This window comes from Alteromonas macleodii, from assembly GCF_903772925.1.
Taxonomy (GTDB): Bacteria; Pseudomonadota; Gammaproteobacteria; order Enterobacterales; family Alteromonadaceae; genus Alteromonas; species Alteromonas macleodii_A.
In genome coordinates this window covers 1,139,816-1,197,486 of sequence record NZ_LR812090.1, presented here as the reverse complement: position 1 = coordinate 1,197,486, position 57,671 = coordinate 1,139,816, and the positions used below count along the sequence as shown (strand labels likewise).

The following is a 57,671-nucleotide window of genomic DNA, read 5'->3' as shown; positions in this document are numbered from 1 at the left end:
TGCTCATGGGAATACTCCATTGGTCAAACATATAGTCAAAGAAAGCGCTGGTTGTCATTACGCATTAGCGCTTTCTCTACTATAAATAATAGTGTGGGAAACAATGGCCAGCACGGTTGATAATGGCCAGCACTGTGAACAAAAAGATCGTTGCCGCTATTACCACTAAATCGCTACTAAATCTCTAGTTCAGTGGTTTCACTTGCTGTTCGATAGCACCGAACACTGAGTTACCCTCTGTATCTAGCATTTCGATGCGAATACGGTCACCAAACTGCATGAAAGGCGTAGAAGGTTTGCCATCGCGTATTGTTTCAATCATGCGCACTTCTGCAATGCATGAGTAACCTACCCCACCTTCAGAAATAGCTGAACCATAATCGGTACCTTGCTTATTTGACACCGTACCAGAGCCAATAATTGCTCCTGCGCCTAAATTTCTGCTTTTTGCAGCGTGTGCAACTAGCTGACCAAAATCAAAGGTCATATCTTGTCCCGCTTCGGGCTTGCCGAACAATTCTCCGTTATAGGTTGAACGTAACGGCAGGTGAACTTTACTCTCTTTCCATGCATCACCTAACTCGTCTGGTGTTACTGCAACCGGCGAGAAGCTAGAAGCCGGTTTAGACTGAAAGAAACCGAACCCTTTGGCTAGTTCACCAGGAATCAATCCACGGAGGGATACATCGTTAACCAGCATTATAAGGCGGATACGCTCTGACGCTTGTTCAGGTGAACATGCCATTGGCACATCATCGGTAACAACGGCAACTTCTCCCTCAAAATCTATGCCCCAATCGTCACTTGGCAAGATAATGTCATCACGAGGCCCTATAAAGTCATCTGAACCACCTTGATACATTAGCGGATCGGTCCAAAAACTTTCGGGCATTTCTGCATTTCGTGCCTTTCTCACCAATTCAACGTGGTTCACATAAGCGCTACCGTCAGCCCATTGATACGCACGCGGTAAAGGAGACTCGCAGCGAGAAGCATCGAACGGAACGCTTTCGCAGGTGTCGTCATTAAGTGCTTGGTACTTCATCTGAAGCTGAGGCGCTATCTCTTTCCAATTATCCAGTGCGTGCTGCATTGTTTTTGCAATGTCCTTTGCACTGCAAGCGCGAGAAAGATCTTTTGACACTACCATCAGGCAGCCATCGCGAGTTTCATTTTTATAGGTAGCTAGTTTCATTATTCGTTCCTCGACATATCTCTTTTGCTTCGGCCATGTGCCTAACCTCTCAATTTGTAGAATGTGAAATGAGAATAGCCTTATTGCGCCAGCAGATTGTAAGCATTATGTGAATATAGTTATGCCACTAGTTGGTATACATTGAGAAGTGTTGGGGTTACGAAGTTTTGTTTGGCTGTAAGAAAGGGTGTACGCACAATATTGTCAATCGTGCACGAAAGGCGCTGAGTGTCTGCTTCCTAGGTGATGTAAATTTATCGTAACGGGGGACGTAGCCTTACCAGAAAGCCCCCAAGCGGTATTGCCCTTTGCTATTGTGAGTGAAACAAAGAGCAATACTTTTTTAGTTGGTTAGAGCTTAACGGTCGCTTTGTTGATGCCATACTCTCGCAACTTATTGGCAATAGCAGTATGGCTCAAGCCTAGCTTTTTCGCTAATTGGCGTGTACTTGGATAGGAAGGGTATAAGCGCTTGAGCAGGTCTTTCTCAAACTTCTTCACTTCCTCATCTAATGTTCCGTCGAAGTTCTCATCTATATAGGTAACACTAGGAGCGCAGCTTGGCAGTTGAATATCTTCTTTGGTAATTTCCTTTCCATCTAGCAATGATAATGCGCGGTAAAGGGCATTTTGAAGCTGCCTTACATTGCCAGGCCATGGATATTGCTGAAGAAAATCTACACAAGACTTGCTTAGTTTTGCTGGACGGCGGCCCAGTTTAGTACTGTGCTGCACAATAAAAGATTCGGCGAGAGGTACTATATCTTGCCTTCTATCTTTTAAAGACGGCATAACCAAGCTCAACACGTTTAGGCGATAATACAACTCTTTTCTAAATCGCCCCTCTTCCACTAACTGACCTAAGTCACGGCACGTAGTACAAATAAATCGCACATCGACTTTAACCGGTTCCGAGTCTCCCACGCGTCTAAATTCACCATCCTCTAAAACTCGAAGCAGTTTAGCCTGAAGCTGTGAAGACATATCGGCTATTTCATCAAGTAAAAGCGTACCACCTTTCGCCTGCTCTAAGAGCCCCACCTTTGCGCTTGGCTGGTTAAACGCACCTGCAGCGTAGCCAAATAGCTCAGTTTCAGCCACGCTGTCAGGTAGTGATGCGCAATTAAGTGCTAAAAATGCACCTTCGCTGCGGCGGCTAGACTGATGACATGCCCTCGCAATCATCTCTTTACCCGTGCCTGTCTCGCCAAAAATTAGTACTGGCGCGTCTAGGTCTGCTATGCGCTTAGCTTCGTGAACCACGCGCTTCATAAACGGCGACTGAGTGATAAAGCGATCGAAACTGTCAGTAGGCGATTGGTGAAAAGCAGTAAATTGTTGTCCTAGGCGCATTTCCGATTTCAATATAACAACGGCACCTGCCATAATCATATTTTGCTCACCATCGGGTACGGTGATTGGCAGCATATCAGCAAGATAATCCTGCTGAATAAACTTCACTTTTGAAGACTGTGGGCCCGGAGACTTTCCATCCATCCATTTAGTGAAGTTGAACCCCTTAACAATCTCACTAATTTCTGTTCCTATGATTTCACTGCTTGGCATTTCAAGCCCTGCGCTTACCGCTTCGTTACACAATAAAATATTGCCTTTTGCATCTATAGAGAAAACGGGATCAGGTAATGTTCGTAAAATGGCGGAGAGTTGGTTTTTCTCTCGCTCTCCCGGCATGAATAAAGTTGTTTTTACATCATCAATACCATCGATGCGGCGTATTTGAGGCATTAAGTGCTGAAAATCAGCAAACTCGATATTGGGAAAATTGAGGAAAATTTTACCTGCGGGATCAATTTCAATACCACGCAAATCTATTTCTTTGGTAACGAGGATATCTAAAACATCTTGAGTGATTCCAAGACGGTCCTGACAGCTTATTTCTAGACGCATAGGGTGTTATAGCTTTATTGTAAACATATATGTACAGGATATCATACTTTTACAAAAAGATAACAAGATAAATGTTACAGAACTTTAAAATTGCGATGAGCAGCTTATTTTAAGGCGTAAATTGCGCAAGAATAAAGGACTAAACCCCAGAAACAAAAAATGCCGCTTCGATGAGCGGCATCCTATATAAAACACATTTAATTAACAATAGCGTTAGCTAGCTTTTTTCTCTTTCGGTGGGAAAAGAGGGGAAAACAACCCTAACGATTTTGCCTTTTCCACTAGTGCCATGATGTCCATTTCTGCTAATTCGAACAAATGGTCGAATTCCGGCAAGATATAATAAAGAGGCTGCATAATATCGATACGATAAGGCGTTCGCAGAGCGTCGATAGCAGTTAGTGGATTGCGTAATGGTGTGTCGCTATCTAACGCGTAAATAGTTTCGCCTGGTGAAGACAGGATACCCCCGCCATATATTTTTAATTCATCCTTAGCTCGCACTAGTCCGAACTCTACGGTGAACCAATAAAGGCGCGCTAAGTAAACTCGGTCTTCCTTACTTGCCGCTAAACCCAACTTTCCATATGTGTGGGTAAAATGAGCAAAAGCTGGGTTTGTTAACAACGGGCAGTGTCCAAATACCTCATGAAAGATATCGGGCTCTTGAAGGTAATCGAATTCTTCTCGCGTACGAATAAAAGTAGCGACAGGAAATTGCTTGTTTGCCAGCAACCTAAAAAATTCTCCGAAGTTTATTAATGCAGGCACCTCAGCGGTTTGCCACCCTGTTTTTTCCATCAGAACTTTATTAATGTCTGGCAACTGGGGGATTTCTTTTTCGTTTAATTTCAACAAATCAAGTCCGTCCAAGTATTCTTGGCACGCTCTTTCTTTTACCAGTGGAATTTGTCTCGCATACAACTCTGACCAAATTTGGTTTTCTTCATCTGACCAATGGATAATGCCATTCTCATCAGATTGTCTCGACTGGTATTGTGTTGATTTTGGCATAACTTCTGTGACCAATAGGTGTGAAATAACTTACCTTTTAGTCTAATGAATTTCACGATGCCGAAAAGTGGATGACCTCATGGCACCTTCATATTTGGTGTAACAGGAATTTTACATAGGTAACTAAAGCTTTTGATTTAGATAATAAAAAACCGCTCATTGCGAGCGGCTTCTTTTTAGATTTTTTGAGCTGTAAGGCCAGTTATAGACGACTAATTTCTTTATTTAGCTGATATTCACGAGAGGTTACATACGTTTCCATTTTACGTAGACGAACTTCTGCTTTTTCAAAACGATTGCGAATATCGTGAAACGCCTGTTTTGGTGGCTCTCCAGCCTGCCAAACTTTAGTTTTAACCTCAACTTTAGGACTTTTCACCTGTCCAGCGTTTGAATTCGTCCAACCTTTACCTTTTGAAAAAACCGGTGGAGTAGCTGTATTTTCTAGACCGGCTGGCTTCTTGTCTAAGATAAACCATGCAGCAATGTAGGCAACAAAGATAAAGGGTCCTGCAAGTAAAAAGAAACCAGTAACAACGAGAATTCTTACAAGCCAGGTTTCTAGTCCAAAGTAGTCTGCTATGCCTGAACACACACCTGCAATGCGCGCATTTTCGGGGTTACGATAGAGCTGCTTACCATTTCTCATGCTCTATTCCTCCACTCTGGCGCCTCACTATCTAGAATGGCTTCTAGTGTCTCAATGCGCTCACTCATTTTCTCTGCTTTTTCAGCAAGGTCTTGTAAAGATGCGTGTTCCTCTGCACTCAACCCTTGATTGACCTGCTTTTTGCTTCGATAGTGTAAAATTAGCCAAATGGGAGCGACAAATATTGAGAACACCACAAGGGGCATAACCAACACTGCAATTGTACCTTCATCCATCTCAATGTCTCCTACAAACTCTGATGTAACTACCCTCTTCACGGTTTTCCATCAAGAGGGCATACCTTATTTTTATTATTCTGATTTTTCAGTGCTTTTATTTGCACCTTTTACCTTGGCTTTAAGTGCAGCTAGTTCGTCCTCGACCTTGTCGCTGGCTTCTAGCTCTGCAAACTCATCTTGCAGCGTCTTTTTACCCAAATCATAAGCTTCTACCTGTGATTCAAGGTCATCGATTTTACGCTCGTATTGCTCAAAGCGCCCCATTGCATTATCTACTCTCGTACTATCTAGTGTCTTCTTGACTTCTAGACGAGAGCTTGCAGTTTTCTGACGCATAATAATCGCTTTTTGACGGCTCTTAGCATCTGCAAGCTTTTCTTGAAGCTGGCCAATTTCATCCTGAAGCTTGCTGATTTGTTCTTCAACAACGGCCAATTCTTTACTTAGCGCTTCTGCAGCTTCTGCAGACTTTTTCTTTTCTTGTAGCGCAGCTCGGGCTAAGTCTTCTCTATCTTTGCTTAACGCAAGCTCTGCTTTTGCTTCCCAATCATTTGCATTGCTTTCATACTTTGCAATTTGATTAACTATTTCCTTTTTATTGGCTAGCGTCTTTGCAGATGCAGAGCGCACCTCAACCAATGTGTCTTCCATTTCCTGAATGATTAATCTAACCATTTTCTCAGGATCTTCGGCTTTGTCTAAAATCGCATTAATATTCGAATTCACAATATCTGTAAAACGCGAGAAGATACCCATAATAATTACCTCTTGCTAAAAATGGTAAGTGTTAGAAAACACCACACTTGATAAATAGGTTACTCTTGGTATAGGTAGTATTCAATATACTTGCCAACTTTGTTCATATGCTAACCTATTATTTTTTATACATTTTTCATGAGGTCAAATAATGCTCGTTTATCAATATTTTTTGTTCTACACTATTAATTGGTCGAAATGACTAATTTTTGAGGGATTTAATGAGTAGGTATCGACAGCAAGACAATTTACTTGGCCAAGCGAATAGTTTTCTAGAAGTTTTAGAGCAAATTTCACAGATTGCCCCACTAGACAAACCCGTTCTCGTCATTGGCGAACGAGGTACTGGTAAAGAGCTGATTGCTGCCCGTCTGCACTTCTTATCAAAGCGCTGGGATCAAAACTATATTAAGCTGAATTGCGCGGCACTAAGTGAAAGCCTATTAGAAAGTGAGCTTTTCGGTTATGAAGCCGGCGCCTTTACCGGCGCTTCGAAACGTCGCGAAGGTCGCTTTGAAGTGGCGCACAACGGTACCCTATTTCTTGACGAACTTGCTAACACATCGGGTCTTATTCAGGAAAAGCTACTGCGGGTAGTGGAATATGGTGAATTTGAGCGCGTAGGTGGCAGTAAGTCAGTGAAAACCGATGTACGCCTTATCGCAGCTACCAACGAAGATTTGCCAGCGCTTGCCGATGCCGGTGAATTTCGCGCAGACCTTCTCGACCGTCTTGCTTTTGATGTTATTACCATCCCTCCACTTCGCGAGCGTCGAGAAGATATCATGATGTTAGCCGAAAACTTCGCCATCAATATGGCCCGTGAAATGGAAATGGAACTGTTTAGCGGCTTCACTGAAAAAGCGAAGCGTACTCTGCTTGATTATGATTGGCCTGGTAATATCCGTGAACTTAAGAATGTTGTCGAACGTGCAGTTTACAGAACGAATAACCCTCACCTCCCAGTCCATGAAATAGTGTTAGACCCCTTCGAGTCAGCCTTCCGTCCGAAAGGCAGAGTAAAAACAAATGATAGAGTGAGCACCCCAGATTCGCCTAACGTGGTTGCACAAACAGACACGCCAATGGTAAATGAACATATTGAAGGTGCTGACGTTACACCACTCATCCCTGCCAAAAAGCAGGAAATTGTCGAATACCCCATAGATTTGAAAGAACGCTCTCAACAACATGAGATAGATATGATAAAACAGGCACTTGCTGACAGTCAGTTTAATCAAAAGAAAACCGCTGAAAAATTGAGCCTGACTTATCATCAGCTGCGAGGCTATCTCAAAAAATATAACTTACTAGATTCTTCCGCTGAAAACGTCGAGGCGTAGAGCATGTCCCATGGTTTGATGAAGCGTTTGTCATTATGTTTATGTACAGCGCTTCTTGTTGCATCCTGTGCGAAGCAGAATAAACAAGCGTTTTATAATACGGGTATTATTTATTGTTCTGAAAGCAACCCAGTAACTTTTAATCCGCAGCTTGATACATCGAGCACAACCTCTGATGCCTCATCTCACCAACTGTACGACAGACTTCTCGACTTCGACCCCGATTCTGGTCGCATAGTACCAAGTCTAGCTAGTAGCTGGTTAGTCAGTGATGACGGACTCACCTACGCCTTTCAGCTACGTAGAGACGTATGGTTTCACACTACCCGCTATTTTGAACCAAGCAGAAACTTCAATGCCGACGATGTTATTTTTAGTATCGACCGCTGGCGCTTAAGCTCACATCCCTATCACTACGTGTCGGGCGGAAGCTACCCTTATTTTGAAAGTATTGGCCTTGCCCAAAATATCGCGTCTGTTGAACGGGTAAATGGTTATCGTGTTGAAATTACACTTAAACGCCGTGACAGCTCATTTTTGGCAAATTTAGCGACCGATTTCGCCGTTATTCTGTCAGAAGAATATGCCAATAAGCTTGCACAGGCTGGTACGCCCAGCAAAATTGACCAGCTTCCAATTGGCACTGGGCCCTTCAAATTTGAAAGTTACCGAAAGGACCACTTTATTAAGTATCTTCGCCACGACAACTATTGGCGCACACAAGCTCTTAAAGAAAATGGAAGTAATATGGCTTCAGCGCCACAAGATGTGAGCGAAGCCCAAAACAAGCCCGACGTTGAACAACTTATTTTCGATATAACACCTCGGAGTTCGTTACGCTTGGCTAAGCTGATGACAGGGGAATGTGATGCAACTGCATTCCCAGCACAAACTGAACTTGAAGTGATTCGAACAGAGGATGATCTGACATTAGCGGAAAAACCAGGGCTAAATGTGGGCTTTTGGGCCTTTAATACTCAGCGCCCGCCGTTTGATAACCCCGATGTAAGGCGAGCGCTCGCCGCGGCTATTGATAAAAACACCTTATTAGAAGCAGTTTATTTCGACAGTGCAACACGGGCTAAGACCCTGCTGCCTGCGGCTAGCTGGGCATTTCAAAACGATGCCGATGACACAGCTTACAACCCTGTTCTAGCGCGTAAATTATTGGCCGATGCGGGAATAGCTCCTGGGTTTTCAATGACGATATGGGCCATGCCGGTCGAGCGCGCTTATAACCCCAACGCAACGAAGATGGCCGAGCTGATTCAGCGATACCTTCGCGATGTAGGTGTAGATGCAACTATCGTTAGTTACGATTGGGCGACATTTAGACGTCATCTACAAGAAGGCCTGCACGACTCCGTATTAATCGGCTGGTCTGCCGATAACGGCGACCCTGACAACTTTTATCGCCCCTTGTTGAGCTGCGGAGCAATCCCATCTGGAACAAACCGGGCAATGTGGTGCAACGACAGTTATGACAAGCTACTCAACGAGGCGCTTCAAACCGATGACATTGACGAGAGAGCGGCTATTTACAAGCAAGTAAATAGGCTATTGTACGAACGTCTCCCTGTGGTCCCCATTGCACATGCCTATCGTTATCAAGCATATAGAAATGAGTTAGAAGGCATGACTATTAATCCCTTTGGCGGTGTGCGTTTTGGCGGGGTAGAGAAAGCACTGTGATCCAAATTCTCCTTAGATATTGCACATTATTCATATTAACGCTTTTAGTGTTAACGATTATTTCGTTCTCGCTGGCCTACCTTTTTCCAGGCGATACGTTGGAAAACCTGACCGGACTTGTGCCACAAAATGAGATGCAGCGCGCCGCGTTAGAGAAGCAGTTTAAGCTAGACCAGTCTTATATTTTTCAGTTTATTTACTATGTAGGTAATTTGCTGACCGGTGATTGGGGCTATAGTTTCACGTCTGGTCTGCCCTTAAGAGAGGAAGTAGGTATAGCGATGCCAGCAACTATAGAACTGGCAACGTACGCAATGCTGATGGCCTTGTTTATTGGAATCCCCTTAGGCTATTACGCCGGCATTCGCTGTTATTCAACGTCTGACCACTTAATAAATAGTGCAAGTATTACTACCTATTCTTTCCCTGTCTTTTGGTTCGCTCTGCTGCTTATTCTGGTATTTAGTTTGGAATTGGACTTGGCCCCACTGTCTGGTCGAATAAGTTTAATTTACGACATAGAGCCAGTAACCGGCTTTATTCTATTTGACGTTTTGCTGTCGGATATCGAAAACAAATCCTTAGCATTTAAAGATGCACTATCACACTTAGCGCTGCCCACATTCGCTATTGGCGCCATAACCACGGCATCAATGATACGCATAACTCGGCGCTCAGTTATAGATGTAAAACATCGCCCCTATATTGCTGCAGCCGTGTCGCGCGGGCTTTCTAGTTGGCAAATATTCTTTCGCCATATACTACGTAATGCACTACTTCCCATTTTGCCGCTGATGGCGATTCAAATTACTACGCTTATAACCAATGCAATGATTGTTGAAACCTTGTTTTCATGGCCAGGAATTGGCAACTGGCTAATTCAAGCCATCTATCAACGGGATTACCCTGCTTTACGTATTGGTATGATGGCGGTATCTACGGTAGTAATTACCCTGACGATTCTGGTCGATGTATTAAACCGTATGATTGACCCAAGTAGAGAGAAATACGAGCGTGCCACAGTTTAGTTTGTACGAAGAAGAGTTTCACCCATCACCTTGGCAACGGACCTGGGCTTCGTTCAAGAACAGCCACATTTCTATGCTGGGTTTAATTATGCTAGCGCTATTTGTGGTATGTGCCGTATTCGCCCCTCTCATTACCCCATATGACGCTGTGGAGCAGAACATTGACGGATTGTTGATTCCACCTAGCTGGTTAGCGAATGGTTCTATCACCCATTTATTCGGCACAGACGCGCTAGGAAGAGATTTATTTACCCGTATTATTTACGGCTGCCGAACAACACTGGGCTCGGCCTTCTTGACCGTAGTACTTGCGATGCTAGTTGGTGTTAGTTTAGGTACCCTTGCTGGTATGTTACGTGGAGTCCGCTCAAGTGTTGCGAATCACTTACTTGATGCGCTTATGGCGATCCCTACACTACTGATTGCTATTATCATAGTTGCAATACTTGGTACGGGTTTGGTCAACAGTATGTGGGCTATTACCCTAGCCCTTATTCCCCAGTTTGTGCACCACACGCGCAGTTTCGTGCGCGCAGAAATGAAGAAAGACTACATTGTTGCGTCAACGCTTGACGGTGCTAGCAAGTGGCAGCTTTTTGTTCACTCTATTTTACCTAATATGACGGAAATGCTTGTTGTTCAAGGAACGCTGGCTCTTTCAATTGCAGTGATTGATATATCGGCTCTTGGTTTCTTAAACTTGGGCGCTCAATCGCCGTTACCTGAATTAGGTGTAATTCTGGCCGACGGACTAGACGTTACTTACCTAGCGCCTTGGAATGTAGCGGTACCCGGTATGGCGATATTTTTTATTGTGCTGTCCATCAATATCGTGGGTGACGGCTTGCGTTCTTCATTGAGAAAAAGGGTGAGTCACTAACATGCCAATGCTTGATATCAAAAACCTCACCCTAGAAATGCAGAACGGTGATAGCACCATAAAGGCTTTGGATAAGGTAAATTTGTCAGTGAGTTCAGGAGAGATTCGTGCTTTGGTGGGCGAATCGGGTTCTGGTAAAAGCCTTATTGTGTCGGCAATTTGCGGAGCGCTTCCAAACCAGTGGAATTTAACCGCCGACCGCATGAGCTGGAATGGAGAAAACCTATTAGGTATGTCGGTTCAACAACGCCGCGAAGTGATGCGTCGTGAAATTGCGGTGGTTTTTCAAAACCCGCAAGCGGCGCTTGACCCGTCAGCCACGCTTGGTGAGCAACTTGAAGAAAGCATTCCTGACGAATTCGTTGAAGGTAGCTGGTTTTGGCAACGTGCGCAGCACAGAAAAAAGATAGCAATAAGTACTGTACACAAGGTGGGAATAAAGCATCACAAGCATTACTTAAGTGCATTCCCTCACCAAATTCCCGCTGATATTGGGCAAAAGTTCATGATAGCCATGGCGCTAGTGTCTCAACCCAAATTACTTATCGCAGATGATCCCACTCGAGGCATGGAGCCCACAACTAAGACGCAGATCCTAAAACTCTTTACGCGCCTTAATCAAACTCGCTCTCTATCGATTTTGTTTGTCAGCCATGATTTGCTTGCCATTGCAAGTATGTCACATTCAATGACCGTCCTCTACGCGGGGCAAACGGTAGAATCGGGAAAGATGAAGCACATTAAAAAGCGCCCTCTTCACCCTTACACTAAAGCGCTATTAGACAGTGCACCAAGCTTCAGAAAGGACTTACCGCCTAAGTCTGCACTACCTACGTTGAGCGGCTCTATACCAACGCTACAACATTTGCCTATTGGTTGTCGTTTAGGCCCCCGCTGTCCACGAGCCCAGCGCGCTTGTGTGCAAACGCCCGCCGTACGCAAAATTCACGATCATAGCTACAGCTGTCATTACCCGCTACATATGGAGAAGCTGTGATGGACATTTTGCAGGTAAAAGACCTTACGTTTATACATAACGAAAAGAAGCGCTGGTTAAAGCGGCCTGAGGTATTTCAACTTGGCCCGGTTAATATGAGCGTTAAACGAGGGGAAACTATTGCCATCATAGGGGAAAACCGTTCGGGTAAATCCCTTCTTGCTAAATTATTAGTTGGCGCCCTACCTGCCGATGCGGGTGAAATTGAAATAAACACTCACAAGTATTTAGCCAAGTACCAGTCAAAAGAGGGCCAACGCAAGCGGACCCACGACATTCGTATGATTCTGCAACACAGTGCGGAATCGATGAACCCATCGGTTCCGGTGGGCAAAATCCTAGACGAACCCTTGCGTTTGAATACGGGTCTTAGCGAAGCCGAGCGCAAGCCTATTATCGAAGATATGTTGGTAAAGGTAGGGTTACTTCGCGAGCACTATTACTTTTACCGGCACATGCTTTCTGACGGCCAACAACAGCGCGTAGCCTTGGCTAGAGCTATAGTACTAAAACCCAAAGTGCTCGTTGCAGATGAACCCTTTGCTGCATTAGACCCTACTATTCGCTCGCAGACGGTGAACCTAATACTGCAACTACAGCAAGAACTCGGTTTGGCGTTTATCTTCATAAGCCATAATTTAGGGATTGTCCGGCATATTGCAGATAGAGTTGTGGTAATGGAAGGCGGCGAAATTGTAGAGGAAGGTAAAACTGAAACTATTTTCAGGTGGCCGCAGCACACTCGCACTAAGAAACTGGTCACCGCTTACCAGTCGCTAGTGCCGCAAAATACAATTCGTTAAAGCGCTGGGGGCAGTAAACTGCCCCTTCCATATTAAATATGTATACGCTTGTTAGCCAACCAGCGCTAGCAAAATACCTGCAGCGACTGCACTACCTAACACACCAGCTACATTAGGCCCCATTGCATGCATCAGCAGGAAGTTGTGAGGGTTTGCTTCTAGGCCAACCTTATTTACGACCCTCGCCGCCATAGGCACTGCAGAGACGCCCGCAGCACCAATAAGCGGGTTTATACTCCCACCGGATAGCTTACTCATTAACTTAGCCATCAACACGCCAGCAGCAGTACCTATACCAAAGGCAATTGCGCCTAGGCCCAAAATACCCAAAGTTTCCACCGTAAGGAATGCCTCAGCTGATAGCTTAGAGCCTACAGCTAAACCAAGGAAAATGGTCACTGTGTTGATTAGCTCGTTTTGGGCTGTTTTACTTAACCTGTCGACAACGCCACATTCTTTCATCAAATTACCAAAGCAGAACATGCCTACTAGCGGCGTGGCAGCTGGTAAAAACAAGATGGTCATAAATAACACGGCGAGTGGAAAGATAATTTTTTCACGCTTTGATACAGGCCGAAGTTGACCCATTTTAATTTCGCGTTCCTCTTTTGTGGTCAGTGCTTTCATAATGGGCGGCTGGATAATAGGCACCAGCGCCATATAAGAATATGCAGCGACCGCAATAGCACCTAGCAAGTCAGGTGCTAAACGTGAAGCAAGAAAGATAGCCGTCGGCCCATCTGCGCCCCCTATTATGGCAATGGCACTGGCATCTTTTAACGTAAATTCAAAACCCGGAATAAGATTTAACGCTATTGCGCCAAATAAGGTAGCAAAAATACCGAACTGTGCGGCAGCGCCAAGCAGCAACATTTTGGGGTTTGCAATAAGCGCGCTGAAGTCTGTCATTGCCCCGACCCCCATAAAAATGAGCAATGGGAATACACCTGTATCAATGCCAATTTTATAGATGTAGTGCAATAAGCCACCCGCTTCTGAAAAACCAGCAATTGGAATATTCGTCAGCAGCGCGCCAAAACCAATGGGTAGCAAGAGTAGCGGCTCAAACTTTTTAACAATTGCTAAATAGAGTAACCCGAAGCCTACCGCCATCATTATGAGCTGGCCCGCTTCAAAATGCGCAAGCGCGGTACTATCCCAAAGTACCATTAACTTATCCATGTATTACCCCAATAAGATTAACGGTTGGCCGCTAGTTACAGCATCGCCTTCACCCACGGTAATGTCATTGACCGTACCGGAAAACGCAGAGCGGATCTCGGTTTCCATTTTCATGGCTTCAAGGATCATCACTACATCACCTTCGGATACACTATCGCCAGTTCGTATTAATACTTTAAATACGTTACCCGCTAGTGGCGCATCAATTGACTGCGACGACGCAGCGGCAGGTGAAGCTGTGCTTACAGTTTGTGGCTGGGGTTGAGCCGTATCGGCAGGCGTAACGCTCGTTAGCGTACCTGAGGGTGCCACTTCTACGCGATACACTTTCCCTTCTACGTTCACGTCGTAAGTTTCACCCGCAGTAGCCCCTTGTGAGTTCGACTTAGCTTCAGCAGGACTAGGCGCATGGGTGCCTTGCGACTCTTGAGCGCCCGGTGCAGGTTCAAACGCATCAGGATTGCCACGATTTTCGATAAACTTAAGGCCTATCTGTGGAAATAGAGCATAAGTCAGTACATCATCGATTTTGTCATCTGACAGCGAAAGTTGTTTTTTCTCAGCCAGTTCATCTAGCTCTTTGCTCAGCGCATCAAGCTCAGGCGCAATGTTATCAGCAGGTCTGCATGTTACAGGCTCTGCACCATCTAGCACACGCTCTTGTAACTCATTGTTTACTGGCGCTGCAGTAGCACCGTACTCGCCTTTGAGTACACCAGCCGTTTCTTTAGTGATACTCTTATAGCGCTCGCCTGTTAGCACATTGAGTACCGACTGCGTGCCGACAATTTGCGAGGTGGGTGTTACAAGAGGAATATATCCAAGGTCTTCACGTACCCGAGGGATTTCTTTTAACACCTCTTCAAACTTATCTTCAGCACCCTGCTCTTTTAGCTGACTCTCCATGTTGGTTAGCATGCCTCCTGGCACTTGGGCCAGCAGAATACGTGCATCTACACCTTTAAGGCTTCCTTCAAATTTGCTGTATTTCTTTCTGACTTCTCTAAAATAACTCGCAATTTCTTCCAACTCAGGTAGCGCAATACCCGTGTCGCGTTCTGTGCCTTCAACGATTGAAACCATAGTCTCAGTTGCGCTGTGACCGTAGGTCATGCTCATTGATGAGATAGCTGTATCGAGCATATCAATACCGGCATCAGTGGCTTTTTGGTAAGTTGCGGTGCTCAACCCTGTTGTGGCGTGGCACTGCATGGCGATAGGTACATCGACGGTTTCTTTTAACCCTGTAATTAACGCTTCGCATTCATAAGGTTTTAAAAGCCCTGCCATATCTTTAACACAAATAGAGTGCACGCCGAGGTCTTCAAGTTGTTTAGCCATATCTAGCCATAGCTCTAGATTATGCACTGGACTTACAGTGTAAGAAATCGTGCCTTGCGCATGAGCGCCGCTATCTATGGTAGCTTTAATGGCAGTTTTTAAATTTCTGATGTCATTCATGGCATCAAAAATCCTAAATACGTCTACACCGCTTTCGTGAGCGCGCTCTACAAAGCGAGTAACGACATCGTCAGCATAGTGGCGATAACCCAATAGGTTTTGACCACGCAATAACATTTGCTGTTTGGTATTGGGCATGGCTGCCTTTAACTTACGAATGCGCTCCCATGGGTCTTCTCCCAAATAACGGATACAGGCGTCAAAGGTCGCACCGCCCCAAGATTCAACAGACCAAAAGCCTGCCTTATCTAACTTTTCAGCAATGGGAAGCATATCCTCAATACGCATACGTGTAGCAAGAAGCGATTGATGGGCATCACGCAGGACCAGCTCGGTAAGGGCCAGAGGCTTAGACATGGTAACTCCTGATATGGATTATTTTTTAGAATTTTGGCGATGGGTATGAATTGCGGCAGAAATAGCAGCGATGACATTACCGTCTATTCCCGGTTGTACCGCTTGATTATTTCGAGCCAAATTGGCTGAAGGCCGGGTCACATTGGCTAAAGGGTCTGATGTTTCACCTGGAAATGCTTCACAAAAACGTGCAATCAAATGAATGCCGACAATAAGCAGTCCCAAGAACGAAAAGACAAATACCATTCCTATGAGCATAAGAGAGCCTGCTTCAATGAGCAAACTAGCGACGGATTCCGAATTCATATTCAATCCTGTTGTTATTTTGTACCTGAATAAGTATCACGAGGTTTTTCAAAACACAACAAAACAGCATAAAAAACCGCTAAAAATTGAATAAAACCCCACAATATGAAACTTAATGCATTATTACTTAATAAATTTGCAACATATACATTGTATTTATATGAAGTTGGGGCTTTATGCGAAAGTAGCGTAAAAAGAAAAGAAGAATTGAAGGATTCAAGAAATGAAAAAGCCCACCTAAAAAGGTGGGCTCTTCAATATGGCGCGTGTGGAAGGATTCGAACCTCCGACCGCCTGGTTCGTAGCCAGGTACTCTATCCAGCTGAGCTACACACGCGTTAACTTGTTTACTTTTGAATTTTACTTCAAAAGGTGACGCTTTAAAATAAGTGGCGCGTGTGGAAGGATTCGAACCTCCGACCGCCTGGTTCGTAGCCAGGTACTCTATCCAGCTGAGCTACACACGCGCAAAACTTGCTGTTGACCGCCACTGCCAACTAATAATGGCGGAGAGGGAGGGATTCGAACCCTCGATACGCGTATATGCGTATGGTTCCTTAGCAGGGAACTGGTTTCAGCCACTCACCCACCTCTCCTTGACTGCGGGGTGCATTTTACGGATTCATTGGCCTGAGTCAAACCTTTTTTATAAAGAAATTGTTCACCCGCTGCCATTTTAAACGATTCGAACAAAAAACCAGTAATTTGTTCGCAATACAAACAATTAAATGGAAAGTTATTAATTGCTTGCTATCAGTTTACGTCTGAATTCAGTCCGCCACTTAATACTCTTAACTGAATTTTAGTCAATTATTCAGAAATAACGTGATTAATTTTTGAGTTTACCTCTTCACTACGCCGTTTCGATTTTGATTTAACGTAAAAAGCCAAGAAAGAATTTCTGGCCCAAAACAAAAAAGGTCAGCTAAAGCTGACCTTTCCAATGAAGCGTACAATGCAATTATTCTGCAGAATCTGGCTGGCCGCCTTTTTCTGCCTGAATGCGCATATATATTTCTTCACGGTGCACAGAAACTTCTTTTGGTGCATTAACACCTATACGTACCTGATTCCCTTTTACGCCTAGTACGGTAACGGTTACATCGTCACCTACCATAAGCGTTTCACCAACTCGACGAGTCAAAATAAGCATTCGCTTGCTCCTGTTCCTTAATACTGAACATCATCCATTAAGATTTGCCAACCCAACGGCACGACCCGATGGTAGCGACAGTGATTCCCTGTTTCTGTGTCACTTCAAAAACTCACTGTTATACACAAAAATAATTATAGCTTATCTTGTAACCAAGCGTTAACCGAATCTAGTGCCTGGTTCAAGTTTTCAGGCTGGTCTCCACCTGCCTGTGCCATGTCAGGACGACCGCCTCCTTTGCCACCTACTTGAGATGCAACAAAGTTAACCAGCTCGCCTGCCTTTACTTTACCTGTGAGGTTTTTAGTAACGCCAGCAATAAGATTCACTTTCGCATCGTTGGCCACACCTAGTACTACGATCCCTTCGCCAATTCGGTTTTTAATGTCATCCATCATTGAACGTAATGACTTAGCTTCAACACCTTCCAAATTCGCAACAAGAACTTTAACGCCATTTATCTCTACTGCATTACTAAGCATATCAGCACCTTGCTGACTCGCCAGTTTTTGTTTAGCAGAATTGAGTGCTTTTTCTAGTTCTTTAGTCTGATTTTGCAGAGAAACTACGCGATCGAGTACATTTTGGCTGTCAGTTTTCAGTAAACCAGACAACGAAGCTAAAGTAGCCTGCTGTGCTTGCACAACTTCAAGGGCTTGCTCACCTGTAACCGCTTCAATGCGTCGAACGCCCGATGCAATACCCGCCTCACTGGTAATTTTAAATAACCCAATGTCACCTGTGCGCGCAACGTGTGTACCGCCACATAGCTCAACAGAGAATGGGCCCATGGTTACAACGCGAACTTTTTCATCGTACTTTTCGCCAAATAGCGCCATAGCACCTGATGCTTTGGCTTCTTCTAGGTCCATAAGTTCAGTGGCTAGCGTATGGTTTGCGCGTATCTCTTGGTTAACGCGTTTTTCAATCTCTGTAAGTTGCTCAGCGGTAACTGCCTCAAAATGCGAAAAGTCAAAACGCATACGAGACGCTTCAACCAGTGAGCCTTTTTGCGTTACGTGCTCGCCAAGAATTTCACGCAGCGCCGCGTGAAGTAAGTGGGTAGCACTGTGGTTCTTTTTGATGGCTTCACGATTTGCTGCATCAATCGCAGCCGTTGCCGTATCACCTTTAGACACCGAGCCCTTAGCAATACCTTTGTGTGCAAATGCATTACCCATTTTTTGGGTGTCTGTCACAATGAACTCACCGTTAGCAACGCGAAGTACACCTTTGTCACCAGCCTGACCGCCGCTCTCAGCGTAGAACGGCGTACTGTCTAGTACAACCACGCCTTCCTGACCGTCTTCTAGCTTTTCTACAAACGCATTGTCGGCAATAAGTTCAACCACATTAGCCTGTCCTTCCACATCGGTATAACCTGTGAATGAGGTTGTGTGGTCAATGGCAAGCTTGCTGTTGTAGTCTGCACCAAAGTTACTAGCCTGCTGAGCACGGGCACGCTGTGCTTGCATTGCAGCTTCAAAACCTTCTTCGTCAATCTTAAGGTCGTGCTCACGAGCCACATCATTAGTTAAATCTGTAGGAAAGCCGTAAGTGTCGTAAAGCTTAAACACTACATCACCTGGTACTGTATCGCCTTCTAGGGTTTCCAGAGTGTCGTTTAGAATAGCCATACCACGAGCTAGGGTTTTGCTAAATTGCTCTTCTTCAACACGCAGTACTTTTTCAATTACCGGTAGCTGGTCTACAAGTTCTGGGTATGCTTCACCCATTTCTTTTGCCAGTGATGCCACTAGCTTATAGAAGAAAATATCGTTTGCGCCTAGCTGGTAGCCATGTCGAACCGCACGACGAATAATACGGCGCAACACATAACCACGCCCTTCATTGGTAGGCATTACGCCATCACAAATTAAGAAACTGCACGAACGGATATGATCGGCAATAACACGCAGAGATTTGTTTTCTAGGTCGTCAGTACCAACAATTGATGCCGCTGACTTGATCAAGTTTTGGAACAGGTCAATCTCGTAGTTACTGTGCACGTTTTGCAAGATAGCTGAAATACGCTCAAGACCCATGCCCGTATCGATAGAAGGCTTTGGTAATGGCTCCATGGTACCGTCAGCTTGTTTGTTAAACTGCATAAATACCAGGTTCCAAATTTCGATAAAACGGTCGCCGTCTTCTTCAGGCGTTCCTGGAGGACCACCCCAGATGTGTGCACCGTGGTCATAAAAGATTTCAGAGCAAGGACCACAGGGGCCAGTATCACCCATAGACCAGAAGTTATCTGACGTGCTAATGCGAATAATCTTTTCTTTTGGCACGCCAATGTCGTTTTCCCAGATGTCGAACGCTTCATCGTCGTCAGAGTAAACGGTAACGAGTAACTTTTCTTTTGGTAAACCTACTTCTTTAGTTAGAAAGTTCCACGCAAACTCAATCGCTTCTTTTTTGAAATAATCGCCGAAGCTAAAGTTACCCATCATTTCGAAAAAAGTATGGTGACGGGCAGTATAGCCTACGTTTTCAAGGTCGTTGTGTTTACCACCGGCGCGCACACAACGCTGCGAAGAGACTGCTCGGGTATAACTACGCTTTTCTGCACCTAAGAAGCAGTCTTTAAACTGGTTCATGCCCGCATTAGTAAAAAGAAGCGTGGGATCATCTGCCGGCACCAGTGACGAGCTTGCCACCGCCTGATGGCCATGGCTTTTAAAATAATCGATAAACTTGTTACGTAAGTCAGCAGTTGATAATGTCATTGAAAACCTAACTTCCTTTATTCTATTTTTGAAACGTGCGAATTGCCTATTTGATAAGACTTATAATCGGGACATTTCGTCATTACTCAATGTGCCATACCCTATTACCATTCTTTGAATAGTAAAAATGCGCACAAATTTGCGCAACAATACCACGGAAAGCGCAATTTTGTTAAGTGGCAAGGGCACGCTATACCGCCAAATTTTACCTTAATTTAGCAAAAAATAGCGGATATTCATTTAGGTGATTAGTAAGAAGGTGCGTAGCTTGGCAAAACTGGCCGAAAAGAAACGTTTAGTTTAATTAGCACTAACCGCGTAATCGATGTGTTCTTGGTAAAAACCACGGTACTGCAAAAATTGTTTTTGCTTTTGCCTTAAGGCGAATTCTGTTTCATAAAACTCGCCAAACTTCTTTTCTTTTACTTTTTTCGCGCTTTCAAACCAGTCAGCATCAATCTCTGCCATTGCATGCTCAGCAGTACTCTCATCTACGCCATATTGCTGTAAGTCTAGTTTTATTGCACGAGGTCCCTTCCCTTTCAAATACAGTGCGCGCGCTCGGCTTTCAGCAAACCTGGCGTCACTTTGAATATCAGCGTCTTTAAACTCCTCCAGAATAGGCATAAAAGCCTCACTCGCTATTCCTTTCTGCTGTAGCTTGCGCACTACCTCGTTAAAGCTATGCTCTCGTCGTGCCAGCATGCGAGTAATCGCGTCGGTAATGATTTTTCGATCGAACTCTGACATTTTTGTAAACTTACTCTTCTGTATTAAACGTAGAAACCGCGTTATTTTAGCGCTAAATACTCGTATATTGCGACTATCTAAGCGTTTTACGCATAAACCTTCTACATGATGTTAACTGCATGACAGCACCTGACTATCGCATAAAAATAATTGATTCTATCGAACAGCTTTCGAAGGAGCGTTGGCAACAACTTGCAAAAAATGCAGGCCCTTTTCTTTCCTATGAGTTTTTGCATGCGTTAGAAAGCAGTGGTTCGTGTAAAAATGAATCGGGCTGGCAACCTTGTCATATTGCTATAAGCCATGACCAGCAAGAAAAAGTCAGCATCCTTATTCCTGGCTTTCTTAAAACGCATAGCTATGGCGAGTATGTGTTTGACCATGCATGGGCCAACGCATACGAGCAGCACGGGCTCGACTATTATCCTAAATGGATATCAGCAATTCCTTTCACCCCTGTTACAGGCCCAAGGATACTTTGCGATGATAGCGTGCCCCTAACGCACACTCTTATGGAGAAACTGGAGCATACTTTGACAGAGTATGTAGCATCAGTGTTTGGGGAAGAGCTTTCTTCTTTTCATTACCTGTTTCCCAATGAGAGAACGTCGGCACAACTTTCAGTTAGCAGCGAAACGCAAGCTTCGGATTTGACCCACGCTGCAAGGCGATATTTAACCCGTTACGCCGTTCAGTTTCAGTGGCATAACTACGGGTATGGTGACTTCGACGATTTTCTTAATGCACTGACATCCCGCAAAAGAAAAGATATCAAGAAAAGCCGCCGTAGACTCAGTGAGCAAGGCGTTCGTTTTACCCACCATACGGGAAGTGAAATTAGCCCAGAAACTCTGCAGTTTTTCACAAAATGTTACAAAGCAACCTATTTAAAACGCAGCGGCCACGTGGGATATTTAAATGATGCGTTCTTTGAGCAACTTGTCGACACCATGAGCGACAACATGCTTGTTGTAACTGCAATGGAAAATGAAGTTGCGGTAGCCAGCGCCCTATTTTTCTATGATGAAACAGGGCTGTATGGCCGATACTGGGGAGCACTTAAAGAAATAGACGGGTTACACTTTGCCTGCTGTTATTTTGAAGGCATCGAATTTGCCATTTCGAAAAAGCTAAAGCTATTTAACCCCGGCACCCAAGGTGAGCATAAAATACTTCGAGGTTTCGAGCCTATTTATTGTCGTTCACACCACAAATTAAGACATGCATCGTTCCACAGTGCTGTAGCAGACTTTTTACAGCGCGAAACGCCGCATATCGCCAGCTATTTTAATCAGGCACGGAATGCTTTACCGTTTAACAAGGAATTTGTGCCTACTTTAAAAACAATGAGTGTCACTGCACCTAACGACGACACTTATAATCACAACGAGAAAAATGATGAAACATAAACTTTTAGCCGTAGCGATTGCGGCATCTTTGGGCATTGCAGGCTGTAGTCAGCCTGAGCAAGCAAAAGAACAAACTCAGGAAACCGCTGTTGAGGCGAAAGGTGAAGCAGAGCTAGGTTCTTTCGGCGTTGACTTAAGCGCCCGCAACGAAGCAGTAAAACCTGGTGATGACTTCTTTATGTACGCCAGCGGAACATGGTACGACAACTATGAGCTTCCTGCAGATAAAACCCGCTATGGCGCGTTTACTGGTCTAGCTGAACGCAGTGAAGAGCAGGTTAAAAACATCATTGATGGGCTTATGGAAAAAACGTCTTTAAATGAAGAAGAGCAGCTTGTTCATGACTTCTTTGTTGCCTACATGGACACCGATACCATTAATGAAAAAGGTATTGAGCCAATTCAGGACGTACTTACTTCGATAGAAAGCATTGAAAATAGAACTGACTTAACCAAAGCGTTTGGCAATAGCTGGCTGGTGGGTTCAAGCACACCTATTTATGGTGGTATGTGGTACAACCGCCTTGACCCGAATGAATACCAGCTAAGTGTTGGTGTAGGTGGTTTAGGTCTTCCTGATCGCGATTACTACCTAAGCGATAGCGAACGTTTTGTTAAGATCCGCGAAGCTTATGTAGCGCATATTGAGGAAATGCTTAATTTTGCAGGCGAAGAAAACGCAGCAGAAAAAGCAGCGAACATTCTTGCTCTTGAGACACAAATTGCAGATATTCAGTGGCCCCGCGAAAAACGCCGTGACCGCGACCTAACGCTTAACCAAATTGAACGTAGTAAATTATCTGACGCATACCCGGGTTTTGATTGGGACACATATTTTGCTCAAACCGGCTACAAGGTACCTGAGCTAAATATTACTCAACCAGAGCCAGTCAAAGACGTTATCAAAATTATTAACGAGGCTGACTTAGCCGACTGGAAATCGTATTTGAAGTATCACACTATTTCAAATAACGCTGGCTTCCTTTCTGAAGATATCTACTTAGCTAATTTTGACTTCTTCGGTCGCACACTGAGCGGCCAGCAAGAGCCACGTCCACGCTGGAAACGCGCGGTAAGCCAAATGTCAGGCACTGAGTCTCTAGGCTTTGCTATTGGTAAAATTTACGTTAATGAATACTTCCCAGAGAGCTCAAAAGAGCAAATGGCGGAGTTGGTTGAGAACTTGCGTACAGCACTAGGTGAGCGTATTGAAAACCTAGACTGGATGAGCGAAGAAACTAAGGTTAACGCAAAAGAAAAGCTAATGGCGTTTAACCCTAAAATTGGCTACCCAGATGAATGGCAGTCATTCGACGGCGTAACCATTAGCGACAAAGACTTAGTGGGCAATGTTCGTAACTTACGTACATTCTTTCAAGACCAGTCAGTTGAGCGCGAGCTAGAAAAAACTGACCGCAATCGTTGGGGTATGACACCGCAGCGCGTGAATGCCTACTACAATAGCTCATTTAATGAAATTGTATTCCCAGCGGCTATTTTACAACCGCCATTTTTCGATCCTAATGCCGATGCAGCTGTTAACTACGGTGCTATTGGTGCGGTAATCGGCCACGAGATGGGCCACGGTTTTGACGACCAAGGTTCGAAGTCTGATGCCAACGGTATTCAGCGCAACTGGTGGACAGATGCCGACCGTGCATCATTTGAAGAAAAAGCAGACATGCTAGCCGAGCAATACAGCCAATACGAGCCAATCGAAGGTAACTTCGTAAACGGTCGCAACAGTCTAGGTGAGAACATTGGCGATGTGGGCGGTCTAGCTATGGCCTACCACGCTTACAAGCTTAGCCTTAACGGCAAAGAAGCTCCGGTAATTGACGGCCTTACGGGCGATCAACGGTTCTTCCTAGCTTGGGCACAAGTGTGGAAAGAAAAGCGTACGGAAGAGAGTATGCTTAACCAGCTGCGTGCAGGTACCCACGCACCGGGTCGTTATCGTGCTCAAGCACCAAGAAACCATGATGCATGGTATGAGGCATTTGATGTGAAGCCAGGTGATGCACTATATCTTGCGCCAGAAGAGCGCGTGAGAATATGGTAACGTGTTGATTGAGCAGTTTTGTGAGCCATATATTGGCTCACTGCGCCGGATAGCATGATGCATTGGGCACCAACTGCTTAACATATAAGAAAGGCGGTACGACTTATGTCCTACCGCCTTTTTAATTTTAAATCAATATCTTGGGTATTCAATCGCACATAAAAGCAGCGCTTATTTTTCGTGAGCTTGTTTATTTTCCGTATTGGGCAACTAAATCGCGAACGTATTGCTTACAGCGCGCTACAGCTTCCGAAAAATCACCGTTTCCTACGCTTCCCATTGAATAGCGCAGCCAATAACCATCAATTAGCGCAGCGGTGGACGCAGCGGCGTTTTTGACCTGTGCAGGTTGAAGCAGCTTGCGGTAGCTAAAAGCTAAATTCCGCTCTAAGCGCTTATGGTTGATAGTTTGCAAACGGTGCAGCCCTTCATTGTGTAGCGATAGCGCCCAAAAGTTAAACCAAGTATTGGTGGCTGAACTTGCCCCTTGCGTTTGCGAAAAATTGTTTTCGATAATGAAGTCGATACGCTGCAGCGGGTCGTCAATACGCTGCGTAATTTTTAGCGCATCGAGAAGATGGCGCATAGTTGCTTCAATTAACCCTTGCTTATCACCGAAATAGTGACTGATTATCCCTGAAGAAAGCCCAGCTTTTTTGCTAATTAAGCTAATCGTTGTGCCGTGATAGCCAACCTCTGCCATCACTTCCAGCGTTGCTTCAATTAATTGCTTCTTGCGAACTGGCTCCATTCCCACCTTGGGCATGCTACAACTCCAAACCTTAAATCTAAAAAATAACCTGCAACAGCGCTATGCTGTCGCAGGTATGATATCACGATTAAAAGGTTAAGCGTGCGTTGACTGCTACCGCCCGCGGTGCACCAATCCAAAATGCCCCCGGCGCTATGGTCGAAGCGTAATCTTCATCGAACAAGTTATTGACGGTTAGACGCACTTCGAGTTCTTCAACACCCGGCCCTATGTTTTCAATAAAACCTCCCACATAGAAGTCGCTAACAATGTAGTCATCTACTTGCGCCGCATTTTCGATATCTAGGTAGCGGCTATCAACGTACTTAGTCGATAAGCCAGCAAAGTAGTTGTCGCGTGCCCAGTCTAGGCTCACAACTGCCATAGTATCAGGTGTACCGATAACCGTATTACCTTCAATAGCTACCAGCGATACCTCAGGGTTTTCAGCGTCTGCAATAGCAGCTTGGGCATCAGCAAGTGTATCGTATTGCGTACCTGAACTGCCTACCGTCGCAACGTACTCAGAGTCGCTTAGGGTAATAGAGGTAAACAACGAGAACTCTTCAGTTAGCATAACGTCTGCTGAAATTTCAAAACCACTAGATTCGATCCCCCCCACATTTTTATAACCACCAGCGGCCGCTTCCAGAAAGTCTATACCCTCTGAAGTCTCGTTACTGGTAAATTGGATACGGTCGTTAAACTCTATATTGTAGTAGGTCACACTGGCATTAAAGCCTGGTGATGCATAGCGGAAACCCACGTCGATGTTGTCAGCGGTTTCTGGCTTTATAAAACGAAGGTCGGTATCGTTGCGTTCAAGCTGGGCGTCTTTTATTGCCGCAAAGTTTTCACCGTAACCCGCAAAAACCTCTACTCCTTCAATGGGTAGTGGTGCGACGATACCCGCTGAGAATAGCGTATCTGAATCAGTATTTACCGCTAAGTTGTTGGCTGAATCGAAATTGTCCGTTTTTTCAATATCGACGTTAAACTTCTTCGCACCGGCACGGATGCGAGCAAAACCTAGGTCTAGCTCGTCTTCCACATAGTACATTAGGGTATCTACCGGGAATGTTCTGTCGTACTGCACCCAATAAGGCACGTTGTCATAATCTACACTGATAGATGAATTGGTGATCTTGTGCCAGTCACGTGACTCACCTCGCTCATAGTCTTCCCACCAAATTCCGAAACGAACCGTATTGTCAAAATCTTCAATTTTGGTGTACCAGACTGCATCAGCATTAATACCAATACGTTCTTTATCATAATGAGTATGACGATATGAGCCCACAGGAATTGCGCCTTGCACGTGACACCCCGGATCATACTCAGCGCCTGCGCCACCATAAGGGAAAGTCAATGAGCTTTGACAACCTTCAATTGGACTTAGCTGATTACCTTGTCTATCCACAAAGTAAATTTGACCGAGTTCTTGCCCGCCGTAAACCGTATTACCGACCACAAGCTCTGAATGGCCTTCTGCGCCGTCATCAGTAACATCAACGATATATGGAGGCACCCACTCTCCACGGCCTTCATTGTCGTGATAATACACGTTAGTCATAAAATCGACTTGGCCAATGGTGAATTCAGCCTGAAGATAGGCAAAAAGGTTTTCCCGTAATGTAGACCAACCTCTGCGATATGCCTGATCCTGATACGGTACACCTGTCCATTCGTCAGTTAGCTGGTCCCAGTCTGGGTTTTGCTCATATTGCGCTAAACCATAAATGCGCTGGTAGTTGTCTTCGTGTGTATCGTCGTAAGACAGATAACCAGTAAGTGATACATCGTTAACAGTAGAGATAAACTTCATAGCTAAATGGTCGCGGGTATTTTCCGCCGCCTGCTGCATAAAGTCAGAGCTTTCTTGACTTGAAAGGCTTATCCAAGCGTAAGTGTCTTTGAATATTTCACCCGTTTCATAACGAACATAGTATTTAGATGCATCGAACGAGCCTGCGGTTACGCTGGTGACTAAGCCTTGCTCCATCGACGGGTCTATGGTGGTGAAGTTTAGTGTGCCGCCTAATGCTTCATGAGAACGAGAAGCGATATCTGCAGTACCCTGTGACACCTCTACACCATTTACGTTTTCAGTATCGATATAGCGATTTGCTTTTGCGCCACCACCGTAGTTTGAATTACCGTTGGCAATGCCATCTACCGTCATACCTATTTGCTGTTCGTTTAGGTTTACCTGAAACCCACGAATAACGATAGACGTTGACCAATCATCAGCGCCAAAGGTATCGCCTTCGTTAATGAGTACGCCGGGTAAATTGTCCACCGCGGCTAAAACACTGCTAAGATTTGCCTGCTGTTTAAACATGTCGTCGCTGGTTGCGTTATTTGCGTAAGAAACGCTGCGCCCTACAACGGTGATTTCTTCTATACGCTCTTCCTCTGCGCGTTCAGCCTCTTCAGCCAAAACTTGTGACGAGGCAGCCATAGATGAAAGGGCAGCAAGTATTGCTATAGACAATTTATTGTGTGATTTCATGTGTTTCCCAAAGTAGTTGTGTATTGTTTGCACACTACTTTAGTAGGGTATTGTTACACTTAGGTTAAGTTTAATTGAACAATCAATTAATTTAAGTGCTAAGTTTTTCCTGGGAGGGTGTGTTTAATTCGACTTAGAAGTTGTAAACCTTCCTCAATAAATCGCCGTACTACAGGAAAAATTAAGCTATGGGTATAAAAAAGCCCTCCAGAGGAGGGCTAAAAAAGGGAAAGGTTTTGTTTACGTCAAACTCTTATTACGATTGCGTTGCGGCTTGAAAGCTCGTGTTGCTTTCAGTCCCGGCTACTTGCTTTTTTGCATAAAGCAAAGCGTCGTGAAGCGTTTCGAAGTTAGGTATACCTGGATGGGCTTCATTTACACCTTCAAGTACCTTATTGACTTCAGCGTTAGCACCGCAAATAACAAGCTGTCGACCAGCCGCAAGAGCATCTGATGTTACTGTATCAACTGCCATAGCCGCCGATACATCCATCAAAGGTACTCGAGAGAAGTCTAGTATAGTGACTTTCGCACCAGGTCTTACTCGCTCGCGTACGTGGTGACCTAAATCGGCTGCCGCGCCAAAGCTAAGTGGTCCACCAAAACTAAAGATTGATACTTTGTCTTTAAGCGACTCTAGTAGGTCATTCTCTTTAGGGTCGTTTAGCGACTCAGGGATCTTCTTAAGCTCTTCAATTTGAAGCTGTGCGATTTGCTTAACGTATGCAAGTGCCGCAAATACGACGCCCACACCGACTGCGGTAATTAAGTCTACAAATACCGTAAGTGCAAGCACCATAATCATTAGGCCGAAGTCCCAACGGGGGCCTTTGTGTGCACGTTTCAGGTAGCTCCAGTCGATGATGTCTAAACCAACTTTAACTAGAATACCTGCAAGTACTGCGTGAGGAATTTGCGCGGCTAGTGGGCTAAGACCCAACACAATAGCAAGAAGTACTAGCGCGTGAACCATACCTGAAATGTTGTACTTACCACCGCTGCGAATGTTAACAACCGTACGCATTGTCGCGCCCGCACCTGCGATACCGCCAATAAGGCCAGCAAATGTGTTACCGATACCTTGTCCGATAAGCTCTTTATTACTGTCGTGACGAGTACGTGTCATGTTATCAGCAACCAGTGACGTCAACAGACTATCGATAGCGCCCAATACAGCAAGAATGAATGCTGCTTCAAGGATTAGCAGTGCCTTACTTTGGTCGAAAACAGGTAGGTGTAGACTTGGTAAACCAGTAGGGATATCGCCAAGAATTGGTACTGAAAGCGCTAAACTTACGAGCGTACCAATGATTAGCGCAGCAAGTGCACCTGGCACATACTTGCCTAATTGAGGTGGCCATTTGTAGGCAATGACTAATGTACCTAAACCTAATGCAAGGGTAGCGAAGTCAATATCAGCAAGCGCTGTAGGTAGGTATGACAGTGCACCAATTGTTCCACCTGGAGGCTCATGACCCAATAGCCTTCCTAATTGAAGGATAATAATAATGGCACCGATGCCCGACATAAAGCCAGAAATTACCGGGTATGGCACTAATCGAATGTACTGACCGACGCCAAGTACACCAAATACAATCTGGAATATACCCGCCAATATCACTGCTGTGAATATCAGGCTGGCGTCGCCAGAAAGACTTGCGAATAAGCCGGCAAGTACCACCACCATTGGCCCTGTAGGACCTGAAATTTGCGCAGGCGTTCCACCAAACAGCGCAGCAAAAAAGCCAACGGCGATAGCACCGTAAAGGCCAGCCATTGGGCCAAGGCCTGACGCCACACCCAGCGCGAGCGCTAGTGGTAAGGCAACGATACCGGCTGTTAAACCGCCGGTAAAATCGCCTCGTAAATTAGAGAGATTAATTTTAACCATAGTGTTTGACCTTATTCGCCACGCGTTAGCTGTGCTTCAGCCGCGCTTTGGTCCATGGCTTCAAATTCACCGCTTTCAGCGTTGTAGCAAAGTACATCACCTTCGCCGATGTTATAAACCCAGCCGTGCAGCTTAACCTGGCCTGTAGCGATTTTCGCAGCAACAGACGGGTGAGTACGAAGATGCTGAATTTGTTGAACAACGTTTTCTTTCGTTACCGCTTCCAAGTCTTCTAGCGACAAGTCTGAATGACCGCAGCGCTCTTTAACTACGTCAGTTGCCACACGACAATGGCCTAACCATTCTTTAACATGCGGAAGTGAACTCAAACCTTCTGGGTTGATCGCACCTTTCATTGCACCACAGTCAGTGTGACCACAAATAACGATATGAGAAACACCTAACGCAGCAACAGCAAATTCAATAGACGCTGTCATGCCACCGGTTTGATTGCTGTGAGGAGGAACGATATTGCCCGCGTTACGGCAGATAAAAAGCTCACCTGGGTCAGTTTGTGTTACGAGGTTAGGGTCGATACGTGAGTCTGAACACGTAATGAAAAGCACTTCTGGGTTTTGACCGTTCGCTAGCTTTTGAAACGTAGCTTTTTTATTCGGATAAACTTCTTTCTGAAATTTAGCCACACCAGAGATAACGTGATCCATAGATAACTCCCAATTTTTTTAATAATTGTAATGATTATGTAATTACGCCAGTTTCACCTGATAGATTAATAGTTTAATATACTAACTCGCGATAGCTAAATACTATCACAACCAAAACATCATCAACTATAAGTCTAGTAAGAGAAGGCTATTTTCACATGCAATTTAACGGAAAGACCCCCTCAATAAACCAAATCCGCTATTTTGTAGCTGTGGCTAAGTACTTGAGCTTCAGACAGGCTGCGGGAATACTAGGAATTAGTCAGCCTACTCTGACCAGTCAAATTAGTGCACTGGAAAACCTTTTAGGCCTAACTTTATTTGAGCGCTCACGCACCGGCACGCTTTTATCTCCGCAAGGAAAAGCACTGCTAGATGCGGCTGAAGAAGTATTACAGGCGTCTCAGAGGTTTGGCGAAATCGCTCGCGATTTGTCTCAAGGTGAGATGGTGACATTTAGATTGGGTATTCCTCCAACGTTGGGGCCCTATTTACTCCCCTTTGTTTTGCCCGATTTACACAAACGTAAACCTGGCTTGCGTTTTTACGTACGTGAAGGCGCGCCTAATGCCCTACAGCATGGTCTTTTACGGGGCGAGTATGACTTAATTTTATCGCCACTTTCGGGCGAAAACTCACAGTTGATTACTCAGCCACTTTTCAAAGAGCCATTAAAATTTGTCACACCTTCCGATCATAAATTAGCGGGTAAAGCCTATGTTAAGCCGGAGGAAATAAGTGGTGAAAAAGTACTAACGCTAGAAGACCGACATCATTTTCACCATCAAGTACAGCGTATTTGCGATGAAATTGGTGCCGACTTACAGCGGGACTATGAGGGTACTAGCCTAGACACGCTGCGCCAGATGGTAGTAATGGGTATGGGCGTAGCCTTTCTACCCGGCCTTTATATTCACTCTGAGCTACACAAACCTGAAGCTTTGCACGTGTGTGAAATAGCAGATATGCCCATAGAGCGTCAGCACTCTTTGGCTTGGAGAAACACGGCGCCAGGTAGGAAGACCTTTAGAGAGATCTCTATTATCATAAAGGAGATCATTGAATCTCGTCTTTCTGACGCAGTCACTATTGTTAGTTCTGCATCTAGCTCTTATCAGAAACGTTAGTCCAAGTGTGCCCACTATGATTGATAGACAACATCTAAAAATAGTACGAGCAATTGATGCTGAAGGTACTATGACGGAAGCAGCAAAATCGCTTTTCCTTACCCAGTCAGCGTTGAGTCACGCAATGAAAAAATTAGAAGCGCATTTTGACGTACCGCTGTGGAAAAAAGAAGGGAGAAGGCTAACGCTTACCCAAGCAGGTCAAAGTGTTTTAGGTCTTGCCCACAGAGTTTTACCACAGTTTGAACACACCGAAGCCCAGCTTCAAAAGTTTGCCGACGGAAAACAGGGCATATTGCGTATTGGTATGGAATGCTACCCATGCTTCGAATGGCTGTTAAAAGTTGTCGCGCCGTTTTTAAAGGCCTTCCCCGATGTTGATGTTGATGTACGCCGTGCATTTTCGTTTGGTGGGTTACAAGCACTACACGGGTACGATATAGACATTTTACTTACGCCAGACCCACTGCATCTAGACACTATTACCTACACCCCCGTATTTGAATACGAGCAAGTACTGGTTATGGATAAACATCATAACTTAGCAGAAAAATCATTTGTAACTCCAAAAGACTTAAGTAATGAAACCCTTATAACTTATCCGGTGGAGCATAGTCGACTGGACGTTTTTACGCATTTTCTTACACCTGCCAATTGCACAGTCAAACAGCACAAAACCATTGAAACCACGGAGATTATCTTACAAATGGTAGCTGCGGGACGTGGTGTTACTGCTTTGCCTAAGTGGCTTGTGGAAGAAGCAAAGGAAAGTGAACTGCTATGCACGAAATCTATGGGAGAAGCTGGCGTGACTAAAACCCTTTATTTAGGTCATCGAAAAGCTACTGACGTGTTGGGGTTCGTAGATGACTTTATTGCAATGTCTCAAACCCTTTCGATGGGTAGCAAATAGGTTATTTCGCGCTTCGTGCATTATCAATACGGTCTTGTACAAGTGGATGGGAACTAAACCAGCTATCAACGTCTGACTGCTCTGTGGCTAACGTTTGGAATGCTTCCATAGCAGCCGCGAAGTCAGCGGGATCTTTACCCAATGCTTTTAATTGACCAATGGCGTAGTTGTCCGCTTCCCATTCGTGAGCTTTGCTAAATTGATTTTGAACTACACTTGTTCCTACGCCTAAAACACCATCTAAAACGCCACTTAAGTCGCCAAAAATATAACTTATCGCAAGAGTTGCAAATAGTGACTCTGCAATAAGCTGCATGGAATGATTGTTTTCTACATGCCCTACTTCATGCAGAAAAATAGCGTTTAATACGTTTTGATTTTCCTCAACCAAAGCAATGAGTTGGTCGGTAAACACAATAGTGCCATCAGGTAAGGCAAAAGCATTGGGACCTAGTACGTTAGAGTGGCGAAAGTGCACGCGGTAATTTTTATTTTCCGTCTCTATTTTAGCTAATAGTGAATAAAAACTGTTAGCGTGCAATTCCTTTGATTCGGTACTAAGTTCAGATGGCTTAAGTAAAGTGCTATCGAGCGCGGCCAAGGTATGTTTAGAACCGATTTCTTTTATGCCGTAGGGAACATATTGAGAAAACGACACGGCAATTCGAGGAAGTGCTTGGGTGAATAGTCCATAAAGAAGCAAAGGCACAAGTATTATACTTGCCATTAAGTACGACTTTTTCGACTCTAATTTACTCACTCCTACCAATTGATTTTTATCAAGCCAAGCATCTTCCTCTGGGCTAGACGACCACATAAGTAAATCACCGCCATCCAAAGACACTTCTCGTGGTAACCCCGCAAGTTTTGTGCGAGTAGTCATCTCTGACCTATGTACCCGTTTAGAAGTGCCATTTTGGTCAAAGAAAATAACCAGTTCGTCGCCCTCAATATTACAGGTCACAATATCTGAACTAACACCGCTTGCGTAATAGTAATGTGATACCGACACGGCATTTAACCTAAAGCAACGTCTACATCAAATAAAGTCGCAGCTTCCTCTGCCACCGCACCAGCAGAACCAGAACTACCAACAAGTACCTGATCAAAACCTTCAAACATTTTTACTTCAGTGGCGTCGGCGTATAATTTTGCACTTCTCACTTTTGCCCAAGGAAGCGCCATTCCTAAAGTTAGAACAATCGCTAGCGCATTGACTAAGCGCAGTTTGATGAGTGCACCTGCTGCTAGCGATGAATTAAACTGAGCAACGTTTTCAAGTTGTGTGTTTTGGAAAATGTGATTCCTAATTCGAGCATTGTAGTAACCTGATACTACAGCGTAGGCTACTAAGTAAAACAGAACTAACAGTATTGTAGCTAGAGCTGAAACAGACGGTGATCCACCGTTAGACATTGCCACAGCGCCAATACCTAACACAAAAGACGAAATTAGCATTAAGCAAAGAGAGATAAACAGCACACCAACTGATGTTCGATAGTATTTGCCCGTATCCAGCGTGGTGGAAAAGGATTTATTGCCAAAACATGATTCGTTTACTAAAAACGCATCAATCTTTTTTAATACCCAAGGCATAAGCAAGTACAGGGTGAATACGCTTGCAATAGGCAAGAGTACAAATAACGCAAAGGCTTCTCCCCACCGGCCTTTAAAAGAAAATCTAACGTTTCTATATGCCGTCATACGAAGCCTAAAACGCATACTCATAATAATTAAAGCAGGCGTTAATGCCATAAGAACAAGTGCGAAAATAAGCGCAGCAGCGGGGTTTATCGTAGTTAGAAAAAAATAACCACCGAATAAAATTACGGCAATTATCCGCCCCTTTAAAATTTGTAGCGGTTCAGCAAGGTAAGAAAAGCGATGACCATCAAGCTCTGTATTGCTATAGAAATAGCGTTTGGTACGCACCGTCGCCCATGCAGAATAAATACCTAAGGTAACAATACTTAGAAGTAAATTAACTATCCATATAGAAAAAAACTCACCCGCTTTACCATGAAACTTAACCTGCTCGGTACGGATTATTTTATCATTCGCTTTACTAATTGTTTCGTGCGATGCGTGCAACTTACTTTTTCTTTCAGCGATTAAGGCTGAAATCTTGGCAGCGCGTTCTGGATACTCAGTAGCGTCTATGGAATTTAACGCTTGGGCAAGTTCTTCTAGACTATAACTTTCGTAGTCGGGCATGGGGGTATATGCATTGTCATCCGTCATGGCAACGTTTCATCCTTGATTTGTTTTTTTATAAAGCTACGCAATAATGACGTAGATGGCAAGATCGCGTAGCTAGTTAATCATTAACGTTTAGCTGTAAAAGCAAAGGTAAGCGGTAGGCGTAGACACTTTTACGTCAAAAGATGCATCTGCAGGCACATTAAAACTGGTACCTGTGGCGAAAGATTGCCATTCATCACTTCCCGGTAGCTTCACCACTAGCTCACCTTCAACCACTTTCATCAGCTCTTTTTGAGAGGTAGAAAATGTGTATTCACCTGGTGACATTACCCCAGACGTACAAGGTCCGTTTGCAGATTCAAACCCAATCGAGCTCACTTTGTTGTCGAAATAATGGTTTACTTTAAAGCTCATAGTTACTCCTTTGATGTGAGTGCTGACTTTCTTTGCTTTAACTGTTTTTAAAGCAAAGTGCTGCAGCCTTGATACTTCTTTAGCGTTTTTGCCAAATAAGCATATGGTTATTGGCGGGCATGTCGATTATGTCTTGCAAGCTTAACTCGCCTGCCCAAGCAGTAAGCTCATTGATATCGCGGTAGCCACCATAACCACGCGCTAAAAGCGAAGTATGGAAGGCTTGGTTACTTTCAGAAGTAAACTTACCGCTGTGTGTAAAAGGGCCATACTGACAGAATATGCCCCCTTTAGGTAAGTGCAACGCTACTGATTCCATGAGTAGCTTCGCCTCTTCTTTCTGCATGATATGTGCGGTGTTCGCCGTAAAAATGCCGTCTACGTCGAGATTGGGAAAGTCATCTTGCCCAACGGTAAATGCTATGGGAGGTTTTATATTCCCCGAATTTGAATCACTCAGCCACGCGGCAATGCCTTCGTGATAGTGTGGTTGGTCGCTTGTGTGCCAAATAAGATGGGGTAAGTGTTCAGCCAAAAATACGGCATGTTGACCTGTCCCGCTTCCTATCTCTAATACCTGTCGGCAGTTAGCAAATGTACGTTCAAGCACGCTCAAAATAGCGCGCTTGTTGTTCTCACAGGCCTGACTAAAAGGCTTTTCGATTTGCATATACCTTACCAGCATTAATCACTTAGGTTAGGACCCAACCACTTTTCAGCTTCTTCCAAGGTCCAGCCTTTACGTGTAGCGTAATCTTCTACCTGGTCGGCTTGAATTTTGGCAACCGCAAAGTATTTCGAATCAGGATGAGCGAAATACCAACCCGATACCGAAGCACCCGGCCACATGGCGTAACTTTCCGTAAGCTTCATACCTGTATGCTGCTCTGCTGACAATAAATCCCAAATAAGCTGCTTTTCGGTGTGTTCTGGACACGCGGCGTAGCCTGGCGCCGGTCTAATGCCCTGATATTTTTCGCGGATAAGTTCTTCGTTACTCAGTGATTCGTTAGCGGCGTAGCCCCAATAGTGCTTACGCACCTGCTCGTGAAGATATTCCGCAAACGCTTCGGCAAGTCTGTCTGCCACCGCTTTAACCATAATACCGTTGTAGTCATCGCCTGCTTGAATATAGCTATCAGCAAGCTCGTCTTCCCCTATACCACCGGTAACGGCAAAAGCGCCCACATAATCATTTATGCCACTCGACTTTTCAGCCACAAAGTCTGCTAAGCAATAATTAGCAAATTTGTCTTTTAGCGTTTGCTGACGCAAATGATGGGCAACACCTTGAACTTGGTTTCTCGACTCATCGGTATAAATTTCAACATCGTCATTAACGCGGTTGGCAGGAAACAAGCCGATAACGCCTTTCGCCTGAAGGCTGTTCTCTTCGATAATTTTATCCAGCATGGCGTTGGCGTCGTTAAACAGTGACTGTGCCTGCTCCCCCACTACTTCATCTTCGAGTATACGCGGGTACTTCCCTGCTAAAGACCAGGTTAAGAAGAACGGTGTCCAATCAATGTAGTTGCGCAGCGTAGCTAAATCTGCGGTTACTGGTGTAACACCTAGGCTAGCGGGCTTTACAGGCAAAGTCGTAAAATCTGGCTTAAAAGCGTTTTCTCTGGCCTGTTCTAACGTCACCGGCTTGCTGCGCGGCTTCTTACGGGCGTGCTGTTCGCGTACCGTATCGTATTCTTTTGCCAGTTCCTGCGCGTAAATATCGCGAGACGCTTTGTTTAAAAGACGCTGGCACACGCCTACTGCTCGACTTGCGTTTGGAACATAAGCCACAGGTGCATGATAATTTTGTTCAATTTTTACCGCAGTGTGCGCTTTAGACGTAGTCGCCCCGCCAATAAGAAGCGGAATATCCAAGCCCTGACGCTCCATTTCTTTAGCTACGTGAACCATCTCATCAAGTGATGGTGTAATAAGGCCTGACAAACCAATCATGTCGACGTTTTCATCTTTGGCGGTCTGTAAGATTGTCGCCGCCGGCACCATTACGCCAAGATCAATCACTTCAAAGTTATTGCACTGAAGTACCACGCCTACGATATTTTTACCAATATCGTGAACGTCACCTTTTACCGTAGCGAGAAGAATTTTACCGTTGCTTTTAGCGTCGTCTGACTTTTCTTCTTCAATGTATGGCTGTAAATGGGCAACCGCTTTTTTCATAACGCGAGCCGACTTTACCACCTGTGGAAGGAACATCTTACCTTCACCGAATAAATCCCCTACTACGTTCATGCCATCCATTAATGGCCCTTCGATAACGTGTAATGGACGCTCAGCTTGCTGACGCGCTTCTTCGGTATCTTCAATAATATAATCGGTGATGCCTTTAACAAGCGCATGCTCTAAGCGCTTATTCACTTCTTGCTCGCGCCAGCTTAAATCTTCTTTCGCGGCAGCCTTACCATCACCTTGATAATTAGGGGCTATATCAAGCAGACGCTCGGTGGCATCGCTTCTGCGGTTTAAAATAACGTCTTCCACTGCATCGCGAAGCTCTGCTGGTATCTCGTCGTATACCTCTAACTGACCGGCATTAACAATAGCCATATCCATACCAGCGCGAATTGCGTGGTATAGGAACACAGAGTGCATGGCCTCTCGAACTGGGTTGTTCCCCCTGAACGAGAAAGAAATATTAGAAAGGCCACCGGAAATATGTGAGTAAGGGCAGGTTTTACGTATTTCGCGGGTCGCTTCGATAAAATCGACCGCATAATTATCGTGCTCTTCAATACCTGTCGCTACAGCAAAAATATTGGGGTCGAAGATAATATCTTCGGGCGGAAAGCCAACTTCTTCAGTCAAAAGCTTGTAGCTACGCTGACATATTTCAACTTTGCGGGCTTGTGTATCGGCCTGGCCGGTTTCGTCAAACGCCATCACTACGGTTGCAGCACCATAGCGCTTTATTAGCTTAGCTTGACTTAAGAAGAGTTCTTCCCCTTCTTTTAAGCTAATAGAGTTAACAATCGCTTTGCCCTGCACACACTTAAGCCCGGCTTCGATAATCTCCCATTTAGACGAATCTATCATAATGGGGACTCGGCTAATATCTGGCTCAGAGGCAATTAGGTTTAAAAAGGTGATCATAGCCTGCTTTGAATCAAGCATGGCCTCGTCCATATTGATATCAATGATTTGGGCACCGTTTTCTACCTGCTGTCTTGCGACATCAAGTGCGGTTTCGTAATCACCTTCAAGAATAAGACGTTTAAAGCGAGCGGAGCCTGTAACATTGGTACGCTCACCGATATTAATAAATGTAGAAAATTCTGCGCTCATAATGCCCTCCTAGTGTACAAACGGCTCTAGGCCTGACAAACGCATTTTAGGTTCAAATTCAGGAATCTTGCGTGGCGCGATATGTTCAACCGCATTGGCAATATCGCGAATGTGCTCTGGGGTACTGCCACAACAGCCGCCTACAATATTCACTAGCCCTGACTGCGCCCATTCTTTGATGTGCTCGGCCATCTCCGGACCTTCCATATCGTATTCACCAAATTCGTTAGGCAGGCCTGCATTAGGGTGCGCGGATATGAAGCACTCACTCACATTGGCTACTTCATCTACGTATTGGCGCAATAGATCTGGGCCCAGTGCGCAGTTTAAGCCGAAGGAAAACGGGCTAATATGCCGCATTGAGTAATAAAATGCTTCCGCGGTTTGCCCCGAAAGCGTGCGCCCTGAAGCGTCGGTGATAGTGCCTGATACCATCACGGGCAAAGACTTACCGAGTTTTTCAAATACCGACTCTACGGCAAACGCTGCTGCCTTGGCATTTAACGTATCGAAAATAGTTTCAAGCATAATTAGGTCAACGCCGCCTTCAATGAGGGCTTCGGTAGACTCGCTATACGCTTCCACTAGTTCGTCAAATGTGACATTGCGCTTACCTGGGTCGTTCACGTCAGGTGAAATAGAAGCGGTGCGGTTTGTTGGACCTAGCACACCGGCTACGAAACGGGGTTTCTCAGGAGTTTTTGCGGTGAATTCATCGGCAGCTTTGCGCGCTAACTTAGCCGCAGCCACATTGATATCCCGTGATTGAGCCTGCATATCATAGTCGGCCATAGCGATAGTCGTCGCGTTAAAGGTATTGGTTTCTATAATATCCGCGCCAGCTTCAAAATAATCACAGTGAATCTGATAAATAATGTCTGGCTGGGTAAGCACTAATAGGTCGTTATTACCCTTTACGTCGCAATGCCAGTCTGCAAACTGTGTCCCGCGGTAATCTTCTTCTTCCAACTTGTGGCGCTGGATCATGGTGCCCATTGCACCGTCTAGTATAAGAATGCGTTTTTTAGCGGCTTCTGTAAGCGTTGCCTGCGCGCTAGAAATTTCTCTTTGGCTCACGTGCTACCTCTTTGGCTGTGACTTTTCAGCAAGCTGACTTAAATCGTAAGGCGTGGTCTGATAGACATAATAATTCAGCCAGTTTGTAAACAATAGGCTGCCGTGCGAGCGCCACTGTACAATAGGAGACTTGGCTGGATCATCCCCTTCAAAATAATTTTTTGGCATTGCTGGGGTTTGACCCGCGGCAATATCCCGTAAGTACTCGTCTTTAAGCGTATCAGGGTCATATTCTGGATGGCCTGTTACAAACACCATTCGCTTGTCTTCTGACGCTACGATATAGGCACCCACGTCCTCAGATTCTGCCACAACGCTAAGGCCTTCGACACTGTTATACAGAGAAGTATCGATATGCCCGTAACGAGAGTGAGGGGCATGAAAAGTTGGGTCGAAGCCTCTTAAAAGCTCATTGTTCGGGTCGTTCACTTTATGTTGAAAAACTCCTGAAAACTTTTCGTCTCTAATCTTTCGAGTAATACCATAAAAGTGATACATAGCAGCGTGAGCAGCCCAGCACAGGTATAAAGTAGAGTTAACGTGCCGCTGTGCCCATTCCAATATTTTGGTCATGGTTTCCCAATACTTCACTTCTTCATAGTCGATAAGCGCTAGGGGTGCGCCAGTAACAATAAGGCCATCGTATTTTTTGTTCGCGACTGCTGAAAAGTCGTGGTAGAAGGCATCCATGTGTGATTGGGGAGTATTTTTTGGTGCTTGATTATCAATTCGAATCAAGTCTACGTTTATTTGCAGCGGCGTATTTGACAATAGGCGAAGCAACTGCACTTCCGTTTCTATCTTGTTCGGCATCAAATTAAGAATGCCGACTTCGAGAGGACGAATATCCTGATTGGCAGCCCTGTCCATGTCCATGGTAAAAATATTTTCACCTAGTAGTACATTCTGCGCGGGTAATTGCTCAGGAATACGAATTGGCATAGAGGACTCCAGTGATAAATTACAATACCTGTATTGTGTCTATAACTGGCGATATGTCAACATCTTTACGTCTAGACGTCTAAACGTTTCTTTTTTAAGACGAGCCTATCGATACAAACAACTAGCTATTTTGCTTATGCACCATCATTAACATCTCAGCTTCAGCGCGAGGAATGTCACAGGCCTCGATGATTTCTTCAACGCTGGCGCCTTGCTTAACTAAGTCTGCAGCACGCTGATATAAACGTAGTGAAGGGTCCTGCATTTTGAGTTCGCGAAGCTGATTTTCTATATCAGTTTGCTTTTCGTCTAGTTCTTGAAGGTGGCGAGTGATAACCAGAGTGCGTGCTTGCGCCTCGGTTTGTTGATTATTTGCGTTGTTAGCGAGCGCCTCAATTCGCGCAATGGCCGATGCACTATTTTGCTCGCTATCGCTTAAAGCTGTACGTAACTGCTTAATGTGCGAATACAGAATACTTACAGTAACAGCAAGCACTATGATAAAACCGCACAAGATAAGTTCAATTAAGGTAGGTGCAGCAAGCTGCCATTCCATGGACATAACCCTTGGGGAAATGGTGGCGACATAGACAATACATGCCGCCTATTCATTGTTTAGATATTGCTAAGCTCATCCCACTCTTCGTCGCTGAGCAATTTATTCAAATCGACAAGAATAAGCAATTCGCCATCACGATTGCTAACGCCTTGGATAAATTTAGCACTTTCTTCAGTACCAACGTTAGGGGCGCTGTCGATTTCTGAAGATTTTAAGTACACCACTTCGGCGACACTATCCACTAAGATACCGACAACCTGTTCGTCAGACTCTATGATCACTATACGAGTGTTGTCTGTGATTTCCGTTGGTGGTAGCCCAAAACGCGCACGGGTATCGATGACGGTTACCACGTTACCACGCAAGTTAATAATACCAAGCACATAATCAGGCGCACCGGGTACAGGGGCTATTTCGGTATAACGCAATACTTCTTGTACTTGCATTACGTTAATACCGTACGTTTCTTCACCTAAGCGATACGTCACCCATTGAAGGACTTCATCGTTACTGTCGCTAGCGTTATTATTCATTCTTTCATCGCTCATGAACCTGGCTCCCAATACTATGGCGTCTGGTCGTTACTGCCTAAGCCTTTGTTAAGCATAGATATTAATTCTTCAACGTCAATTAACGCACACATTTTTTCTTTAACCATCCCTGCTAACCAGGGACGTTTACCTGTGGACTCGCGCCATTTTACGTCATCGGTAGTCAAATTGACCGTGTTTACAAGCTTTTCGCTTGCTAGTCCCCACGCACTCTCTCCTAACATTATAAGATATCGGTAGTTGAGCGATTGTGCGAGATTTTCGTCGTATTTTTCTGGCATTACCCATTTTGCAGAGTCAACAACACTTAGTTTAGACTCTCTGTGCAACATTACACCCATAAACCAGTCAGGTTTTCCAAATAAAGGGCCAATTTTTTCAATTTGGTGGATCCCCCCTAGCGAAGTTAAGGGAACCGCAAGCGTTAGCCCTGCAACCTCAAAGAATAGCGCCTGAAAGCGGAAACCGAGAGTATCCTTTAGTGGAGTTTTTAAACTCTCAGGAACACTTACCTCACTTTCTTCTGCCTGTACAGGTACCTCAACGGATGAATGCTGCTTTTCGCTATCAATCGTCTTTAAATTTTGACTTTCAATTAACGAAGAGACCTCTTCAGCTAACGCTTCTTCTTTGTTGACGTGCGCTTCGCTATCGCTAGCCGTTGATACAAGGGCTGACTCAGCCATTTGCTGAGAGGCCTGCTCAAGCAATTTTGCCGTGCGCGCAGTGACATCTTCAGGAGTTTCAGGCTCTTTCAGAAGACTGTCTAGGTATGCCTCCATCACTTCTTCACGGGCAAATGGCGATTGCTTGCTCATGGTCTTGTTATTTCTCCAATACGGCTAACAGTTTATCGTAGGCATTTACACCTCTTGTCTTTGGATACGCAGCAGAGATAGGAAGCTGCACCAAACTAGCATCCCTAAAATGAGTATCCACCGGGATGACACCTTCCCATACACGTTCACCGTAATCACTCATTAAGCGTTTTCTCGACGCTAGTGCGGCGTTTGTTCGCTTATCGAATAAAGTAGGGATGATCAGAGTATCAAAAGACTTATCTAATGAACGCCCCATTATTTCCATAGTGCGTATCATTCTATCTAAGCCTTTAAGCGCCAAATATTCTGTCTGAGTCGGAACAATAACCTTATCGCATGCCGCTAAGGCATTAACCATTAACACGCCCAATACAGGCGGGCAGTCGATGATAGCAAAGTCGAACTCACTGGATATTTTAGCTAGTGCTTTTTTTAGCACTAAGCCCATCCCCTGCTCGCTTCCCATGGTTCGGTCTAACGTCGCCAATGCCATGGTTGCGGGTAACACATATAAATTGTCGAGTTTTGTAGGACTGAGACAGTCCATAACATTATCGGCAGTAATCTCGTTAGACTTAATAAAAATGTCGTAAACAGAATGGCTTGTCGCTTCTGCATCAATACCAAAATAGTAACTAAGCGATGCGTGGGGATCGGTATCTATCATGAGCACTCGCTTGCCCTTTTGAGCTAGCAAGCCGCCAAGGCTTACGGTTGTGGTAGTTTTACCTACCCCGCCTTTTTGATTTGCCACAGTCCACACTTTCATAATCACTGTTCCATTACTGTTCAAACTGCTATCGCATTTCGGTTTGAACGCAACTGCTTATATCATCGATATTAATATTTTTACTCGATATATTAGCCACAGCGACAGCTTGAGGCATACCGTAAACCACACAGGAGTCTTGGTCTTGCGCCCAAATAGTCGCGCCCTTATCCTTGAGTATTCGACAGCCCTCTCGACCGTCTGCCCCCATACCCGTTAAGATGATTCCCAGCACGTCGCCACCATAAACTTTAGCCAACGAGCTAAAGGTTAGATCTACGCTTGGCTTATAATTCACCTTATCAGACTGGCTTGCATCAACGATGGAAATTCGCTTATTGCTACCGATAGATTCGAGCAACATTTGCTTTCCCCCCGGGGCAAGATAAGCGTGCCCAGGTGCTAAAACATCGCCATGCTCTGCTTCTTTCACTTTAATTTTACAGTTACTATCTAAACGCTGTGCAAATGCAGTAGTGAAAGTTCCAGGCATATGCTGCACAAGTAAAATAGGATGAGGAAAATCTGCAGGTAGTGGAGAAAGCACTTTTTGAAGTGCAACAGGTCCACCTGTGGACGCCCCAATAGCTAAACATCTGTACTGCTTACCCGTTGCCCTGACTGAGGAAACGGTAGGCTGCTTGTCGGCGCCTTTATGGCCTGAAAGTAAACCCGATGTTTTGAAAAAAGCCTGTTTGGGCGCATTATCAGGAAGTTTTCTGGTCTCCGCTGTGCGAAGAGATGGGCGCTTCAAGCCCAATCCTCTTCGCGCTATCAACCTAACTTTAGTACAAAGCAGTCGCGAAGCATCTTTTCTATCTTGGGCAATGTCTTCGAATTTTTTGGGTAAAAAATCTAGCGCGCCTGCCTCTAACGCATCAAGCGTTGCCTGAGCGCCATGATGCGTCAATGAAGAAAACATCAAAATAGGCGTAGGGCGTTTATCCATAATAGCCTTTACCGCCGAAATACCGTCCATAACAGGCATTTCAACGTCCATGGTTATTACATCGGGTTTTAGTGCTTCTGTTTTATCCAGTGCATCACGCCCGTTTCTCGCTTCCCCAACAACTTCAAGTTCTCTATCACCATCGAGTATTTCTCTTACTCGACGGCGATAAAAGGTCGAGTCGTCCACGACTAGGACTTTAAAGACCATGGATTATCATTCCTGTTAATTCATCGCCTTACTTAATGGGTTTACGCGCGTACCGTTTTAGCAGGCTCGGAATATCTAAAATTAATGCAATACCACCGTCTGAGGTAATTGTAGCTCCCGCCATACCAGGCGTTCCTTGCAACAATGCATCCAGCGGTTTGATAACCACTTCTTCCTGGCCTATTAGCGCGTCTACGACAAACCCGACTTGCTGTGTACCAATTTGCACTACAACAACATGCCCCTTTTCTTTATTTATATTTTTAGGGCCTCGGATTAACCATTCGCCAAGGAAAAACAGAGGGATTGCTTTTGAACGAACTATCATTGTTAATTGGCCATCCACCGTATTGGTCTTCTTGATGTCCATATTTATTATTTCGTTCACCGCACCTAATGGTAACGCAAAGGTCTGTTTTCCTACAACAATCATTAACGTAGGTAGAATCGCGAGCGTTAACGGCACCTTGATATCTAATCGTGTACCTTTTCCTAACTGCGAGTCAATATTGATGGTACCGTTGAGCTGGTTAATTTTGGTTTTAACCACGTCCATGCCCACACCACGACCTGAAATATCGCTGATTTCGGTTTTAGTAGAAAAGCCAGGTGCAAAGATAAGGTTGAACGCTTCAACATCAGACATGCGTGCTGCTGCATCTACATCCAATACGCCACGGCTAATTGCGATCTCTTTTAGCTTCTCGGCGTCCATACCTTTACCGTCGTCTTCGATAGTAAGAAGAATATGGTCGCCTTCTTGAGATGCTGATAGCTGAACTGTACCCATGCGAGGCTTACCTGCCGCAGCACGATCATCCGGCATTTCTATCCCGTGGTCGACAGAGTTTCTCACCAAATGCACTAGCGGGTCGGCCAATGCTTCAACCAAGTTTTTATCTAAGTCTGTCTCTTCACCTACAAGCTCTAAGGTAATTTCTTTCTTTAAGCTTCTAGCTAGGTCACGTACAACGCGAGGAAAACGGCCAAACACTTTCTTGATAGGCTGCATGCGGGTTTTCATTACCGCACCTTGCAAGTCTCCCGTCACTACATCTAGGTTAGCAATGGCCTTTGACATGCTCTCGTCGTTGCTGTTGATCCCCAAACTTATCAGTCGGTTTCTAACGAGTACGAGTTCACCGACCATATTCATAATTTGGTCTAAACGCTTTGTGTCTACACGTACCGTTGTCTCAGCAGGTGGTGGAGCAGGAGCCCCTTTTTTATCATCTTTCTTGGAAGGCGCTTTAGGTGCAGCTGCTTTACTCGTTTTAGCTGGGCTTGCTGCACTAGGTGCGGGCTTCGCCTTAGGCGCAGCCGGGGCACTCGCCGCTTGCTTTGCTTTTTGAACAGCCTCGGTAGCCGCTTTGTCTACAGGAGGTTCAGGTGCTGCTGGAGCAGAGCTTTGTTTAGTTGGCCCTTGACCTGAGCCGTGAAGCTGATCAAGCAGAGCTTCAAATTCATCGTCGGTAATTTCTTCATCACCGGCACTACTTGCCGGAGCAGCTGCTGATGCTGGTTCTGCAGCACTTTTTTCGTCTCCACCAAACTGACCTTTTCCGTGCAGATCATCTAACAGTGCTTCGAACTCTTCATCAGTAATGTCATCACTGTCAGTGCTCGCCGCTGGTGCTGACGTTTGCGCAGGCTCCGTTTTGGCGGGTTTTGTATTGGTTGATGCAGCTTGTCCTGGAGCACCACCTCCATGAAGCTCATCAAGAAGAGCCTCAAACTCATCTTCGGTAATTTCTTCTATACCACCGCTACTTTCACTGGTATCTGACGCTGCTGGCACTGGTTCATCTATAACTAGTTCCGGCTCTTCTGCAACGACCTCGGGCTCAGCCGCGACAACTTCTGGCTCGGCGGCAGGCGCACTTGCATTGTCGAAAATGTTTTCATCTGGAGATTCTGGGCGACTGAGTTTGTGTAACAGGTCGACGAGGTGTGCATCTGCCGGCTCTAGCGGCTCTTGTGCTTTTACTCGTTCAAACATTTCAACTACCACATCAGTGGCTTGCAAAATGATATCCATTAACTCAGGCGTTAGCGTTCGTTGGCCATTGCGCATAACGTCAAAGACGTTTTCAGCACCGTGACAAATTTCAACTAACTCAGTAAGAGAAAGGAAGCCCGCTCCCCCTTTTACTGTGTGATAGCCGCGAAAAATTGCGTTAAGCAAGTCCGCGTCTTCAGGATTGTTCTCAAGATCAACGAGCTGTTCTTGTAATTGTTCAAGTATCTCTCCAGCTTCCACTAGAAAGTCCTGTAATATTTCCTCGTCAACATCAAACGACATGCACCCGCTCCCCTAAAAACCTAAGCTAGACAGAAGATCATCTACATCATCTTGACCTGAAACGACGTCATCTCGTTTGTCAGCATCAATAATTGGGCCTTCTGCCTCTACACCATCAACCTTATCGGCCTTAACGCTGGAAGGTTTAGTTTGTTCTGCACCGTCCCGTTCGCCAAACATAGTAAGCATGTTTACAAGGCTATCTTCGACTTCTTTAACCAAGTCGATAACGCGACGAATAACCTGTCCAGTCAAGTCTTGATAACCTTGTGCCATCAAAACTTCAGTAAGTAACTGTGTAAGTTTAGCCGACTGATTCGAACCGTCTTCCAACAATTCGTCTAAGTCTGCACATAAAACCTTAAACTCACCCAACTCGATTTGGCGGTTCATCAGCTTTTTCCACTCTGGCATAACCTTTTCGATTCGCTCTGCGAGCAGTTCAGCGATGGGCATACTCGCCTCTACGGCATCCATAGTAGTATTAGCAGCTTTCTCGGTTTCTTCAATTACGTAGGTAAGGCGGGACTGAGCATCAGGGATATCGTCTGTAGCTAAATTTTTGATGCGGTCGTCTATTTGAAAGTTGTTTAATGCGTCGTGGAGTTGACGCGTCAACTTGCCTACTTCAGCGAATAGCTCAACGTTTTCTTTCATTGAGACGGCTTCAAGTAGTGCATTAGCTGAAGTCTTGTCACCTTCTTCAAGAAAAGTGACAAGCTGCTTTGCTTCTTCTAACGATATTGGAACGTTTACATTCGTTGACATCCAGTAAACCTCATTTATCTGGTGAGCGTCTGGATCAACCTAAACGTTCGAATATTTTATCTAATTTTTCTTTAAGCGTTGCCGCGGTAAAAGGTTTAACAACGTAACCATTCACACCCGCTTGGGCGGCGGCAACGATCTGTTCCTTCTTCGCTTCGGCGGTCACCATAAGTACTGGCAGATGCTTAAGTTTGTCATCGGCTCTAATTGCTCGGAGCAGATCTATACCCTGCATACCAGGCATGTTCCAATCAGTAACAACAAAGTCGAAATCGCCTTGTTGTAACATAGGTAATGCGGTGCTTCCGTCATCCGCTTCCTGGATATTGGCAAAACCCAAATCTTTAAGCAGGTTTTTGATGATTCGTCTCATGGTTGAAAAGTCATCGACCACGAGAATTTTCATGCTTTTGTCCAAAATAGCCTCCACTGAGGGGTTAATTGTTTTTAATTTCTATTCTTCGTCAGCTTGCCACGACTTCATTCGTGATTTGAGTTTTAACATGGCTTGACTATGAATTTGACTGACTCTCGACTCACTTACGTCGAGAACCTCGCCTATTTCTCTTAAGTTTAGTTCTTCATCATAGTAAAGTGAAAGAACAATCGCTTCTCGCTCGGGTAATGTCGTTATTGCATGGGCCAGCGCTTTTTGAAATGCGCCCTGCATTAAATCTTCTAACGGTGCATCACTGCCTCGACTTTGCTCGGTAGTGATTACATCTTCCGACACACCTAAATCTTCAATGCCCACCAGCTTCCCGGCATTTACTTCATTGAGCATCTGGTGATAATCCTGCAAGCTCACATTAAGCTTGTCAGCAATATCGGAATCTCGTGCGTCGCGCCCAGTTTCACTTTCTACCTGAGATATCGCTTCTGTTATTGCGCGACCATTTCGGTGAACAGAACGTGGCGTCCAATCACCTTTGCGTATTTCATCCAGCATGGCACCGCGAATGCGGATACCTGCGAAGGTTTCGAAGCTTGCGCCTTTTGACCCATCAAAGTTTCGAGCGGCCTCTAACAAACCAATCATTCCTGATTGGATAAGGTCATCAACAAGAACACTCGCAGGCAGGCGCGCCATCAAATGGTGCGCAATACGCTTAACCAGAGGCGCATGTCTTTCGACTAACTGCGATTTATCTGTTTGCTGTTGATAAGCGGCTGCCTTGCTGTTCAACGTTGACTTCCTACGGCTTTTTCTGCAACTAATTGTTCAATGAAAAATTCTAAGTGACCTCCAGGCTGCGCCGGAATAGGCCAAGTAAGCGCCCTGTTTGCTAGCTTAGTTATCGCTACGGCTGCAGGAGAGCCCGGAAAAGCATCTACAATAGCTGTTTGCTTACGCACTGCTTTGCGAATATTTTCGTCAAATGGCACCGTCGCCACTAATTCTAGTGCAACATCAAGAAAACGCCCTGTCACTTTACTTAATTTGCTAAATAATTCCTGACCTTCTCGCACATCGCGAACCATATTGGCCACAACTTTAAAGCGAAAAACACCGTGCTCACGGTTAAGGATTTTTATCAGCGCATACGCATCAGTTAGTGATGTTGGCTCATCGCAAACCACCACCATGATATCTTGGGAGGCTTTAGAAAAGCTTAATACCATATCTGAAATGCCAGCAGCGGTGTCGACTATTAATACGTCTATTTGAGAACGCAGCTCGCTAAACGCTCTTATTAAGCCAGCGTGCTGTGTGGGTGAGAGTTCCGCCATTGACTGCGTACCAGATGTGGCGGGAGCAATCTTAATACCGTGTGGGCCGGTTACTAAAACCTCGTCCAACGTGCACTCGCCAGAGAGTACGTGAGATAAGTTTTTCTCAACTCGCAGGCCTAACATCACATCTACGTTTGCAAGACCAAGGTCCGCGTCAAGAACCATTACCCGCTTACCCTGCTTCGCCATGGCGATAGCAGTGTTAAGTGTAATGTTTGTTTTACCTACGCCACCTTTACCACCAGTGACGGCGATTACTTTGATTAACCGTGATTGCTTCATTTTTCTTAAGCTACTCGCTTGATCGTCAATCATACTGCTTATGCTGTTTTAATTGCGTTGTTACCACTAGTATGATTCAAACCGTACTTTTTATAAAGCTTTGCAGCAGCGGAAACCAAAGATTTCGCTTCTGCAATCTTAATGTCTTCAGGCACTTTTTGACCATCGGTGACATAACTAACCGGTAGTTGATATTCAACCGCTGCACTAAGTACCTCTCCTAAAGAGTAGCACTCATCTAACTTTGTGAAAATACAGCCACTTAGTTCAATATCGTCATAGGCTTGAATGATTCTCTGCAAAGCCGGATATTGCGTATTGGCTTGCGCTACCAAATATTTTTTAACTTTTGGCATTTGGCCATTGTCGAACTGCTTAATTTGCTTAATTAATCGACTATCACGCTGACTAAAACCTGCTGTATCAATCAATACTAGTCGCTTATGACGAAGTTGGAACAATAAATCTGCAAGTTCTTCACTAGTTTGCGCTTTTCGCACAGTACAGCCAATAATTTTTCCGTATGTCGCTAGTTGCTCATAGGCTGCAATTCTATACGTATCAATAGTAATCATAGCCACCGATTCTGCACCATATTTCTGCGCGTAGCGGGCGGCCAACTTTGCAACTGTGGTTGTTTTACCTGTACCAGTAGGCCCAACTAATGCAACAGCACCTTGTGAGCTAAGTATATCGTTTCCGGTAACATTTATGCGATTAGCCAATAGGTTAAGAAGATATACCCACGCGTCACGTTCGTTGTAATGAGCCGGTGTATAGCTAATCAGTTGTGTTGCTAGTGCACTACTCAGCCCCATATCGGTTAATCGCGTGACCAGATATTGATGAACAGGTTTTTGACGCTTGTTCTTCGCTTCCATTAAGTCAGCAACTTGATACTGCAATACGTCGCGAAGTGAAGCTAACTCTTCTTTGATTTGAGCTAGTTCAGCTGACTGGGATACAGGTGTTTCACCCATACTTGACGCCTGGTGCTCAGGAAAAGTCTCTTGCTCGACAACATCTTGAGCTGGCGATTGTGTTCCAAGGTCGTCGATAAACGCTTCTGAAAAATCTAAGTGAGAGGCAATTTCGTTGGCGTGCTTAGCGTTCGCTGACATTGGCTGTTTTGGTTGTGCAGAACTGCTTGCAACTGGGTTTCCACCATGCTGCTTTTCCAGCAACGCTTTTAAGCTGTCAGGACCGTCATCGCCAATAATTTCACTTAAGCTAGGCACAGCCTTTTGGCCAGGTGTTTTTGCCGCGGCTTGTGGTGCTGCCTTAGGCGTGAAAAGCTTAGCTTCAGGCTCTTTGTCGTAGGCTGCTACAAGCTCGATGCCGTCAGCGACTTTGCGATTTGACATGATCACAGCATCACTGCCCAACTCAGCTTTAACTTGGCTTAGCGCCTCACGCATATCTTTGCCGAAGAAACGTCTAATTTTCATTGCAACCTCTCCAATCACCCAGTGTCAGATTATTGACCGACCGAACTGACTATTTTTATTTGTTTGTCGTCAGGCACTTCTTGGTATGAAAGAACATGCAGCCCAACAACAGAATACTTTAAGAAGCGAGACAGAACGGGTCGTAGCATGCCTGAGGTAAGGAGTACTGCAGGTTCCCCTTCTAACTCTTGCTGCTGACTGGCTTGCTGCAATGATTTTTGCAGCTTGTCTGCCAGACCTGGTTCGATACCAGCACCGTCTTCGCCACCTGCTTGAAGGGACTGGTGCAACATCTGTTCCAACTCTGGCGCCAAGGTTATGACAGGTATCTCTTTCGCCCCTTGGGTAATTTCTTGAACGATTAAACGCTTGAGTGCTATACGCACTGCAGACACCAGTACATCTGGGTCTTGGCTTCGTGTACCGTATTCACTAAGAGTCTGAACAATGGTGCGCATATCGCGAATAGGCACACCTTCAAATAGCAAGGTTTGCAGCACTTTCACAACTGTACTAAGCGGCAGAATATCGGGTACTAAACCTTCAACTAATTTAGGGTGCTGTTTGGCGAGCATATCTAAAAGCTGCTGCGCTTCTTCATGCCCAAGTAACTGATAGGCGTTATTGGAAAGTAACTGACTAAGATGAGTCGCAACAACAGTGGCGGCATCAACAACCGTGTATCCAAGAGTTTGCGCGTGCTCGCGCTTATTAGGCTTAATCCACACCGCATCTAACCCGAAAGCAGGGTCTTTAGTAGCGCGCCCCTCTAATTTTCCGAACACTTGTCCGGGGTTAATGGCAAGTTCTTCGTCGTGACTTATAACGGAATCGCCAATAGTGACGCCGAGCATAGCGATGGTGTAAGTGTTAGGCTCTAAGTCTAAGTTGTCGCGTATATGAACAGGTGGAATAAGGAAGCCGAGTTCTTGGGAAAGTTTTTTACGCACGCCTTTAATTCGTGTCAACAACTCGCCACCTTGAGATTTATCAACAAGAGGAATTAAGCGATAGCCCACTTCTAAACCAATGGTATCCACCTGCTGAACGTCGTCCCATCCCAGCTCTTTAACTTCAGGTGCAACAGTTTCGTCTTTTGCAATGTTCTCTGGTAATTGAGGTTCTGCAGCTTTCTTCTTAGCTTGAACTGTCTGCCAATACGCAAACCCTGCAATCAAAAATGAAAAACCCAAGAATGCGATATGAGGCATACCCGGGATGATACCCATGACGAAAAGCACGCCTGATGCAATATAAAGCGCTTGATTATTGCCTAGCTGGCCACGGATTTCTTTTCCCATTTCCTGGGTTTCGTTTTCACGAGTAACGATAATCGCCGTAGCTACCGAAAGTAGTAATGAAGGTATCTGCGCCACCAAACCATCACCAATGGTCAAGATGGTGTAGATCTCTATGGCATTTCCAAATGAGAGATCGTGCTGAATCATGCCTATAAATAACCCGCCAACGATATTGATGAGCATGATAAAAAGACCGGCAACCGCATCACCTTTTACAAACTTTGATGCACCGTCCATCGACCCGTAAAAGTCAGCCTCTGCGGTTATTTCTTCGCGACGCTGACGCGCTTGGTCTTGATCGATATAGCCTGCGTTCAGATCAGCGTCAATTGCCATTTGCTTACCTGGCATAGCATCCAAGGTAAAGCGAGCACTTACTTCTGAAATACGTCCCGCACCTGCGGTTACTACCTTGAAGTTAATAATAAGAAGGATAGCGAAGACAACAATACCCACAGCATAGTTACCGCCGATAACAACCGCACCGAAGGCTTCAATCACCTTCCCTGCTGCATCTCCCCCTTCGTGACCGTAAAGTAATACAACCCGCGTAGATGCAACGTTTAGTGCCAGACGCAGAACTGTCGCAATTAGTAGCACAAGTGGGAAAATACCAAAATCCACAGGCCGTTGAGTGAGTACCGCCACCAAAATGATGACGAGAGAGAGCGCAATATTAAAGCTAAACAATACGTCGAGTAAAAACGGCGGCATGGGTAGTATTACCATTCCCATGATTGCCAAAAGGACAATAGGCGCGCCTAAACCACTGGTAAAATTTTGCAGCTGATTTTTATCGAATCGCTGAAGATAACCGGATAACTGCATGGCTTGGTGTCTCTCTATCAGAAAATTGACGCTTTATGTAAATCTTCAATAGAGTTTTCAACTAACGTGCCAGCTTTATACAAAGCGGCATTTACATATACCAATAGACCCCAAAAGTATGCGATAAGTATAAAAAAGCCAAAAAAAACCGCAGTAAAATAGTCACTTAGCGACGGTATTCTGGAGGAATAGGCAAATCTCGTTTAAGTGGTTTAGGACGCTTACCCTTTCCTGCCCTATGTGCTTTAAGCTGATAGACGTGTGCTAGCACCTGCGCTACCGCCATAAATAAGGCGTTCGGAATTTCATCGTCGACTTCTGTCGAATAAAAGATGGCACGAGCAAGTACAGGAGAAGGTATTAAGGGTACGTCATTGGCGGTAGCAATTTTTCTGATATGCATGGCCAATTCATCAGCCCCTTTTGCCACCACAACAGGTGCTCTTACGCCCTGTTCATCATACTTAATCGCTACTGAAAAGTGAGTCGGGTTGGTTACTACCACGTCTGCCTGAGGTACTTCCTGCATCATGCGCTTGGTAGCTGCTTGATACTGCAAACGGCGAATACGGCCTTTAACCATAGGGTCGCCCTCTGCATTTTTGCGCTCGTCTTTAACCTCTTGCTTGGTCATTTTCATTTCTTTGTTGTGCTTATACATTTGATAAGGCACATCGATGAGCGCGATGGGGATCATGCCACATACTAGAATGAGAAATGCCCATTTAAGTATGTCCATAGCGTGAAACAGGTTGCCCGGATAGAGCTCCATATCTAAATGCAGCGCTTCATCTTCGAAGAACAACAGCGCCCCTATGGCCATACTGATGATAACCACAACTTTAGCGATAGATTTTAATAGCTCAACCAAGCCGTTCATACCGAACATTCGCTTGAAGCCCTGAATTGGACTCATTTTGGAGCCCTTAGGCTTTGCACCTTCCCAGGTAAAATTAAAACCACCAAGTGCAATAGAGCCATAGATGCCGGCTATCATGGCAACCACCATATAAAGCAACACGGCTGGACCTACCGCTGAGAAAGCTTCGCCCCAAGCGCCGAACATGTGGGTAGTATCATAAGTTTCGTCGCGAGAGAGAATAAACATTCGCTGGGTAAGCTTGAAAACAGATTCAGCAACCCATTCACCCACAAATAAAAACATAAAGGCGCTGACAATAAGCACTAAAGTTGTAGATAGTTCACGGGAACGGGCCAGCTGCCCTTTTTTTCGGGCATCTTCGAGTTTTTTCCCCGTGGGGTCTTCTGTTTTTTCGCTTGAATCTGCCATGTTTTCCTACGAACAAATATTCAATAGTTCACACATAAACTGTTCGGCTCTAAACCATTGGGTTTCGAAGTGTGCAGTAAAGTTATCAAGTGTTATCCAAATAATCAGTAATCCCATTACCTGAGCAATGGAAAAGCCAATACTAAAAATGTTTAGCTGGGGTGCAGCCTTGGTCATTACACCAAACGCTAAATTCACTATAAGTAGTGACACAATGGGCGCTAGAGATAAGGTTACTGCGGATATAAACATCCAACCGCCCCAATGGGCAATATCTCGGAACTGTTCACCTGTCCACCATGCTTCGCCTATGGGAAACGCCTCGAAGCTCATTACTATCATTTGGATCATGGACAAATGCCCATCCAACGTCCAAAACAATAAGGTCGCCAATATTAGATAAAACTGACCAACCGCAGGTACGTTTATACCGTTTACGGGGTCAACAATAGACGCGAACCCCAAACCTGTTTGCATGGCTATGATTTGGCCTGCAAGCACGAAGGTATTAAGTACCATCATGGAAATAAAGCCAATAGCAATACCAATAAGCAACTGCTGTATAACAATTAAAAATGTGCCCACATCCACCAAGTTTTCTATAGGTGATGGAGGGACTACTGGCATGATGATGAGCGTTAGCATTATACCCAGCAGGGCTCTTACCTGCGGGGGAATTGATTTAGCACTTAAGCCAATCATGGCCACGAACAAGCCGCTAATGCGCATAAATGGCAGCAGCATGTCCGCAAGAAATTGATTGATGGTGGCGAGTTCTACTTCCACAGCGTCAGCCTTCTACCCCACAACCTGCGGGATCATATCAACCATTCTGAAAGTAAAATCCATAAGCTGTTGTACCAGCCAGTTTCCTCCCCAGCTCAGTGCGAGAAGCGTGACAAGCAAGCGAGGTAAGAAACTCATGGTTTGTTCGTTGATACTGGTAGCAGCCTGGAATACAGCCACTACTAAGCCCACGATGAGGCTTGGAACAATCACCGCGGACACCAAGACAATAACCATGAACATGGCTTCTCGCAGTATTTCTACAAAGACTTCTGGTGACATAAGCCCTCCTAGACGCCCATACCAAAACTGGTCGCCAACGTTCCGAAAATAAGGTTCCAGCCATCGACCAATACAAAAAGCATGAGCTTAAACGGCAAAGATACAATCATAGGCGAGAGCATCATCATACCCATGGCCATCAATATAGACGCTACCACCAAGTCAATAATAAGAAAGGGAATAAATAGCATAAAACCGATTTGAAACGCGGTTTTAAGTTCACTGGTTACAAATGCGGGGATAAGGATGGTTAGCGGTACTTCATTGGTATCTGCATATTTTCCTTCATCTCCGGCTATCCGTACAAACGTTTCTAGGTCTTTTACCCGTGTTTGAGAAAGCATAAACGCGCGCATGGGCCCTTTGGCTTGCTCAAGAGCGTCTAAACTGGTGAGTTGCTCGTTAAGATAGGGCTGCAAGGCGCGCTCGTTCACCTCTTCAAATACCGGCGCCATAATGAACATAGATAAAAACAAACTTACGCCAATTAGTATCTGGTTCGAAGGTGATTGTTGAAGGCCAATTGCCTGTCGCAGAATAGACAGTACCACGATGATACGCGTAAACGATGTCATCATCATGATAAACGCAGGGATAAGGCTTAACGCTGTCATAATAAACAGCGCTTGAAGCGTCATAGTGTAATCTTGCGAACCGTCTTGGTTGGTCGTAACCGTCACTGCAGAAATCCCCTGCTGAGCATAAGCAGGCTCCACGAGCAGCAATAACGGTAGGGTTAAAAGTAGCCAGGCAAACTTACGCATTTTTCGACTCTTCCTTTTTTTCTTTTTCTAAGCTGGGGTTAAGCTTCCCCGCCATCGCAGCAACAAGCTTTTGTTTAAACACCTCAGCTCCATTTTGTTGCTCGCCTGTGGCTTTGTTTAATCCTTTCACAGGCACATCAAGGTTTTTGTCTAACTTGCTTAGATGTGAAATATTGTGGCTAGTAACACCAATAAGATGCTGCTCATCGCCCACCTGAATTACCATTATTTTTTCTTTTGTGCCAACAACCATGCTGGCGGCCACTTTCATTTGGTTTCCGCCCATAGCAGTGACATTAAACCGACGCATTACGTACGCTAAGGCAAAAATAACGCCGACGACTACCAGCAGGGAAAGGAAAATTGACAGTATCGACGTGGGATTGGTGATTGACTGGGTCGATTGCGCGACGGCTATCTGGCTAAATAAAAGGGGCAGCATTGCGCAACCCCTTAGTTTATAAGAAGTTTTATCTGAGCTTCTTGATTCTCTCAATTTGACTAATAACATCCGTTAATCGAATACCGAATTTGTCGTTGACCACTACTACTTCACCATGAGCAATCAACGTGCCATTAACTAATACATCTAGTGGCTCACCGGCAACACGATCCAGCTCCACCACAGAACCCTGGTTCAACTGTAGCAGATTTCGGATACTTATTTGACTACGGCCGACTTCCATCGAAATAGTCACTGGAATATCTAGAATAGTATCTAGCTTTTTCTTTTCTTCTTGCGTGATAGGCGCGTCGTCAGTTAATTCGTCAAGTTCAGCAACTTGTACGTCTTCGTTATCGCCAGCCTCTTGTTCCGCTTCAGATTCGGCTTGTTCGGCCATCGCCGCTGCCCAATCGTCCATACCGTCTTCACTCATGGGAACTCCCCTCTACCTTACAGGTCTTCTTCGAGTACTTGCAGTTCTGCGTCATTATCAATAATGCGCCCACCGCGGGTTAATAACTGTAGCTCAGACTTCACTGAAGTCGGTCTTGCAATCTTCTCTACAATTTTCAGTGCCAAATTGTCGCGACTGCGACCTAATTTAGCCCTGAACGTGGGTAAATCTTCAATCAATACTGTGATGGTTTCTGGCATCTCCACAGGGATGATATCGCCAGGCTTAAACTCCATCACATCGCGAAGCGGTACATCAACGTCTAGCATATGCGTAGTTAATGCTACTTTCACATCCATAATTTCATCGCGAAGTGCCTTACTCCAACGTAAATCTGTATCTTCTTTATCGCTTTGAACACCTGCATCTAGGAGTTCGCGAATAGGCTCTAACATTGAGTATGGCAATGACACGTGGAAGTCGCCACCGCCACCATCTAGCTCGATATGAAACGAGCTGATAACTACAACCTCGGTTGGACTCACAATGTTCGCCATTGCAGGGTTTACTTCTGAGTCTAGATATTCAAACGACACATCCATGACCGGTGCCCAGGCTTCTTTATAATCTTCAAAGATTATTTTAAGCAGCATCTGGATAATACGGCGTTCCGTGGGCGTGAATTCACGGCCTTCGATTTTGGCATGGTACCGGCCGTCACCGCCAAAGAAGTTATCTACCAGAATAAACACCAAGCGAGCTTCCATAGTAATTAGCCCAGTACCTTTAAGCGGACGGAAACGCACCATGTTCAGACTCGTTGGAACGAACAACGTATGAATATATTCGCCAAACTTAATCATCTGAATACCGTTAATCGATACTTCAGCTGAACGTCGCATCATGTTAAACAAACTTACACGCATGTGACGGGCAAAACGTTCATTCACAATTTCGAGCGTAGGCATACGCCCACGCACAATTCTATCTTGCGAGGAGAAGTCGTACTCGAGCGTAGAAGCGTCAGAGTCGCTACTGCCGACCTCTTCCTCTTCTACATCATCTACCCCGTGTAACAGGGCATCGATTTCATCTTGAGATAATAAATCACTCACCGTCTTCTACCTTACTTAGTCGATGCTTTACTGCATGACAAAACCTGTAAACAATACGCGCTCTACAACATCGCTGCCCGTAATGTCTTTCAATGCTTTTTGTACTTCAGTTACCGCTTGCTCACGAAGCTCAATTTTACCTGCCTCTGTGACAAGATCGTCTGCATTTGACGTACTAAAAGCTTGCAAAAGCGTACCTTCAATAAGCGGTATATGCGTTTTTGCTAATTCTTCATTATCAGAACCACGCACTAATAGCTGTACTTTAATTTGGACGAGTCTGTCTCGTCCTGATCCGGGCACATTGAAGACGAAGGGTCTTGGCATAGCAACGTAAAGCGCCGTACCTATTT

The 57,671-nt window shown here is 45.0% G+C and carries 53 protein-coding genes, 3 tRNA genes and 1 pseudogene (2 of these 57 running past the window's edge); 10 read left to right on the top strand and 47 right to left on the bottom strand.

Translation table 11 applies throughout. The annotated features are described in order from the left end of the window. The 7 genes from maiA to pspA form a co-directional block, all read right to left on the bottom strand. Nucleotides 1-7: the 5' end (the start) of a maleylacetoacetate isomerase gene (maiA, locus tag PCAR9_RS05215; protein ID WP_179985157.1), read on the bottom strand. Its footprint begins 647 nt before the window's first position; 7 of the gene's 654 nt are visible here — the first part of the coding sequence; the start codon lies at nucleotides 5-7; its stop codon lies beyond the left edge, outside the window. Nucleotides 8-184: 177 nt separating this feature from the next. Further along, a complete protein-coding gene (locus PCAR9_RS05210) occupies nucleotides 185-1,195 on the bottom strand; it encodes a fumarylacetoacetate hydrolase family protein (RefSeq protein ID WP_179982698.1) in 1,011 nt (336 codons plus the stop codon). A gap of 351 nt (nucleotides 1,196-1,546) precedes the next feature. After that, nucleotides 1,547-3,103, bottom strand: a complete 1,557-nt coding sequence (gene tyrR / locus PCAR9_RS05205; protein ID WP_179982697.1) for a transcriptional regulator TyrR — start codon at nucleotides 3,101-3,103, stop codon at nucleotides 1,547-1,549. Between the two features lie 213 nt (nucleotides 3,104-3,316). Then, a complete protein-coding gene (gene phhA / locus PCAR9_RS05200; protein ID WP_179982696.1) occupies nucleotides 3,317-4,117 on the bottom strand; it encodes a phenylalanine 4-monooxygenase in 801 nt (266 codons plus the stop codon). A 202-nt stretch (nucleotides 4,118-4,319) separates the two neighbouring features. Beyond that, nucleotides 4,320-4,766 (bottom strand): envelope stress response membrane protein PspC, encoded by a 447-nt coding sequence (gene pspC / locus PCAR9_RS05195; protein ID WP_179982695.1) that lies wholly within the window; start codon nucleotides 4,764-4,766, stop codon nucleotides 4,320-4,322. Beyond that, a complete protein-coding gene (gene pspB, locus PCAR9_RS05190; RefSeq protein ID WP_039222985.1) occupies nucleotides 4,763-5,002 on the bottom strand; it encodes an envelope stress response membrane protein PspB in 240 nt (79 codons plus the stop codon). The genes pspC and pspB overlap by 4 nt, the downstream gene beginning before the upstream one ends. Nucleotides 5,003-5,077: 75 nt before the next feature. Next, nucleotides 5,078-5,761 (bottom strand): phage shock protein PspA, encoded by a 684-nt coding sequence (gene pspA, locus PCAR9_RS05185; RefSeq protein WP_179982694.1) that lies wholly within the window; start codon nucleotides 5,759-5,761, stop codon nucleotides 5,078-5,080. A 221-nt stretch (nucleotides 5,762-5,982) separates the two neighbouring features. Here pspA and pspF point away from each other — a divergent pair, with 221 nt between their 5' ends. From pspF to PCAR9_RS05155, 6 genes are read left to right on the top strand one after another with little or no spacing between them, the layout of a single operon-like run. Then, entirely contained in the window at nucleotides 5,983-7,104 is a 1,122-nt protein-coding gene (gene pspF, locus PCAR9_RS05180; protein WP_179982693.1) for a phage shock protein operon transcriptional activator, read from the top strand. A gap of 3 nt (nucleotides 7,105-7,107) precedes the next feature. Further along, entirely contained in the window at nucleotides 7,108-8,796 is a 1,689-nt protein-coding gene (locus PCAR9_RS05175; protein ID WP_179982692.1) for an ABC transporter substrate-binding protein, read from the top strand. Continuing rightward, nucleotides 8,793-9,824, top strand: a complete 1,032-nt coding sequence (locus PCAR9_RS05170) for an ABC transporter permease (RefSeq protein WP_179982691.1) — start codon at nucleotides 8,793-8,795, stop codon at nucleotides 9,822-9,824. Before PCAR9_RS05175 ends, PCAR9_RS05170 begins: the two co-directional genes overlap by 4 nt. Beyond that, complete coding sequence (locus tag PCAR9_RS05165) at nucleotides 9,811-10,704, top strand: ABC transporter permease subunit (protein ID WP_179982690.1); 894 nt, start codon at nucleotides 9,811-9,813, stop codon at nucleotides 10,702-10,704. The genes PCAR9_RS05170 and PCAR9_RS05165 overlap by 14 nt, the downstream gene beginning before the upstream one ends. A gap of 1 nt (nucleotide 10,705) precedes the next feature. Next, nucleotides 10,706-11,701, top strand: a complete 996-nt coding sequence (locus tag PCAR9_RS05160) for a peptide ABC transporter ATP-binding protein (protein WP_179982689.1) — start codon at nucleotides 10,706-10,708, stop codon at nucleotides 11,699-11,701. Next, nucleotides 11,701-12,504, top strand: a complete 804-nt coding sequence (locus PCAR9_RS05155) for an ATP-binding cassette domain-containing protein (protein WP_179985156.1) — start codon at nucleotides 11,701-11,703, stop codon at nucleotides 12,502-12,504. Before PCAR9_RS05160 ends, PCAR9_RS05155 begins: the two co-directional genes overlap by 1 nt. A gap of 51 nt (nucleotides 12,505-12,555) precedes the next feature. On the opposite strand, the gene PCAR9_RS05150 is transcribed toward PCAR9_RS05155, so the two are convergent. The 9 genes from PCAR9_RS05150 to PCAR9_RS05110 form a co-directional block, all read right to left on the bottom strand. Next, nucleotides 12,556-13,686, bottom strand: coding sequence for a sodium ion-translocating decarboxylase subunit beta (locus PCAR9_RS05150; protein ID WP_014948675.1), 1,131 nt, complete (start codon nucleotides 13,684-13,686; stop codon nucleotides 12,556-12,558). Nucleotides 13,687-13,689: 3 nt separating this feature from the next. After that, on the bottom strand, nucleotides 13,690-15,504 hold the full coding sequence (gene oadA, locus PCAR9_RS05145) for a sodium-extruding oxaloacetate decarboxylase subunit alpha (protein ID WP_179982688.1): 1,815 nt from the start codon (nucleotides 15,502-15,504) through the stop codon (nucleotides 13,690-13,692). Between the two features lie 18 nt (nucleotides 15,505-15,522). Continuing rightward, on the bottom strand, nucleotides 15,523-15,810 hold the full coding sequence (locus PCAR9_RS05140) for an OadG family protein (protein ID WP_179982687.1): 288 nt from the start codon (nucleotides 15,808-15,810) through the stop codon (nucleotides 15,523-15,525). Nucleotides 15,811-16,070: 260 nt separating this feature from the next. Beyond that, nucleotides 16,071-16,147: transfer RNA gene (locus tag PCAR9_RS05135), tRNA-Arg, on the bottom strand. Between the two features lie 53 nt (nucleotides 16,148-16,200). After that, a tRNA-Arg gene (locus PCAR9_RS05130) sits at nucleotides 16,201-16,277 on the bottom strand. A gap of 37 nt (nucleotides 16,278-16,314) precedes the next feature. Further along, nucleotides 16,315-16,406: transfer RNA gene (locus PCAR9_RS05125), tRNA-Ser, on the bottom strand. A 365-nt stretch (nucleotides 16,407-16,771) separates the two neighbouring features. Continuing rightward, nucleotides 16,772-16,963, bottom strand: a complete 192-nt coding sequence (gene csrA, locus PCAR9_RS05120) for a carbon storage regulator CsrA (RefSeq protein ID WP_032094439.1) — start codon at nucleotides 16,961-16,963, stop codon at nucleotides 16,772-16,774. Nucleotides 16,964-17,097: 134 nt separating this feature from the next. Further along, nucleotides 17,098-19,695 (bottom strand): alanine--tRNA ligase, encoded by a 2,598-nt coding sequence (gene alaS / locus PCAR9_RS05115; RefSeq protein WP_179982686.1) that lies wholly within the window; start codon nucleotides 19,693-19,695, stop codon nucleotides 17,098-17,100. Nucleotides 19,696-19,995: 300 nt separating this feature from the next. Beyond that, nucleotides 19,996-20,445 (bottom strand): regulatory protein RecX, encoded by a 450-nt coding sequence (locus tag PCAR9_RS05110; RefSeq protein ID WP_179982685.1) that lies wholly within the window; start codon nucleotides 20,443-20,445, stop codon nucleotides 19,996-19,998. A gap of 119 nt (nucleotides 20,446-20,564) precedes the next feature. Between PCAR9_RS05110 and PCAR9_RS05105 the strand changes: the two genes are divergently transcribed. Next, a complete protein-coding gene (locus tag PCAR9_RS05105; protein WP_179982684.1) occupies nucleotides 20,565-21,854 on the top strand; it encodes a GNAT family N-acetyltransferase in 1,290 nt (429 codons plus the stop codon). After that, nucleotides 21,844-23,916, top strand: a complete 2,073-nt coding sequence (locus PCAR9_RS05100) for a M13 family metallopeptidase (protein WP_179985155.1) — start codon at nucleotides 21,844-21,846, stop codon at nucleotides 23,914-23,916. Before PCAR9_RS05105 ends, PCAR9_RS05100 begins: the two co-directional genes overlap by 11 nt. A 190-nt stretch (nucleotides 23,917-24,106) precedes the next feature. Here PCAR9_RS05100 and betI read toward each other — a convergent pair whose 3' ends face one another. The 4 genes from betI to PCAR9_RS05080 all read right to left on the bottom strand — a co-directional run bounded on the left by betI (nucleotide 24,107) and on the right by PCAR9_RS05080 (nucleotide 29,735). Beyond that, nucleotides 24,107-24,682, bottom strand: coding sequence for a transcriptional regulator BetI (gene betI / locus PCAR9_RS05095; protein WP_269475055.1), 576 nt, complete (start codon nucleotides 24,680-24,682; stop codon nucleotides 24,107-24,109). A gap of 73 nt (nucleotides 24,683-24,755) precedes the next feature. Beyond that, a complete protein-coding gene (locus PCAR9_RS05090) occupies nucleotides 24,756-27,179 on the bottom strand; it encodes a TonB-dependent receptor domain-containing protein (RefSeq protein WP_179982683.1) in 2,424 nt (807 codons plus the stop codon). Nucleotides 27,180-27,435: 256 nt separating this feature from the next. Beyond that, nucleotides 27,436-29,070, bottom strand: a complete 1,635-nt coding sequence (locus PCAR9_RS05085) for a SulP family inorganic anion transporter (RefSeq protein WP_179982682.1) — start codon at nucleotides 29,068-29,070, stop codon at nucleotides 27,436-27,438. A gap of 11 nt (nucleotides 29,071-29,081) precedes the next feature. Beyond that, complete coding sequence (locus tag PCAR9_RS05080; protein ID WP_179982681.1) at nucleotides 29,082-29,735, bottom strand: carbonic anhydrase; 654 nt, start codon at nucleotides 29,733-29,735, stop codon at nucleotides 29,082-29,084. 158 nt (nucleotides 29,736-29,893) lie between these two features. On the opposite strand from PCAR9_RS05080, the gene PCAR9_RS05075 reads away from it, so the two are divergent. Beyond that, on the top strand, nucleotides 29,894-30,862 hold the full coding sequence (locus PCAR9_RS05075) for a hydrogen peroxide-inducible genes activator (RefSeq protein WP_179982680.1): 969 nt from the start codon (nucleotides 29,894-29,896) through the stop codon (nucleotides 30,860-30,862). A 16-nt stretch (nucleotides 30,863-30,878) separates the two neighbouring features. Then, on the top strand, nucleotides 30,879-31,775 hold the full coding sequence (locus PCAR9_RS05070; protein ID WP_179982679.1) for a LysR family transcriptional regulator: 897 nt from the start codon (nucleotides 30,879-30,881) through the stop codon (nucleotides 31,773-31,775). A 1-nt stretch (nucleotide 31,776) separates the two neighbouring features. On the opposite strand, the gene PCAR9_RS05065 is transcribed toward PCAR9_RS05070, so the two are convergent. From PCAR9_RS05065 to fliL, 27 genes and pseudogenes are all read right to left on the bottom strand, one after another. Further along, a complete protein-coding gene (locus tag PCAR9_RS05065) occupies nucleotides 31,777-32,787 on the bottom strand; it encodes a M48 family metallopeptidase (protein ID WP_179982678.1) in 1,011 nt (336 codons plus the stop codon). A 5-nt stretch (nucleotides 32,788-32,792) separates the two neighbouring features. After that, nucleotides 32,793-34,016, bottom strand: a complete 1,224-nt coding sequence (locus tag PCAR9_RS05060) for a YjgN family protein (protein WP_232091123.1) — start codon at nucleotides 34,014-34,016, stop codon at nucleotides 32,793-32,795. A gap of 90 nt (nucleotides 34,017-34,106) precedes the next feature. Next, nucleotides 34,107-34,391, bottom strand: coding sequence for a pyrimidine/purine nucleoside phosphorylase (gene ppnP, locus PCAR9_RS05055; protein ID WP_014948660.1), 285 nt, complete (start codon nucleotides 34,389-34,391; stop codon nucleotides 34,107-34,109). Between the two features lie 79 nt (nucleotides 34,392-34,470). Further along, entirely contained in the window at nucleotides 34,471-35,061 is a 591-nt protein-coding gene (locus PCAR9_RS05050; protein WP_136780775.1) for a DUF938 domain-containing protein, read from the bottom strand. Nucleotides 35,062-35,075: 14 nt separating this feature from the next. Then, complete coding sequence (gene metH, locus PCAR9_RS05045; protein WP_179982677.1) at nucleotides 35,076-37,700, bottom strand: methionine synthase; 2,625 nt, start codon at nucleotides 37,698-37,700, stop codon at nucleotides 35,076-35,078. A 9-nt stretch (nucleotides 37,701-37,709) separates the two neighbouring features. Further along, complete coding sequence (locus PCAR9_RS05040; protein WP_179982676.1) at nucleotides 37,710-38,777, bottom strand: homocysteine S-methyltransferase family protein; 1,068 nt, start codon at nucleotides 38,775-38,777, stop codon at nucleotides 37,710-37,712. A 3-nt stretch (nucleotides 38,778-38,780) separates the two neighbouring features. Next, on the bottom strand, nucleotides 38,781-39,719 hold the full coding sequence (metA, locus tag PCAR9_RS05035; protein ID WP_179982675.1) for a homoserine O-acetyltransferase MetA: 939 nt from the start codon (nucleotides 39,717-39,719) through the stop codon (nucleotides 38,781-38,783). 121 nt (nucleotides 39,720-39,840) lie between these two features. Continuing rightward, entirely contained in the window at nucleotides 39,841-40,275 is a 435-nt protein-coding gene (locus PCAR9_RS05030; protein WP_179982674.1) for a DUF2802 domain-containing protein, read from the bottom strand. A gap of 59 nt (nucleotides 40,276-40,334) precedes the next feature. Beyond that, nucleotides 40,335-40,826 (bottom strand): chemotaxis protein CheW, encoded by a 492-nt coding sequence (locus tag PCAR9_RS05025; protein ID WP_136780770.1) that lies wholly within the window; start codon nucleotides 40,824-40,826, stop codon nucleotides 40,335-40,337. Nucleotides 40,827-40,843: 17 nt separating this feature from the next. Then, nucleotides 40,844-41,647 carry a chemotaxis protein CheW gene (locus tag PCAR9_RS05020; RefSeq protein WP_179982673.1) on the bottom strand — a complete coding sequence of 268 codons (804 nt, stop codon included), beginning with the start codon at nucleotides 41,645-41,647 and terminating at the stop codon, nucleotides 40,844-40,846. A gap of 7 nt (nucleotides 41,648-41,654) precedes the next feature. Then, a complete protein-coding gene (locus PCAR9_RS05015) occupies nucleotides 41,655-42,419 on the bottom strand; it encodes a ParA family protein (protein WP_179982672.1) in 765 nt (254 codons plus the stop codon). A 28-nt stretch (nucleotides 42,420-42,447) separates the two neighbouring features. Next, a complete protein-coding gene (locus tag PCAR9_RS05010; RefSeq protein ID WP_179982671.1) occupies nucleotides 42,448-43,578 on the bottom strand; it encodes a protein-glutamate methylesterase/protein-glutamine glutaminase in 1,131 nt (376 codons plus the stop codon). 28 nt (nucleotides 43,579-43,606) lie between these two features. Then, nucleotides 43,607-45,880: a chemotaxis protein CheA gene (locus PCAR9_RS05005; RefSeq protein ID WP_179982670.1), complete on the bottom strand. Its 2,274-nt coding sequence runs from the start codon at nucleotides 45,878-45,880 to the stop codon at nucleotides 43,607-43,609. Between the two features lie 12 nt (nucleotides 45,881-45,892). Next, nucleotides 45,893-46,648 (bottom strand): protein phosphatase CheZ, encoded by a 756-nt coding sequence (locus tag PCAR9_RS05000; RefSeq protein WP_179982669.1) that lies wholly within the window; start codon nucleotides 46,646-46,648, stop codon nucleotides 45,893-45,895. 34 nt (nucleotides 46,649-46,682) lie between these two features. Further along, entirely contained in the window at nucleotides 46,683-47,066 is a 384-nt protein-coding gene (gene cheY, locus PCAR9_RS04995; protein ID WP_025254383.1) for a chemotaxis response regulator CheY, read from the bottom strand. Between the two features lie 36 nt (nucleotides 47,067-47,102). Next, a complete protein-coding gene (locus PCAR9_RS04990; protein ID WP_118489982.1) occupies nucleotides 47,103-47,834 on the bottom strand; it encodes an RNA polymerase sigma factor FliA in 732 nt (243 codons plus the stop codon). Further along, nucleotides 47,831-48,697, bottom strand: a complete 867-nt coding sequence (locus PCAR9_RS04985; RefSeq protein ID WP_118489983.1) for a MinD/ParA family protein — start codon at nucleotides 48,695-48,697, stop codon at nucleotides 47,831-47,833. Before PCAR9_RS04985 ends, PCAR9_RS04990 begins: the two co-directional genes overlap by 4 nt. Before the next feature lie 5 nt (nucleotides 48,698-48,702). Beyond that, a complete protein-coding gene (gene flhF / locus PCAR9_RS04980) occupies nucleotides 48,703-50,112 on the bottom strand; it encodes a flagellar biosynthesis GTPase FlhF (protein WP_179982668.1) in 1,410 nt (469 codons plus the stop codon). A gap of 29 nt (nucleotides 50,113-50,141) precedes the next feature. Continuing rightward, nucleotides 50,142-52,241 (bottom strand): flagellar biosynthesis protein FlhA, encoded by a 2,100-nt coding sequence (gene flhA, locus PCAR9_RS04975; protein ID WP_179982667.1) that lies wholly within the window; start codon nucleotides 52,239-52,241, stop codon nucleotides 50,142-50,144. Between the two features lie 166 nt (nucleotides 52,242-52,407). After that, entirely contained in the window at nucleotides 52,408-53,532 is a 1,125-nt protein-coding gene (gene flhB, locus PCAR9_RS04970) for a flagellar biosynthesis protein FlhB (RefSeq protein ID WP_179982666.1), read from the bottom strand. 6 nt (nucleotides 53,533-53,538) lie between these two features. Then, nucleotides 53,539-54,318, bottom strand: a complete 780-nt coding sequence (fliR, locus tag PCAR9_RS04965; protein ID WP_179982665.1) for a flagellar biosynthetic protein FliR — start codon at nucleotides 54,316-54,318, stop codon at nucleotides 53,539-53,541. Nucleotides 54,319-54,330: 12 nt separating this feature from the next. Beyond that, complete coding sequence (gene fliQ / locus PCAR9_RS04960) at nucleotides 54,331-54,600, bottom strand: flagellar biosynthesis protein FliQ (RefSeq protein ID WP_012517675.1); 270 nt, start codon at nucleotides 54,598-54,600, stop codon at nucleotides 54,331-54,333. Nucleotides 54,601-54,608: 8 nt separating this feature from the next. Then, on the bottom strand, nucleotides 54,609-55,364 hold the full coding sequence (fliP, locus tag PCAR9_RS04955) for a flagellar type III secretion system pore protein FliP (RefSeq protein WP_179982664.1): 756 nt from the start codon (nucleotides 55,362-55,364) through the stop codon (nucleotides 54,609-54,611). Next, nucleotides 55,357-55,806 (bottom strand): flagellar biosynthetic protein FliO, encoded by a 450-nt coding sequence (gene fliO, locus PCAR9_RS04950; protein ID WP_179982663.1) that lies wholly within the window; start codon nucleotides 55,804-55,806, stop codon nucleotides 55,357-55,359. Before fliO ends, fliP begins: the two co-directional genes overlap by 8 nt. A 28-nt stretch (nucleotides 55,807-55,834) precedes the next feature. Next, nucleotides 55,835-56,242, bottom strand: coding sequence for a flagellar motor switch protein FliN (gene fliN, locus PCAR9_RS04945; RefSeq protein WP_014948639.1), 408 nt, complete (start codon nucleotides 56,240-56,242; stop codon nucleotides 55,835-55,837). Between the two features lie 17 nt (nucleotides 56,243-56,259). Then, nucleotides 56,260-57,318, bottom strand: coding sequence for a flagellar motor switch protein FliM (gene fliM, locus PCAR9_RS04940; RefSeq protein ID WP_179982662.1), 1,059 nt, complete (start codon nucleotides 57,316-57,318; stop codon nucleotides 56,260-56,262). Between the two features lie 27 nt (nucleotides 57,319-57,345). Beyond that, nucleotides 57,346-57,671: pseudogene (fliL, locus tag PCAR9_RS04935) on the bottom strand (flagellar basal body-associated protein FliL); it runs 207 nt beyond the window's last position.

Excerpts from the sequence above, each read along its gene's own strand:
- PCAR9_RS05210 (WP_179982698.1), bottom strand. The coding sequence starts at position 1,195 with ATGAAACTAGCTACCTATAAAAATGAAACTCGCGATGGCTGCCTGATG.
- tyrR (WP_179982697.1), bottom strand. The coding sequence starts at position 3,103 with ATGCGTCTAGAAATAAGCTGTCAGGACCGTCTTGGAATCACTCAAGAT.
- phhA (WP_179982696.1), bottom strand. The coding sequence starts at position 4,117 with ATGCCAAAATCAACACAATACCAGTCGAGACAATCTGATGAGAATGGC.
- pspC (WP_179982695.1), bottom strand. The coding sequence starts at position 4,766 with ATGAGAAATGGTAAGCAGCTCTATCGTAACCCCGAAAATGCGCGCATT.
- pspB (WP_039222985.1), bottom strand. The coding sequence starts at position 5,002 with ATGGATGAAGGTACAATTGCAGTGTTGGTTATGCCCCTTGTGGTGTTC.
- pspA (WP_179982694.1), bottom strand. The coding sequence starts at position 5,761 with ATGGGTATCTTCTCGCGTTTTACAGATATTGTGAATTCGAATATTAAT.
- pspF (WP_179982693.1), top strand. The coding sequence starts at position 5,983 with ATGAGTAGGTATCGACAGCAAGACAATTTACTTGGCCAAGCGAATAGT.
- PCAR9_RS05175 (WP_179982692.1), top strand. The coding sequence starts at position 7,108 with ATGTCCCATGGTTTGATGAAGCGTTTGTCATTATGTTTATGTACAGCG.
- PCAR9_RS05160 (WP_179982689.1), top strand. The coding sequence starts at position 10,706 with ATGCCAATGCTTGATATCAAAAACCTCACCCTAGAAATGCAGAACGGT.
- PCAR9_RS05155 (WP_179985156.1), top strand. The coding sequence starts at position 11,701 with ATGGACATTTTGCAGGTAAAAGACCTTACGTTTATACATAACGAAAAG.
- PCAR9_RS05150 (WP_014948675.1), bottom strand. The coding sequence starts at position 13,686 with ATGGATAAGTTAATGGTACTTTGGGATAGTACCGCGCTTGCGCATTTT.
- oadA (WP_179982688.1), bottom strand. The coding sequence starts at position 15,504 with ATGTCTAAGCCTCTGGCCCTTACCGAGCTGGTCCTGCGTGATGCCCAT.
- PCAR9_RS05140 (WP_179982687.1), bottom strand. The coding sequence starts at position 15,810 with ATGAATTCGGAATCCGTCGCTAGTTTGCTCATTGAAGCAGGCTCTCTT.
- csrA (WP_032094439.1), bottom strand. The coding sequence starts at position 16,963 with ATGCTTATTTTGACTCGTCGAGTTGGTGAAACGCTTATGGTAGGTGAC.
- alaS (WP_179982686.1), bottom strand. The coding sequence starts at position 19,695 with ATGACATTATCAACTGCTGACTTACGTAACAAGTTTATCGATTATTTT.
- PCAR9_RS05110 (WP_179982685.1), bottom strand. The coding sequence starts at position 20,445 with ATGTCAGAGTTCGATCGAAAAATCATTACCGACGCGATTACTCGCATG.
- PCAR9_RS05105 (WP_179982684.1), top strand. The coding sequence starts at position 20,565 with ATGACAGCACCTGACTATCGCATAAAAATAATTGATTCTATCGAACAG.
- PCAR9_RS05100 (WP_179985155.1), top strand. The coding sequence starts at position 21,844 with ATGAAACATAAACTTTTAGCCGTAGCGATTGCGGCATCTTTGGGCATT.
- betI (WP_269475055.1), bottom strand. The coding sequence starts at position 24,682 with ATGCCCAAGGTGGGAATGGAGCCAGTTCGCAAGAAGCAATTAATTGAA.
- PCAR9_RS05090 (WP_179982683.1), bottom strand. The coding sequence starts at position 27,179 with ATGAAATCACACAATAAATTGTCTATAGCAATACTTGCTGCCCTTTCA.
- PCAR9_RS05085 (WP_179982682.1), bottom strand. The coding sequence starts at position 29,070 with ATGGTTAAAATTAATCTCTCTAATTTACGAGGCGATTTTACCGGCGGT.
- PCAR9_RS05080 (WP_179982681.1), bottom strand. The coding sequence starts at position 29,735 with ATGGATCACGTTATCTCTGGTGTGGCTAAATTTCAGAAAGAAGTTTAT.
- PCAR9_RS05075 (WP_179982680.1), top strand. The coding sequence starts at position 29,894 with ATGCAATTTAACGGAAAGACCCCCTCAATAAACCAAATCCGCTATTTT.
- PCAR9_RS05070 (WP_179982679.1), top strand. The coding sequence starts at position 30,879 with ATGATTGATAGACAACATCTAAAAATAGTACGAGCAATTGATGCTGAA.
- PCAR9_RS05060 (WP_232091123.1), bottom strand. The coding sequence starts at position 34,016 with ATGACGGATGACAATGCATATACCCCCATGCCCGACTACGAAAGTTAT.
- ppnP (WP_014948660.1), bottom strand. The coding sequence starts at position 34,391 with ATGAGCTTTAAAGTAAACCATTATTTCGACAACAAAGTGAGCTCGATT.
- PCAR9_RS05050 (WP_136780775.1), bottom strand. The coding sequence starts at position 35,061 with ATGCAAATCGAAAAGCCTTTTAGTCAGGCCTGTGAGAACAACAAGCGC.
- metH (WP_179982677.1), bottom strand. The coding sequence starts at position 37,700 with ATGAGCGCAGAATTTTCTACATTTATTAATATCGGTGAGCGTACCAAT.
- metA (WP_179982675.1), bottom strand. The coding sequence starts at position 39,719 with ATGCCAATTCGTATTCCTGAGCAATTACCCGCGCAGAATGTACTACTA.
- PCAR9_RS05030 (WP_179982674.1), bottom strand. The coding sequence starts at position 40,275 with ATGGAATGGCAGCTTGCTGCACCTACCTTAATTGAACTTATCTTGTGC.
- PCAR9_RS05025 (WP_136780770.1), bottom strand. The coding sequence starts at position 40,826 with ATGAGCGATGAAAGAATGAATAATAACGCTAGCGACAGTAACGATGAA.
- PCAR9_RS05020 (WP_179982673.1), bottom strand. The coding sequence starts at position 41,647 with ATGAGCAAGCAATCGCCATTTGCCCGTGAAGAAGTGATGGAGGCATAC.
- PCAR9_RS05015 (WP_179982672.1), bottom strand. The coding sequence starts at position 42,419 with ATGAAAGTGTGGACTGTGGCAAATCAAAAAGGCGGGGTAGGTAAAACT.
- PCAR9_RS05010 (WP_179982671.1), bottom strand. The coding sequence starts at position 43,578 with ATGGTCTTTAAAGTCCTAGTCGTGGACGACTCGACCTTTTATCGCCGT.
- PCAR9_RS05005 (WP_179982670.1), bottom strand. The coding sequence starts at position 45,880 with ATGTCGTTTGATGTTGACGAGGAAATATTACAGGACTTTCTAGTGGAA.
- PCAR9_RS05000 (WP_179982669.1), bottom strand. The coding sequence starts at position 46,648 with ATGTCAACGAATGTAAACGTTCCAATATCGTTAGAAGAAGCAAAGCAG.
- PCAR9_RS04985 (WP_118489983.1), bottom strand. The coding sequence starts at position 48,697 with ATGATTGACGATCAAGCGAGTAGCTTAAGAAAAATGAAGCAATCACGG.
- flhF (WP_179982668.1), bottom strand. The coding sequence starts at position 50,112 with ATGAAAATTAGACGTTTCTTCGGCAAAGATATGCGTGAGGCGCTAAGC.
- flhA (WP_179982667.1), bottom strand. The coding sequence starts at position 52,241 with ATGCAGTTATCCGGTTATCTTCAGCGATTCGATAAAAATCAGCTGCAA.
- flhB (WP_179982666.1), bottom strand. The coding sequence starts at position 53,532 with ATGGCAGATTCAAGCGAAAAAACAGAAGACCCCACGGGGAAAAAACTC.
- fliQ (WP_012517675.1), bottom strand. The coding sequence starts at position 54,600 with ATGTCACCAGAAGTCTTTGTAGAAATACTGCGAGAAGCCATGTTCATG.
- fliP (WP_179982664.1), bottom strand. The coding sequence starts at position 55,364 with ATGCGTAAGTTTGCCTGGCTACTTTTAACCCTACCGTTATTGCTGCTC.
- fliO (WP_179982663.1), bottom strand. The coding sequence starts at position 55,806 with ATGCTGCCCCTTTTATTTAGCCAGATAGCCGTCGCGCAATCGACCCAG.
- fliN (WP_014948639.1), bottom strand. The coding sequence starts at position 56,242 with ATGAGTGAAGACGGTATGGACGATTGGGCAGCGGCGATGGCCGAACAA.